This is a genomic window from Lysobacter gummosus, from assembly GCF_001442805.1.
Lineage (GTDB): Bacteria > Pseudomonadota > Gammaproteobacteria > Xanthomonadales > Xanthomonadaceae > Lysobacter > Lysobacter gummosus.
The window spans coordinates 1,549,397-1,605,115 of sequence record NZ_CP011131.1 but is presented as its reverse complement, the minus strand read 5'-3'; the positions used below and the strand labels follow the sequence as shown (position 1 = coordinate 1,605,115).

Sequence of the window (55,719 nt, the reverse complement as noted above, 5' to 3'; positions counted from 1 at the left end):
ACCAGGGCGGTGAACAGCACCGCCATCGAATTGGTGATCGCGCCGATGCCGGCCGGCGCGCGCTGCGCGGCCCAGGCGAACAGGATGAAGGGAATCGCCGAATTGATCAGGCCGATCAAGGCGAGCTTGGCCCAGATCGCGCCCTTGAACGAAGCGCGCGCCTTCCACAGGAACGGCAGCAGGATCAGCGCGCCCAGGCCCAGGCGCATCTCCACCAGCGGCACCGCGCCGAAATCTTTCGCCGCCACGCGCATGAACAGGAACGAGGAGCCCCAGATCGCGCCGAGGATGGTCAGCTCCAGCGGCGTGCGCCAGGACTGTGCGGTCGCCGCTTCGCCCGAGGGCGTGGCGGTGGGTTGCGATTCGGCGGGCATGCGGAGCGTTTGCGACGTACTCATTTCGACCTCGCGAGCGACGGTGGCGGAACGACCGGAGCGTGGGGGCGCCGGCTGGCGAATCTGGGTGCAGCATGCCGCGATCGGGGCGGCGGGAATATCCGTAATCGGTCCGGCCCGGGATGCGCGAACCGGCGGGTCCGGTTGCGGATTTCATCCATCGGGCTGGGCCGGTAAAGCCGCCTGTCGCGATCGGTTCGTGCCTGCCGGGCGTGGTGGTTGCATCGCCTCGCCGCGGGTCGGCCACAGGCCGTTTCCACACCATTGCGAGCAACTGCGAACGCCAGCGATACGACCCGTGGCGACAATCTGGCTTTCCTCTCCCCGCTATTCTGACTGGCCGCCAAACCCAGACAAGCGCATACTTTCGAACCCAGACACAAATTTAATTTAAGGCTCGACATGGCCCTCAGAGCAGACTGGTTACCGGCCCTGGCGGCGTTCGAAGCCGCCGCGCGCCACCAGAATTTCGCCCATGCCGCCGAAGAGCTGCATCTGACCGCCAGCGCGATCAGCCATCACGTGCGCAAGCTCGAAAGCCGGCTCGGCCTGAGCCTGTTCCAGCGCCATGCGCGCGGGGTGGCGTTGACCGACCAGGGCCGCCAGCTCGCCGACGCCGCCGGCACCGCCCTGGCCGACATGGACGGCGTGCTGCGCAGCCTGCGTCTGGCGCGCGAAGAGCGCGACCGCGTGCGCATCACCACCTTGCACTCGCTGGCCTACATCTGGCTGCTGCCGCGCCTGAACCAGTTCACCCGCGCGCACCCGCAAATCCAGCTCAGCGTCGATACCGAGATCGCGCTGACCCGTTTCGACGACAGCGGCCCCGACATCGGCATCCGCCACGGCGCCGGCCATTGGCCGGGATTGACCGCGCACCATCTGATGGACGATGCCTTGTTCCCGGTGGCCTCGCCCAATCTGCCCGGCGTCGAGCAGATCACCGAGCCCGCGCAGATCGCCGAGATGCCTCTGATCGCCGATCAGGCCCGGCAGGGTTGGCACGACTGGTTCCGTGCCGCCGACGTGCACGGACGCAAGCTGGAAGAGCGCTACATCTTCAGCAACACCACCGACGCGATGATGGCGGCGGCGCAAGGCATCGGCGTGGCGCTGGCGCGCGAGCAGATCGTCGGGCCGTATCTGCGCTCGGGGCAGTTGATCCGCTTGCCGGGGCCGGCGATGCCGGCGCGCTGGGGGTATTACGCGATCTACCCGTCGCACCGGCGTTTGCGGGCGACGGCGCAGACGTTCCTGGATTGGTTGTTGGCGGTGGAGAAGCACTGAGGCCTGAAGCCCGCACGGCAATTCTGCCCCCTTTTGAAAAAGGGGGCGAGCGCGCGGCGAGAATCGATTTCCGGCTAAACCGCAGCGCGGGGGATTTGCTCTTCGCTGTGCGTCGTACTGAAGCAAAAGCAAATCCCCCCTGCCCCCTTTTTCAAAGGGGGGAGGCGGTTGGAGGATGGCGTTGGGGTCTGGAGAGACTTCGGCTTCGAAGCCTGAGACCCGCGCGCCAATATTGCCCCCTTTGAAAAAGGGGGCGAGCGCCCGGCGAGAATCGGTTTCCGGCTAAACCGCAGCGCGGGGGATTTGCTCTTCGCTGTGCGTCGTACTGAAGCAAAAGCAAATCCCCCCTGCCCCCCTTTTTCAAAGGGGGGAGGCGGTTGGAGGATGGCGTTGGGGTCTGGAGAGACTTCGGCTTCGAAGCCTGAGACCCGCGCGCCAATATTGCCCCCTTTGAAAAAGGGGGCGAGCGCCCGGCGAGAATCGGTTTCCGGCTAAACCGCAGCGCGGGGGATTTGCTCTTCGCTGTGCGTCGTACTGAAGCAAAAGCAAATCCCCCCTGCCCCCCCCTTTTTCAAAGGGGGGAGGCGGTTGGAGAAGGTTTCAGGGTCTGGAGGGACTTCGGCTTCGGGTCGTGCTGAGTGAGCAATTCGACCTTGCCTACTTCTTCGCACCCGGCCGTTTTGACGACCGAGGCCGCTTGACCGGCGCCGCATTCGCCTTACGCAACGCCGCCTCGAACGCCAACCTCAACCATGGCCTCATATCCTGCGGCGAATCCATCGCCGCCTCCGGCACCGACCAATAGCTGGTCGGCACCGTCTCGCCGCGACGCGTGTACATGAAAGGCCCGCTGCCGGCCACGCGGAACCGTTCCTGCGTGTCCGCATCGGTCTTCAGATACAGCACCTCGCCCGACACCAATCCGATCATCACGCCGTCGTGGTAGATGCCGTGGCCGCCGAACATCCGGCGCGCGCTCAGCGCGCCGAAGTCCGAGGCCAGATCCTGCAGATGGGCGATCAGGTCGTTGCTCATGGCCGCGATCTTATCGCCATCGCCGCGATCAGAACTTATGCCACAAGCGCACGAAGTAGGAAGCGCCGTTCAAGCCGAACTGCACGCTGTCGAAGATGTGGCCGTTGTCGGTTTCGTCCGGGTTCTGCCGGGTCGGCTTGACGTTGAGCAGGTTGGCGCCGCCGACGGTGAGCTTGGTGTTGTCGCTGAAGGCGTAGGTCACGCTCAAATCGACCGAGCTCTTGGCCTTGTAGCGCGCGTTCGGCACGCCGCCGGCGGTGCCCGAGAACGTGCCCAGGGTCTGCGGTCCGAAGTAGATCAGCTTGAGGTTGCCGTCCCAGGCGCCGCGCGACAGGTCGAAGCCGAGCACGGCCTTGGACTTGGGCGCGCCCTGTTCGATGAACAAGCGCTCGCGCTCGGACAACAGCACGTCTTCGCGGCCGACCAGCGCCGGCGGCGCGTGGATGGCGTTGACCTTGGTGCGGTTGAGGTTCAAGGCGAAGAAGGTGCCGAGCTTGAAGTCGTTGCCCAGTTCGCGCTCGTTGTTGAAGGTGAAGTCCACGCCTTCGGTGCGGGTATCGACCGAGTTGACGAAGAACTGCGCCTGGCCGACGCCGAGCGAATCCAGGATGGTGCCGATGGTCGGATCGGTGGTGTCGAAGCGGCCGCTGAGCACGATGCGGTCGTCGATGTCGATGCGATACGCGTCCAGGGTCAGCGAGGTGTCGGCGGTCGGCGACCAGGTCAGGCCGAGGGTGTAGTTGCGCGACTTCTCCTTGGTCAGCAGCGGCAGGCCGGCGGCGTTGGCGATGGTGCCGCCGTTGGGCGCGATCACCACGTCCACCGGTTCGCCGTTGACGAAGTCGGTGATGGTCGAGGAGAAATACTTCTGCTGCAGCGACGGCGCGCGGAAACCGGTGCTGGCCGAGGCGCGGAACATCAGCGTGTCGGTGGCGCGGAAACCGGCGGCGAGCTTGCCGGTGGTGGTCTTGCCGAAATCGCTGTAGTCCTCGTAGCGCAGCGCCACGCCGGCGGTGAAGCGTTCGGTGAAGTCGGCTTCAACGTCCGCGTAGGCCGACCAGCTGTCGCGGCTGTGGGCGCCGGCATCGGCCGGCTGGAAGCCCGGGAAGCCCTGGCTGCCGGCGTTGCCGCCTTCGCCGACGCCGTCGGCGTCGATGTAGGAACCCGGCTCGCCGGCGAAGATCTTGTACTCCTCATCGCGCCGTTCCAGACCGAAGGCGACGTTGAGGCCCTTGAAGACCTGGTCGTAGAAACGGTTGACGTCGAAGTTGATCGTGTTCTGTTCGAACGAGAAACCGCCGGCATCGAAGCTGCGCGCGCTCACGCCCTTGCCGCCGTTGATCAGGTCAAGGTTGGCGATGGAGGCGTTGAGGGTGTTGTTGATGGTGTAGCGCAGCTTGTTGTAGCCGTAGGTGTAGGACAGATCGGCGTTCCACTCGCCCATCGCCCAGCGCAGGCCGAGGATGCCGAAGCGATCGTCGATGTCGCCGTCGATGAAGGGCACGAAGCCGTCCGGATACATCGCCGCCGAATTGCGCGAGGGGATGTCTTCCGAGCCCAGGCCGTCGCGCGCGAACGCGGCCGAGGACGCGTCGCGGCGCTGCACGCCGAGGGTGAAGTACAGGTCCACGTTCTCGGCCAGCGGCTTGTCGCCGTTGAGGAACAAGGTTTCGTTGCGGATCTTGGAATCGCCGATGATGCGCGGGCTGCCGGCCGGCTCGGAGCGGTCGGAGCGGCCGCGGTCCTGCCATTCGCCGGTGATGCCCAGGCTGCCGTCGCTGCCCAGGCCGAAGCCGCAGTAGGCGGTGGCCAGCCAGTTTTCGCCGTCGCCCTTGGAGTACTGGCCGTAGCCGGCGACCGCTTCGCAGCCCTTGCGCTTCTTCAGCGAGATGTTCATGACCCCGGCGATGGCGTCGGAGCCGTACTGCGCGGCGGCGCCGTCGCGCAGGATCTCGACGCTGTCGATCGCCATCAGCGGAATGGTGTTGAGGTCGGTGCCGGTGTTGCCGCGGTTGCGCGCGCCGAACAGATTCAACAGCGCGGTGGTGTGGTGGCGCTTGCCGTTGACCAGCACCAGGGTCTGGTCCGAGCCCAGGCCGCGAAGCGCGGCCGAATCGACCAGGTCGGCGCCGTCGGCGCCGCTCTGGCGGGTGGAGTTGAACGCGGGCGCGGTGTACTGCAGCGACTGGGCGAGGTCGAACTGCGCGCCCTCTTCCACGGTCTTGGCCATCGGCAGCACATCGACCGGCGAGATCGAGGTGGTGTCCGACGAACGTTGGCTGCGGCGCGAACCCAGCACCGACACCGTCTCGAGCGTGCGCGCCTCGCTGGCCGGCGCGGGCGCCGCGTCCTGGGCGGCGTCCTGGGCCAGTGCGCTGCCGGCGAACAGGCTGCCTCCGAGCCATAACGCGCAATGGACCGCGCGGAACAAGCCGGCGCGATGCAGGCGGGCACGGGGGGCGAGACGGGGCTGGGTCATAGCGGAATCCTTGCTGGTCTGGCGGGGCGATCCCCCTAGCCTAAAGCCAAGACACCCGTTCGTGCACAGTGGCCGGACCGGAACTGTGAAAGGAAGCGTGCGGGTGGTTGCGGTCCTGGGGCTGCGGACGGCATGGCCAGCAGAGCGGCGCGAACCGTTGCCCCCTTTGAAAAAGGGGGCGGGCGCCCGGCGCAAGATGGTTCCGGAGCGAACACCGCAGCGCGGGGGATTTGCTTTGGCTTTGCGATGGCGGATGCGGGCGAAGAGCAAATCCCCCCCGGCCCCCTTTTTCAAAGGGGGGAAGCGTCGGGCTTCAGAAGGTCGAGGCGCCTGGCGTTTTCGACGGGCATCGGGAATAGATGCGTGAGGCTTGGACGGCTACCGACGCCGATCTACTTCGCCGGAACATCCGCCTTCACCGGCGTCGCCTCAGCCTTAAGCGGCACGTTCTCCGCCGACTCCACCCAGCGCGCGAAGAACCCACCCAGATCGCGCCCGCTCGCGCGCTCCATGGCCGCGCGGAAATCCGCGGTCACCACCGAGTGGCCGTAATAAGCCCGGGTGTAAGCGCGAATGCCGCGCCAGAACGCGCGCTCGCCCAGTTCCTCGCGCAGCATGTGCAGCACGTAGGCGCCTTTCTGGTAAACCACGGCGCGATCGTCGGCGCTGGGCTTGTTCCAGCTCGCATAAACCAGCGCATGGTCCTTGCCGCTTTCGCGCAGCTTGTCCACGCGCCGCTTCCACGCGTCCACCCGTTCGCGATACGCCGCATCGCCGAAGCGATGCTGCATGTACGCCGCCGCCATGAAATTGGCGAAGCCTTCGTTGAGCCAGAAATGGCCCCAGTCGCGGCTGGTGACCATGTTGCCCCACCACTGGTGCGCCAACTCGTGCGCGATCAGCGATTCGTTCTCGGGCTTTTCCAGCACTTCGCGGCCGTAGGCTTCCGACATCAGCGAGAAGCCGTCCAGCTCCTGGCCGACGGTCTTCGCCACCAGCGCCTGGGTGTAGTCGCCGCGATAACGGATGCCGGCGCGGCGGCCGAAGAAACGCATCATGTCGGCGCTGTCGGCGAACACGCGGCGCAATTGCGCGGCCTGCAGATCGGCGGAGAGAAAACGCAGGGCGCCGTTTTCGCCGGTGGCGCCGGCCTCGGCGTAGCGTCCGGCGGCGAAGCCGTAGACGTAACTCGGCATCGCCATGTCCTGGCGCCAGCGATACGAATCGCGGCGGCCGCCCAGCGCCGACTTGGCCACCAGCCGGCCGTTGCCGACCGCTTTCAGGCCGCTGGGCACGGTCAAGGTCAGGTCCAGGCTCGCGCGCTCGGACGGCGCGTCGATGCACACCAGCCATTGGCTGGTGGAGAAGATCGTGTAGACCTCGCCGCGCTCGGGATGGAATTCCAGGCCGTGGCGCGGCGTGCCTCGGTAGGCGATGTCGATCTCGTGGCGCTCGCCGGCCGCGCCGGGCTTGGGCAATCGCACGCGCAGACGTTGCTCGACTTTCTCGAAGTTCAGCGCCTGCCCGCGTTCGCCGACCCGCTCGATGTCCAGATCGCCGGCGTCGAACTCCAACTGCTGCGCGCCGTCGCTGCGCAGGGCCAGACGGATCGACACCTGCCCGCGCAGACTTTTGGCGCCGATATCAGGTTCGATGCGCGCGGTGTAATGCAGCACATCGAGATTGGCGCCGGCGCGCGCGGCGCCCTGCGCCAGCGCGGAACCGGCCGCGCAGCAGCACGCGAGCGCCAGCGCCGCGGTGGCGATGCGGCGGCGCAACGAAGAAACTCCGGATTGGTTCAACGGCTGATGCATCGGTGATTCGTCCTGCCCCACGCGCCGCGCGACGCGCTCCTGTTTTGATACCTGCCGCCGCGGCCGTCGGAATCGGCGAAGCGTGCGCGGCCTGCGCGTGATCCGCGCGAGCGGACCGGCCATGCGCAGATGATCGCCGATCAGGCCGTCAGGCCGAAACCCGCGCGTTGTCAGCCATTCGTACTAGGTTGGGGCTGACGCGCGCGAACCGGCAGATCGGGTAAAGCTCCGCCGCGGCCGCGCGCGGGTTCGGGCCCTCCCCGCGCGCGGGCGATCGCGCGCGAAGCCGTATTCAGGCGCTTTTCGCGCCGCAGTGCAGCATCGCGGGCGCTGCCGGTTCTGCGCCCCCGGTCACTGACAGCGCTGTCATACATAGGACAAGGTGCGGGCCGTGGGCGCAGGCGCGCGAACGACCGCGACGCGGGCGCTCACGCCCTTCCCTGCAAGCCAGTTGCCTTCTGCAAGGCCCTGTCGCGGCACGAAGCCGCCAGACCCTCACAGTCTGAAGCCCTGACGGATCGCCATCGCTTGCCCAGCTCAGGAGCTCAACGATGGTCACTCGCCGTAAGTTTCTCGGCGCCTCCGCGGCCGCACTCGCCGCCGGCGTCGCCAGTCCGCTGATATCGCGCCAAGCCTTCGCGGCCACGCCGGCGCGCTTCAATCTCGCCCTGGTCAACGCCTCGGGGCAGAACACCGCGTATGCCTACGTGGTCGGTTTGTCCAACGACCGGCCGTTCTTCGTGCGCGCCGACGGCGGCAGTTATTTCCCGCCCTCGCCGTCTTCGCCGGTGACGCCATTGGGCCAGGACTGCGCGATTCCGCTTGGCGGGCAGGGCTCGACCACGCGGGTGTCGGTGCCGCGCATGTACGGCGCACGCATTTACCTCGTCACCGGCAGCAAGCTCAATTTCTACGTCAATCCCGGCCCGGCCGTGGTGCATCCCAGCTTCCTCAACACCAGCGACACCAATTTCCAGAAGAACTGGACCTTCGCCGAATTCACCTTCAACGAGTTCGAGCTGTTCTCCAACATCAGCTATGTCGATTTCGTCGCCGCACCGTTGAGCCTGTCGCTGCGCTCGCTGTCGGGCCGCAGCGAAACCGTTCCAGGCCTGCCGGCCGGGTCGCTGGATCCGATCTGCTATTCGCTGCAGCAACAAGCCTCGCAGGAAGGTTCGGCCTGGGATTCGCTGATCCAGCGCGGCAGCGACGGCCGCAACCTGCGCGCGATGAGCGCGCACTATCAGGCCGCCCGCTTCCAGAATTATCTCAGCGGCTACATCAACTCGGTCTGGAGCAAGTACGCCTCCAACACCTTGACCGTGGATACCCAGTCCGGCTTCGGCGTATTGACCGCGCGCGTCGGCGGCGACGGCCTGCTGCGCTTCAACAACGGCGAGACCTTCGCCCGCCCCAGCACCGCCGACGTGCTCAGCTGCGACAGCGGCCCCTTCAGCCTGGCCGGCGCCAGCGAGGTGCGCAAGGCGATCATCCCGCGCCTGGCCGCGGCCTTGAACCGCACCACCCTGCTCGACAACGCCAACCAGCCGCAGGGCGAAGTCGCCAGCCGGTTCTATCGCAACGCCCAGACCAACCACTACGCGCGGCTGGTGCACGAGCGCCTGCCGGACAATCGCGGCTACGCCTTCCCCTACGACGATGTGGCGCCGAGCGGCGGCCAGGATTTCAGCGGCGCGGCGCGTTCGGGCGATCCGGATACCTTGACGGTGACCTTGCGCGCTCTGCGCTGAGGTTCGCGCGGCGGGCGCCTGACGCGCCCGCCGCGTCCGCCGGCTCGCCGATCCGGCGGGCGCGGGCTGTGCGCCGACCGGCGGCGGCGGCTTCACGGGGCGTGTTCGCGGCGAGGATTTATCCTGCAGGCCTCGCCCGTTTTCGCAGGAACCGCCATGAACGCCGACCGATACCAGGACCTTGGCAAGCTGCTGCTGCGCCTGACCTTGGGCGCGCTGATCCTGCTGCACGGCGTGTCCAAGTTGCGCGGCGGCACCGAGGCCATCGTCGGCTTGGTCGAGGCGCACGGGCTGCCGGGATTTCTCGGTTACGGCGTGCTGATCGGCGAAGTGCTGGCGCCGCTGCTGCTGATTTTGGGCTGGCATGCGCGCGTCGGCGCGGTGCTGATCGCCGGCAACATGCTGGTGGCGCTGGCGCTGGTGCATCTGGGCCAGTTGGGCGAGCTCAACAAGGAAGGCGGCTGGGCGATCGAGCTGCAGGCGATGTTCCTGGGCACCGCGGTCGCCATCGCGCTGCTGGGGCCGGGGCGGTACAGCCTCAACGGCAAGTGATCGCGTCGCTGGCGCGAAACCGCGACGAGATTTTTGTGGGAGGAGCCTTGAGCCCCAACTCTCTTGGCTCCGGTCGCGGCGAAATTTATCTGGATCTGATCGAAAAGCATCGGGGCTGAAGCCCCTCCTGCAAGAGACCTCGCAGGGTCGCGGCGGCTCGAACGTTGCGTTCGCTCACGATCGAATCGCGGCCGGCGATGCGGGCGCCGAGCCGTCGCGCGGATTCAATCGCCCCGGAACCGATGCGAAGAACAACCCGGCCAGCCGCTCGGCCAGCGCCTCGCCGATCACGCGCGCGCCTTCGTGATTCAGATGAAACTGGTCGTAGAACAGATCGGCGCGCCCGGCGAATTGGTTTTCAAGATCGATGCATGCCCGACCGGCGGCTGCGCAGTAGCTACGGGTGTTGGCGTTGACCGCGCGGCGCTTGGCCGACAATTCCTCGAACCAGGCGCCGCGCGCGATCGCGTAGTCATCGCGGCCGCGGTGCGCGAACGTCGCGAACGCCAGCGGCAGGCCGAAGCGATCGCAGGTCTCGCCGATCAACTCCAGCATGCGCGTGCGGTCGGACAAATCCATCGCGACCAAGGGCTCGACCGCGCCCGGCGGCGGCTCGGGTTCGCACTTCAGCGGGTTCAGATAAGCATCGCGCGACCAGAATCCGCCGGACTTCAACGACACGTCGATGTCGATCACGCCACTGAGCATGACCAGCGCACGTGGCCGCAGCGGCACGATCTTGGCCAGGATCATGTTCAGCAGATGCAGGCTGGTCGTCCCCGAGGCGCCGCCGTTGCGGACCCGGGCGGCGATGCCGCGCCGGCGCAGCGCGAGTTCGCAGCGATCGCTCAGACGGCGGCCTTCATGCAGGAACATGCATTCCACGACGCTGTCGCCCAGCACGATGATGTCGTCATCGCCGGGCGCATGCGCGAAACCGCTGGCGATGAAGCCGTCGGCATCGGTGCGGAAACGCACGGTGTCGGCGCCGAGCGTCGGATCCGATCGTTCGATCGCGCCAGCATCGGGCGTGCGCTGCACATCGATCCCGATGCCCCATTCCTTCAAACGTATCGCTCTGCGCATCTCACGGCCCCGGTGATGGCGGCGATGATCCGCATCGCCGTCGCACGATGCGTGCGCGGCGGCGCCCGCCGCGAAGATCGTCGGCGGATATTCTGGATGCGCGTAACCGCCGTCAAGCGCGACGCGGACGCTGCTAAGCGTCGCTACGCAACGCTTGAGTTCTTTTGATGTACGCGATGCTTATGCGATGCGCGCGACAACCACACCGGGCGCATCGAACGCCTCGCAAGCGCGAGGCGTGATTCAGATCCGATTGACCCGGAACTTGCGTCCCTTGATCTTGCCCTCGCGCAAACGCGCCAGCGCCGCCGCGGCCTGGGACGTCGCGACGGCGACGTAGGAACGCGTGGCGTAGACGTTGATCTTGCCGACCGCGTCGGCCTTCAGGCCGGCGTCGCCGGTCAACGCGCCGAGGATGTCGCCCGGACGCAGCTTGTCGGTCTTGCCCGCGTCGATGCGCAAGGTCGCCATCGGCGCGGCCGGGGCGTTCCTGGCCTTGCCGCTCAGCGGTTCGGCGCGGCGCCATTGCAAGGGCGCGCCCTGCATCTGTTCGATCTGCTGGGCGCGGCCGGTTTCGCGCGGGCCGCACAGGCTCAGCGCGACGCCGCCGCGACCGGCGCGACCGGTGCGGCCGATGCGGTGCACGTAGACGTCCGGGTCGGTCGGCAAGTCGTAATTGACCACCGCGCCGAGATCTTCCACGTCGAGCCCGCGCGCGGCCACGTCGCTGGCGACCAGCACGTTGCAGCTGCGGTTGGAGAAACGCACCAGCACTTCGTCGCGATCGCGCTGTTCCATTTCGCCGTGCAGGGCCAGCGCGGTGAAGCCGTAGTGGCTGAGCGAGCCGACCACTTCCTCCGTGTCCTTGCGCATGTTGCAGAACACCACGCACGAATCGGGCCGGTATTCGAGCAGCAACGCGCCCAGCAGCGGGGTCTTCTTGGCTGGATCGACTTCGTAGAAATACTGCTCGATCCGCGGCGCGCTGCTCTGGCCTTCGACCGTGACCTCGACCGGTTCGCGCATCGCGGCGCGGGCCAGTTCGCGGATCGCGTCGGGGAAGGTCGCCGAGAACAGCAGGCTCTGGCGGTTCTTCGGCGTCTTGGCGACGATCTCGCGCATGGGTTCTTCGAAGCCCATGTCGAGCATGCGGTCGGCCTCGTCGAACACCAGCGTGCGCACGCCGTCGAGCTTCAGCGCTTTCTTGCGCAGCAGTTCCTGCAGGCGGCCCGGCGTGCCGACCACCACGTGCGGCGCGTGTTCCAGCGACGCCAGCTGCGGCCCCAGGGCCATGCCGCCGCACAGCACGGAGACTTTCAGGTTCGGGATCGCGAAGGCCAGCTTGCGCAGTTGGTTGCCGACCTGATCGGCGAGTTCTCGGGTCGGGCACAGCACCAGGGCCTGGGTGCGGATCGCGGTCGGGTCCAGCGCCTGCAGCAGGCCCAGGCCGAAGGCGGCGGTCTTGCCGCTGCCGGTCGGCGCCTGCGCGATCAGGTCGCGGCCGTCCAGGATCGCCGGCAGCGCGCGCGCCTGCACCGGGGTCATGACGGTGTAGCCGAGCGCGGCCACGCCCTGCAGCAGGGCGGGACTCAGGGAAAGGGTGTCAAAAGCGGCGGTGTCGGCCGGGGGCGTGGGCAGATTCATGCGCCATGATCGCAGCTTCGGGGCGCGGGCACACGGCAAGCCCCGGCCCGCTGCCGCGGCTGCCCGGCCCCCGCGACCATTCGCTTTGCCCCGACTCCCGCCGAAATCATCGCCCGCGAGCACCGCGCCCCGCACTCGCCCTATGCTGTCGCGGTACCGTCGCCAAGCCGCCTTACCGCATCCGCAGGGAGACCGTCATGGAGCAGTTCCTGCATATCCGCGTCCTGCTCGGCATCGTGCTGGGCCTGGCCATCACCACCTTGCTCAAGGGCCTGGCCCGCTTCGTCCAGCACCCCGGCCGCGAGCGCGTGTACTGGGTGCATATCGGCTGGGCGCTGTCGATGTTCACCTTGCTCGCGCACTTCTGGTGGTGGGAGTTCCGTCTGGTGCATTTGAGCCAATGGAGCTTCGTCTCCTTCGCCTTTTTGATCCTGTACGTGGTGGTGCTGTTCCTGCTGTGCACCTTGCTGTTCCCGGACGACATCGGCGACTACGAGGGCTGGCGCGATTACTTCCTGTCGCGACGCGGCTGGTTCTTCGGGATCATGGCCCTGTCCTACGTGATCGACTTCGGCGATACCCTGATCAAGGGCAGGCGCTACTTCGAAGCCTTCGGCCTGGAATATCCGCTGCGCAATCTGGCCTACGTGGCGCTGTGCCTGATCGCCATGCGCACCCGCTCGGAGCGCTTCCACAAGGGCTTCGTCGTCGCCAGCCTGCTGTATCAGTTGTCGTGGATCTACCGGCTGTACGACTTCGTCGAATGAGTTGCGGCCAAGTTGCGCACAGTGCGGCGCCGCTGCGCTCACTCGCCGGCAACGCGATTTGTCCTACATTGGTTCGATGCCCGATCACACTGCCCATCCGTGAGCCGCGCTTTCGTCAAGGAAGGCGACGGCGACGAGAACGCCGGCGATCTGCCGGAGTTGCCGATCAGCGAGCACCCCAACTACGTGACGCCGCGCGGTATGGCGCTGCTGCGTTCGCGCCTGGACGACGCGGCCCGCCGCGTCGGCGCGCTGGATGCCGACGCCAGACTCGAACGTGCCCATATCGAACGCGAGATGCGCTGGTTGCAGGCGCGCATCCTCGGCGCGATCACCATCGCGCCCGAGCGCCAGCCGGCCGACCGCGTCGCCTTCGGCGCGCGAGTCGAGCTGGTCGATGACGACGGCCACGAATATCGCTACCGCGTGGTCGGCGAGGATGAGGCCGATCCCGAGCACGGTCTGATCAGCTGGGTCTCGCCGCTGGCGCGCGCGCTGCACGGCGCGCGCGTGGGCGACAGCGCGCTGTGGAAACGGCCGGCCGGCGATTTGAATGTGGAAGTGCTGGCGATCGAGTACGGCTGATCGCGCGACCGCGCCGCTGCGGTCCGTGGGCCGCGCGCGCAAATGGCTGGCGCGCCGAGCGCGTCCGCATCGCAATCTCCATCTCAACGAATCCGCGTCATGCCTCGATGCCGACCGCTCGTCGGCCCAGGCTTGACGCGCGGGCGTCGTCGGCCGAATTATTTAGCAAATTAGTTAATTGCTGAATACATACAGATCGGCGACGATCAGCCGCCTGCGGGCCAGCCACCAGGGAGAGGTCATGAACGCATTACCCGAAAGCCTGAAGTCGCATCGCGTCCAGTCCCTGGCCGATCAGGCGGCCTCGCTGCGCAGCGTCAGCCACGGCCTGGTCGCCTGGGAACCGGTGCGCTCGCTGTGGTTCAGCGGCATGGCGCTCGGCGCGGTCGTCGGCGGCGCGCTGAGCTTCACCTGGGCGGCGTTCGCGCTGTTCGTGGTCTCCACCGCGCTGGTGCTGCTGCTCGGCCATTCGGTCGGCATGCACCGCAAGCTGATCCACGACAGCTTCGCCTGCCCGAAATGGCTGGAATACCTGCTGGTGTATTGCGGCGTGCAGGTCGGCCTGGCCGGGCCGATCGGGCTGGTGCGCACCCACGATCTGCGCGACTACGCCCAGCGCCTGCCCGCCTGCCACGACTACCTCAGCCATCGCCAGCCGTTCGCGATCGACGCATGGTGGCAGTTGCACTGCCAACTGCATCTGCTCGATCCGCCGCAGATCCGCATCGAAGCGCGCATCGCCGACGACCGTTTCTATCGCTTCCTGCAACGCACCTGGATGCTGCAGCACCTGCCGTGGGCGCTGGCGTTCTTCGCCATCGGCGGCTGGGGCTGGGTGTTCTGGGGCGTGTGCGCACGGGTGACCGCGGGCGTGTTCGGGCATTGGCTGGTCGGCTACTTCGCCCACAACCACGGCGGCATGCATCACGAGGTGCGCGGCGCCGCGGTGCAGGGCCGCAACGTGCGCTTCATGTCGCTGCTGACCATGGGCGAGTGCTGGCATAACAACCATCACGCGTTTCCCGGTTCGTCCAGGCTCGGCCTGTATGCGGGCGAATGGGATCCGGGCTGGTGGTTTCTGCGCGCTTGCGCGCGAGTCGGACTGGTGCGCGATCTGCGCTTGCCGGAAGATCTGCCGCCGCGCGAGGAACTGCATCGCCTGGAGCCGCAATCGCCAGCGCGGCATGCGCACGCAAACGCTACGCTGGCCGCGCCATGAGCAAAATTCCTGACAGCCCCCCGACTCCGCCGCCGCTTCCCTCGGCGAAACCCAAGCCGCCGCGCGAACGCTCCAGCCGGATGGAAAAAGCCTTCATGGCCGGCTGGCCGATCGTGGGCGGCGCCTTGATCGGCCTGATCCTGCGCGGGATCTTCAACGGCAACCCCGGCAGCGATTTCGCGGCCATGGTCTGGATCTTCATCCTGCTGGCTCCGTTCGCAATCGGCGCATTCACCGTCTATCTGGCGGAGGAAATCCGGCCGCGCACGGCGAGGTACCACTTCTTCATGCCGATGCTGAGCGTATCGCTGTGCGTGCTCGGCAGCATGGCGCTGCTGTGGGAAGGCTGGATCTGCGTGATTCTGATTCTGCCGCTGTTCGCGGTCATGGGCGCGGTCGGCGGGGTGATCATGGGCGCGCTCTATCGCACGTTTCGCGGGCCCAAAGCGCCCACCGCCTACAGCTTCGTGGCCTTGCCGGTGGTGCTGGCGATGCTGGGCGTCGGCGGCGAGCAGCCGCGGCGCTACGAACACGTCGAGCGTCGCGTGCTGATCCAGGCCACTCCGGCCCAGGTCTGGCGCAATCTGCTCGACGCCGACCACATCCGCGCGGACGAAGTCGATCGCGCCTGGATGTACCGCATCGGCGTGCCCACGCCGCTGGCTGGACTCACCCATCAGACCCCGACCGGCCTGGTCCGCGAGGTGCGCATGGGCAAGGGCATCCACTTCCGGCAGATGTCGGCCGACTGGAGCCCGCAGCGCTACGTGCACTGGCAATACAAGTTCGAAGAAGACTCGGTGCCGGCCGGCGCGCTCGACGATCATGTCCGCATCGGCGGCGACTACTTCGATCTGCTCGACACGCGCTACACCCTGACGCCGCGCGGCGACGCCACCGAGTTGAGCATCCGCATGGACTATCGGGTCAGCACCGGCTTCAACTGGTACACGGTGCCGCTGGCGGATTGGCTGATCGGCAATTTCAGCGAAGTGATCCTGGAGTTCTATCGCCATCGCGCCGAGGCGCCGGCATCGGCCGTCTGAGCGCGCGCGGCGAGCGAATCAGCCGGCCGCCTTCTTGGCGCGCCGGCTTTCGCGCTTGAGCGGGCCGCCGACCGGGCAGATCTCGAAGGCGAACTGGCTCAGGGTGTTGACCAGGTTGTCCGGCACCAGCTTGTAGACCACGAACTGGCCGCGGCGCTCGCTGCTGATCAGGCCGGCGTTGACCAATACCGACAGGTGGCGCGAGATCGCCGGCGCGCTCATCTCGAAGCGCGCGGCGATGTCGCCGGCGCTGAGCTCGCGTTCGGACAGGAAGGCCAGGATCTGCCGTCGCGGCGAGGAAGCCAGGGCTTCGAAGATCTTGTCCTGCATCATGGGGCACCGCCGCGGTCGGGCTGGGCGCCGGGGATCGGCGCGGGTGCGGGTATAGTGATGCTTATTTAACTAAAATGCTAATTGTCGTGCGGGATGGGTGACGGCCGGACGCAATTAGGGTAGCGAGCCGGCGACATTCAGGCGACTGCAAGGCCGTCAATGGCTCGGAGTACCTCGCCCTCCCGGCCCAAACGCATAGCGTTTGGGCGTTCGCGGACGCGCGAGCCGATGGCTCGCAAGCCGCGTCCGCTCACCCCGCCAGCGGGAGAGGGGGATTGGGTCAAGCGCTGGCGCACTTGGGCTGCTTTTTTGGGAAGCCCACCATCCGCTGCAATTCCTCATCCCACAGCTTCATGCGCGCGCACTTGAGGCTGGACCACATGGTCAGCCGCGGCGCGGCCTGCAGCAGCGGGCTGGATTCGAAGGCCTCGCGCAGACGGTAGTTGGGAATGCGGCTGGCCAGATGGTGGATGTGGTGGTAGCCGATGTTGCCGGTGAACCAATGCACGATGCCCGGCAGGTCGTAGTAGGAGCTGCCCGCGATCGCCGCCTCGTGCGAGTCCCACTCGCCCTTGCGGGTCCAGTAGGCGTCTTCGAAGGTGTGCTGCACGTAGAACAGCCATACGCCGGCGGCGCCGGCGAACAGCACGATCGGCAGATGCACCATGAACACCGTGTGCCAGCCGATGGCGAAGCCCATCGCCAGGATGGTCACCGCCAGCGCGAGGTTGTTGAACAGCACGCTCGCCCACTCGCGCTTCCAGGTGAAGGGCAGGTCGAACGGGAAACGATGCTTGATCACGAACTGGTACACCGGGCCGACGCCCAGCAGCACCGGGATGCTGCGGTACAGGCGATAGCTCAGGCGGCCGAGCCAGGAGCGCGCGCGGTATTCGGCGACGGTCAGGGTCTCGATGTCGCCCATCTCGCGGCGGTCGAGGTTGCCCGAGGTGCCGTGGTGGATGGCGTGGGTCTTCTTCCAGTAGCCATACGGGAACAAGGTCACCAGGCCCAGGCAGCGCCCGACCATGTCGTTGGCGCGGCTGCTGGCGAAGAACGAGCCGTGCCCGCAGTCGTGCTGGATGATGAAGGTGCGCACGTACAGGCCGGCGGTCGGCAGCGCCATCAGCAAGGTCCAGCCGTAGCCCCAGTGGCCGATCACGCTCCAGGCCATCAGCGCCCACATCGCGGCGAAGGGAACCAGCGTGTTGATGAGCTGCCAGACGGCCCGTCCGAGTTGAGGCTTGGCGAAACGCGCGCAAAGCTGACGCAGGTTGGCAACGGAGGTTTGCGATTCGGCGTCGGCGTTCAAGCGGCAACTCCTGGAAGGAGGCTCATTGTGGTGAGCCCGACAAGACTAGGCAATGACGTTCGTGTGCGTATGGTTGTGATGAACGGCGGGATTCGCAACAAACGCTACCTCTTGGACCACGCTGCGCCCAAGGCGTTCAGCCGCTAGGCTAGTGCCATGTCGCCCTGGTTCGTCTATGTCATCGAATGCCGCGACGGCAGTCTCTACACCGGCATTGCCGTCGATGTGGAGCGCCGTTACGCCGAACACGTCGCCGGCAAGGGCGCGCGTTACACGCGCTCACACCCGCCAGCACAGCTTCTTGCCCGATTCCCCCACCCCGACCGGTCTTCGGCCCTGCGCGCCGAGTATGCGATCAAACAACTGACGGCGTCGGCCAAACGGGCCTTGTGCGCCGACGCGGCCGTCGTCGCGGCGGCCGCCGAGGCGAGCGCGGACGCACCAGGCGAACCGGTTCAGGCGGACACCGCGTCCGTGTGAACCTAAAGCAACGCCCACAACATTTGCAGCACGCCCCACAGCGCCGCGGCCCAGATCGCGGTGCGCAAATAAGGAATTCCCGCGGCGTACACCGGCACATAGGCCAGCCGCGCCCAGAAATACACCTGCGCGCCGAGCGCGGTGGCGTCGTTGCCGCGACCGCTCAGGGTCACCGCCAACACCGCGGCGGCAAAGAACGGGAAGGTCTCCATGAAGTTGCGCCAGGCCCGGTCCAGGCGCGCGGCCATGCCGGTCAAGGGTTCGGGCGTGCCGTCGCGGGCGCCGGCATTCCAGTGCATGCCGCGCTGGGCGGTCATGAAGGCGGCGGCGGTCAGCAGTTGGACGATGCCCAGGGCGATCGACCAAGCCAGCATTTGCAGTTCGGTGTTCATGGGCCTGGCGATCCTCCTCTTGCGAAGGCTTTCAATGTCGATGCTTTGCCGTCGGCTCACACCGCATGGCGGTGCGATCGGAGCGAAGAGCACCGGGGCTGAAGCCCTCCTACAAAGGTTCTGCCCTCACACCGGCCCGTTCGGCAGGACCAGGATCTTGCCGTCGCGCTCGCCGGCCGCGGCGGCGGTCACCGCTTCCTTGATCTGGTCCAGGCCGTAGGTCGCCTGCACCCGCGCCTGCAACTTGCCGGTGGCGATCAGCTTGGTGACCTCGCCGAACACTTCCGCGCGCCGCGCCGGGGTCGCGGTCTGGAACCAGCGCGACAGCCAGAACCCGCGCAGGCTGACATCGCGAAACACGAACGAGGCCGGCGAAATCTGACAGGCCTCGCCGCTCATCGCGCCGTAGTTGACCACCACCCCGCCCTCGGCCAGCGATTGCGCGATGTGCTGGGTCGCCAGCCCGCCGACCGCGTCGATGCCGAGCTTGATCGGCGCCTTGTTCGCCGCCCCGCGGGCGCGCTTGCCCAGGTCCTCGCCATCGACCAGGACCACGTCCGCGCCGGCTGCGCGCACCGCCTCCACCGCCGATTCGCGCCGCACCACATTGATCGTGCGCAGCCCGCGCAGCTTGGCCAGCTGGATCAGGTAGGTGCCGACCGCCGAATTGGCCGCGTTCTGGATCACCCAGTCGCCCGGCTGCAGCTCGACGATGTCGCTGAGCATCAGCAGCGCGGTCGGGGGATTGATCGTGATCATCGCCAGCTGCTTGGGATCGGCGTCGTCGGGCAGCGCGATCAGATGCTTGGCCGGGGCGACCATGTGCGTGGCCCAGGCGCCGCCCTGGATCGGCAGCAGCACGGTCTGGCCGGGTTTCAGATTCGTCACCTCCGGCCCGACCTCGGCGATCCGGCCCACGCCCTCGTTGCCGCCGACCGCGGGCAGCGGCGGCAGCAGGCCGTACTCGCCGGTCAGGGTCAGCACGTCGGAGGGATTGATCGGCGAAGCGAGGACTTCGATCAGCACCTGCCCGGCGGCCAGCGGCGGCGTCTGGAACTCCACCGCCTGGATCACGTCCTGCGGCACCGGACCGCGCTGCTCGTACTGGGCCTTCTTCATCGCCGTCCTCATCTGGGGTAGTGGAGTCGAATCGGCGGGGCGGACCGATCGCGACCGACCCGCCCGCCCCGCGTACATACCCGAGAGTACGCCCGCGCCAGTGCAAACGTCTTGCGTCCAAGTCTCAGCGCTGCGACCCTGCCCTGCCTTACGAGCTGCCGGCCTCATGCAACCGATCCGTTTCGAACTCGACCCCAGCCACGACCACGTCGAACTCAATCAACTGCTCAAGCTGGTCGGCCTGTGCGACAGCGGCGGTGCCGGCAAGGCCATGGTCGCCAGCGGCGTGGTGCGGGTGGACGGCCAGGTCGAGCTGCGCAAGACCTGCAAGATCCGCGCGGGGCAGACGGTGGAGTGCGAGGGCTCGACGATTCAGGTCGTCTCCGGCTGAGCCGATTCGCGCGGCCATCGCCGCGCCGCCGTTCTTCGGGCGACTCGCTCACGCCTGGACAAGGCCAATCAGGCCGCGGGCGCTGAGAACGGCGACAGCTTCACGCCAACGGCAGGTCGCGGTCGGCTCGGCACATCGCATCGTGCATCCGCTGCACCCCTCGCGTTTCCGACACGTAATCGCGACTGCCCAAGGCTTCAACGAAGCGGCACGAGGCGTAGGCATCGGACTTGCGCTCGTACTCGGCGACCCAGCGCTCGCGCTCGGGCATGCGCTCGGGCGCGATCGGCCACAGGCCGGTGCGCGGCGGCATGCGTTCGCGCATGCCGATGCGCCAGGGTTTCGGACTGACCCGCGCGCGGAAGCAATGCTGGCGCTGGCAGAGCAAGGCGTAGTACGAATCGGCGCCGATGGCCTGGAAGAAATCCGGCACGCTCCGGTCCAGCGGATCGAACACGCGATGCATGGCCAACAGGCGAAAACCGTTGGGCGTGCGATAGACCCGCAGATGCCAGTCCGGATTCGCCGCGACGAAGGCCCGCACCGGCGCCATCGCGCGTGCTTCCAGGCCGCCGCCTTCGGTGCGATGGCGCCGCGCCGCGGCGGCGCGGGCGATCAACGCGAACAGCCACAGCAGTGCGAGCAGCGACAGTACGCCGATCCACGGCTTGATCCAGAATCCGGTCGCCGCGCCGACCGCCAGCGATATCCAGAAGTAAGCGGCGCGCCAGCCTGACGGCGGCGGCGCGAAATCGATGTCGGCGAACAATACGTTCGGCGAATTCAAGCAACGTGCGCCGTAACTGTTGCGGGTGATGACCACATCGCCGTCGCGCTCGACGATGGGCTCGCGAATCGGCAGGCCTTCGGCGTCGTAAGGCACCCGCGGATCGCGCTTGGCCAGCGATTCGCCGGCCAGGATGCCGTCGAACGCGGCGCGGGCGCGCGCATCGGCCATCGCCTGCGCTTCGGCGAGACTGGAATCGGACCAACCGAAGCGACGCACCGTAAGCGAATACCGCCCGGAGACATGCCCCCGCCCGAACTGCTCGCTGACCCGCCCCTCCGCCCAGAACTCCGGAACGATCATCGCCATTCGCATCCTCCCCCTGTGTCGCGGACAGTATGCGCAGGAACGAGTTCAGAGGAGTGAGGAGTGAGTGGGGTGAGCCTGCCTTTACTCACTCCTCACTCCTCTGAACTCGTTCCTCCCCCAAGCCGACCCCGCAAACGCGACGACAACCAGCACTTGACGACACAAACCATCGGCGTAGCATTTCCCATACGCCAACGGACAGACCGATGGCGACATCAACTCCGTGAGGGATTCTCATGGCACACGAATACGATTACCTGGTTTTCATCGGCCGTTTCGAGCCTTTCCACAACGGTCACGCCGCCGTCGCCCGCCATGGCCTGGCCAAGGCCGCCAAAGTCATCTTCCTGGTCGGTTCCGCCGACACCCCCCGCACCATCAAGAACCCCTTCACCGTCGCCGAGCGCGCGGTGATGATCCAGGCCGCGCTCAACGACGCCGACGGCCGGCTGATCGTGCGCCCGCTGCGCGATCACCTCTATAACGAGAGCCTGTGGATCGCCAACGTGCAGCGCACCGTCGCCGAGGCCGTACGCGCCGACGGCGGCGATGCCGACGCGCGCATCGGCCTGATCGGCATGGACAAGGACGCCTCCAGCTACTACCTGCGCGAATTCCCGCAGTGGCCGCTGGTCGATGTCAGCCACACCGCCACGCTGTCGGCGACCGAGCTGCGCCGCTATCTGTTCGAAGCCAACCAGATCGACAGCCACGGCGGCCTGATGCTGATCCGCGCCAACGTGCCCGGCCCGGTGTTCGACATGCTCGAAGCCTTCCGCAAGAGCTCTCCGGCGTTCACCCAGCTGGTCGCCGAGTACCGGTTCATCGAGCAGTACCGCGCCGCCTGGGCCGATGCGCCGTATGCGCCGACCTTCGTCACCACCGATGCGGTGATCGTGCATTCCGGCCACGTGCTGCTGGTGCGCCGTCGCGCCGAACCGGGCAAGGGCCTGTGGGCCCTGCCGGGCGGCTTCGTCGGCCAGGACGAGACCGTGCTCGACGCCTGCTTGCGCGAGCTGCGCGAGGAAACCCGGCTCAAGCTGCCGCTGCCGGTGCTCAAGGGTTCGATCAAGGGCGAGCACGTGTTCGACCATCCCGAACGCAGCGCGCGCGGCCGCACCATCACCCACGCCTTCCACTTCGAATTCCCGGCCGGCGAACTGCCCGCCGTGCGCGGCGGCGACGATGCAGACAAGGCGCGCTGGATTCCGGTCAGCGAAGCGCTGGAGATGAGCCCGCAATTGTTCGAAGACCACCTGCACATCCTCGAATTCTTTCTCGGCCGCGGTTAAGTCCACAGGGACCGCCCGGCCACACGCGCCGGTGGACAGACCGCCGGCTACTCCCAGACGCGAAGGAGCTTCCGTCATGCAATGCCTCGACAACCTGCTGCTCAACACCGACAGCTATAAGGCCAGCCACTGGCTGCAATACCCGCCCGGCACCGATGCGACGTTCTTCTACGTCGAATCGCGCGGCGGCGTGCACGATCGCACCGTGTTCTTCGGCCTGCAGGCGATCTTGAAAGAGTATCTGGCCAAGCCGATCACCCACGCCGACATCATTGAGGCGCGCGACCTGTTCGCCGCGCACGGCGAACCGTTCAACGAGACCGGCTGGCGCTACATCGTCGATCATCACGGCGGACTGATGCCGATCCGTATCCGCGCCGTGCCCGAAGGCACGGTGGTGCCGACGCATCAGGCCCTGGTGACGATCGAATCCACCGACCCGAACGCCTACTGGGTGCCGTCGTACCTGGAAACGCTGCTGCTGCGCCTGTGGTATCCGGTGACGGTGGCGACGATCAGTTGGCATGCCAAGCAGACCATCCGCCAGTTCCTGGAACGCACCAGCGACGATCCGGAAGGCCAGCTGCCGTTCAAGCTGCATGACTTCGGCGCGCGCGGCGTATCCAGCACCGAGTCGGCGGCGTTCGGCGGCGCCGCGCATCTGGTGAATTTCCTCGGCACCGACACGGTGTCGGGCCTGTTGCTGGCGCGCCGCTATTATCACGAACCGATGGCCGGCTTCTCCATTCCGGCCGCCGAGCACAGCACCATCACCAGTTGGGGACGCGAACACGAGGTGGACGCGTACCGCAACATGCTGACCCAGTTCGGCAAGCCCGGCGCGATCGTCGCGGTGGTCTCCGACAGCTACGACATCTTCCATGCGATCCGCGAGCATTGGGGCAAGACATTGCGCGATGAGGTCATCGCTTCGGGCGCGACCCTGGTGGTGCGTCCGGACTCCGGCGATCCGGTCGATGTCGTGCACCAGTGCGTGACCATGCTAGACGAAGCCTTCGGCCATACCGTCAACAGCAAGGGCTACAAGGTGCTCAACCACGTGCGGGTGATCCAGGGCGACGGCATCAACCCGACCAGCATCCGCGCGATCCTGGAACGCATCACCAGCTACGGCTACGCCACCGACAACCTCGCCTTCGGCATGGGCGGCGCGCTGTTGCAGCGGTTGGATCGCGATACGCAGAAGTTCGCGCTGAAGTGTTCCGCGGCGCGGGTCAACGGCGAGTGGATCGACGTCTACAAGGACCCGGTCACCGACAAGGGCAAGTCGAGCAAGCGCGGCCGCATGACACTGCTGCGCCATCGCGAATACGGCCACTTCAAGACCGTGCCGGTGCCGCCGGAAGCGGCGTCGCTGGAAGAAGCGGTGAAGCCGCTGGGCTTCGACGATGCGATGGTGACGGTGTGGGAGGACGGCAGGATCGTCAACGACTGGACGTTCGCGCAGGTGCGCGAGTTGGCTAACGCTACGCGGCTTTGAGCGCTGACGGCCCTCACCCCAACCCCTCTCCCGCGCCCCGAAGGAAGTCACCTTGGGTGGCAAGCGGGAGAGGGGCTCAGGTCGAAGCCATCGAATAGCCACAGAACCGTCCCCTCTCCCGCTTGCGGGAGAGGGCTAGGGTGAGGGCATGAGCGCCGAAGGCGCGAACGCTTCACCGCACAACAAACCGGAACCCCACCATGCAAGCCCCCATCGAAGGGCTCGCCGCCGCAGACCCGGCGACCCTGCCCCTCAGCGCAGCCTCCTCCCTGTTCGAACGCCTGCGCGCCAGCACGCCGCAGCTCGCCCGCCGCGCCCCAGTCGAACACGACGCCACCCGTTGGCATGCGCACAGCCTCGGCGGCCGGCGCTATCGATTCGCCCAACCGATCACCTTCACCCCTTACGCCTCGGTACGCCCATGTTCGGCGCGCTGCCGCTTCTGCTCGGAAACCCTGCAGCCGGTCGAACGCGGCACGATGGCGCAAACCCTGCGGCCCGGACCGGAGTATTTCGCGACGCTGACCCAAGCGCTGGCGCAACTGCGCGGCCTGCCGCTGTCGTGGTCGCTGTCGGGCCTGGAATCCAGCGACGACGAAGACTGGTTCCTGCGACTGCTGAGTACCCTGCAGCAGGCCGAACAGGGCGGCATCGTCGCCCAGGACCGCGTGCTCTACAGCAACGGCGCCGGCTTCGCCCGCGGCCGCGGCGCGGAGCTGATCGCGGCGCTGACCCGCTTCGGCCTGTCCTGGGTCGAACTGTCGCGCCATCATCCCGACGCGCCGCGCAACCAACGCATCATGCGTTTCCGCGACGGCGAGCCCATCGCCGGCAACGCGGCGTTCGAGACGGTCGCGCGCTCGATCGCGCAGGAAATTCCGCTGCGCCAGGTCTGCATCCTGCAACGCGGCGGCGTGGACGATGCGCACGGCGTCGCCGCCTATCTGGATTGGGCGCGGCGTTGCGGCGCCGGCACGGCGATCTTCCGCGAGTTCTCGCGCCTGGGCGATGGCTACCGCGAAAACGGCACGCGCCGCTATGTCGAAAGCGAACGAGTGGCGATCGAGCAGGTGCTCGGCGACTGCATGGCCGCGCCGTGGTGGTCGCGAATGACGCCGCTGCAGATCACCGAAGGCTATTACTTCTGGAACCTGCGCCTGCGCGATGAAATCAGCGGCCTGGAGGTGGTGTTCGAATCCTCCGACTACAGCGCCATGCATCGCCGCCACGCCAGCGGCGACATCTACAAGCTGGTGTTCCATGCCGACGGCCGGCTGTGCGCGGGCTGGCAACCCGATCGCGACGTGCTGTGGCCGCTGGAATCCGCTGCTGCATCATCGGCGGACGCGGAGCGCGCGCATGGATAGCCGCAGCTGGCTGCTGTTGCAGCCCGATCCGCCGGAACACGACCTGCCGGCCGACCTGCGCGCGCGCGACCGCTTCGGCGGCCGCGATTGCGGCTGGGTCGCGCAGATGCGTCCGTTCGTACGCCATTTCAGCCAGCCCGGCCAATGCGTGTTCGATCCGTTCTGCGGCTTCGGCACCACCTTGCTCGCCGCCGCGCTGGAAGGTCGCAGCGGCTGCGGAATCGAGATCGACGCCGCCCGCGCCGAACTCGCGCGCGAACGCCTGCGCCGCCACGGCGTGGACGCGCCGATCGCGGTCGGCAGCCTGCCGCAGACCGCGATCCCGCGCGCGATCGATCTGTGCCTGACCAACGTGCCCTACTTCGGCTGTCGCTGGCCAAGCGATGAAGCCGGCCCGGACGAAGGCCAGCTTTATCTGGAAAACGACTACGCCGCCTATCTGCACCGCCTGCGCGACATCTTCCACACCGTGCGCCGCGCCCTTCCCGAGGGCGGTTTCTGCATCGCCATGGTCGAGAACCTGACGATCCAGGACCGGATGCTGCCGCTGGCCTGGGATCTGGCCGGCGTGCTGCGCGGCTTGTTCGTGGCGCGCGAGGAGCGCCTGCTGTGTTATCAGCGCGACAAGCAAGCGCTACCGGCCGGCGCCACGCGCAGCAACCGCAGTCACGAGTACGCGCTGATCTTTCAGAAGACCCGCGAAACCCCGTGCATCGCCAGCACCCGCGCCGAACTGCGGGCGATGGCCGAGGCCGGCTTCGCCTTCGAAGTGTTCGGCAGCTTCGCGTCCTGGTTGTCGCGCGACGACGACACCGCGCCGCGCCCGCCCGGCGATGCCGATCTGCTGCTGCCCGACGATCAGGGCCGTTTCGATGCGCTGCTGCACTGGCTGCACGCGCGCAATTACGAACTCACGCTATGGGGCGAGGCGGTGCTGCCGCCGCTGCCGCTGGAACGTCTGCGCGCGCATTGGTATCTGCGTGCGCAGCGCCGCGACCGGCTCGGCCGCTTGGTGCGGCTGGATTTGTGTTTGGACGCGCACGCTTGACTCACAAGCGCGCCGGTCGCTGCTTTAGCCGCTACAAACTATTCGATCGCAGAAACGCCGACTAAACCCCTCTCCCGCTCGCGGGAGAGGGGTTGGGGTGAGGGTGCGGGCAGTCACAGGAATCCAAGCAAGAGCATTCGCGCCTACGGCCCTCACCCCCTCACCCCAACCCTCTCCCACGCCCGAAGGAAGTCACCTTGGGTGGCAAGCGGGAGAGGGAGCTGATGGAGTTCCGCTAGTCGCTCTTATTCCGCCAAGGCCTCCGCGAGTTGCGGCAGCCGCATTTGCCCTCCCAGCCGTTTCAGCAAGTGCTCGCAACGCGCGCGGATCGCCGCGGGCGGCATCGGCCAGGCCGGCGTCATCCGCGATTTCGGAAACACCAGGCACAGCATCGATCCGAACGGCACGCCCTGCCCGCTCTTGGCCTCGGCACGGTGGCCGGACAGATCGCTGGCCATGCGCATGGAAATCTCGCCCAGAGGCCGGTCGGCGCCGATGTCGCCGATCAGCCCGTAACTGAAGCGGCGCGTGACCGGGTGATAGGCGACGACGAAATCGCCCAGATCGCCGCTGCCGTCGATGGCATGGAACGGCGCCGGCAACACCAGATACGGAATCCGGCCGGCATCGACGTAGGCCGTCGGGTCGGTGCGCGATCGGCTCGGATCGTTCAAGGCGGTGATCGAGACGAAGTAGCCGGCGTTGCGTCCGCCGGTCTGTTGCAGCGGACGCCGCGGATGGTCCGGATCGGCCACCAGCGCGCGCTGCCAGTCGCCGTCGGGCCAATGGGTCTTGCGGATGTGGCCGGTGCCCAGATTGTCCGGGTGGTACGCATCGGGCGCACCGTCGGCGGTAACGATGATGTTCGGACTCAAATAGGCGTAGGCCTGTCGTGCCCCTGTATCGATGCTGTGGACAACGGTTCCCCGATATTCCATCCATCGATCGACGACCAAAATACTCATGGCTCCCTCCTTAGCCGTGGTCGAACGGCGCGATCGCTATCGCGCCTTCCTTCAAGCTAACGGGATTGCGCACAAATCGATGTCAATTCATCGTGATTTTGCGCACCAGGTATTCGCACTATCAGCGTGCTGTCGAATGCTGTGGAGGGATCACGGCGAAGTCATGCATAACTCAAGCACATGCATTGCGTTCGCGATCAGTTCACCGATATTTTCGTACTGACTTTAGGTGACTAACTGATACCAAAAGAGCGCAGTTTCATGTGCCAACGCCGGGTCATGCGCATAGTGGAAGCGGTCGAACCCGCCCAGCACGAAACCTTTGCGCTGATAGAAGCGGCACGCGGCGACGTTGTTGTCCTGCGTTTCCAGCATCACCCCGGGCAAGGCCTGCTCGCGCGCCCAGGCCAGGGCGCGATCGATCAGGGCCGAGCCGGCGCCGCCGCGGCGCGCACCGGCATCCACGGCGATATCGTCGATCAGCGCGTAGCCGTTCCAACTGCGCGACAGCAGCAGCCGGCCGATCACCGCGTCGGCATCGAGTGCGACGAACGCCGCGCAATCTTCGCCGTCGAGGTATTCGCGCAGTTCCTCCACGCCGATGGCATCGCCGTAGCGCTTGCGGTAAGGCGACACCGGCACGATGTCGAAACCGATCGCGCCGTCGTCCGCATGCAGGCTCAGGCGCGAATCGACCAGGAAGCTGGCGTCGAACGCCAGCGCGGCCTGCAGGCGCTCGGCGCGCAACGGCGCGACCGCTACGCTCACGCGCGCAGGTCCAGGGCCAGCACGTCGTCGTCGTAGATATTGCCGCCGACCTGGAAACGACGCTCGCCGACCTTGACGAAGCCGTTGCGCGCGTAGAACGCCAGCGCGCGCGCATTGCCCGAGTACACGCCCAGCAGCAGGCGGCGCGCGCCGCGGGCGCGCGATTCGGCGATGGCGTGGTTCATCAGCTCGCGGCCGACGCCGCCGCCGTGGAATCGCGACAGCAGATAGATGCGCTTGAGTTCCAGGTCGGTCTCGCTCAGATCGTCCAAGGGCAGCTTGGGCGGCGCGATCACCGCATAGCCCACCGGCGCCGGGGGCGAGACGGTTTCGGCCAGCCACGCGGCGACCGCGTCGTCGGCCAGCCAGTCGGCGTACACCGACGGCGCGTGCTGCAGACGGCAGTGCTCGACGATGTCGCGTCCGTCGAGAATCCCGGCGAAGGATTCCAGGAACGTGGCCGCGCCGGTCAGCGCGAGGGCGCCGACATCGGACGGCTCGGCGCGGCGGATGCGGGTGGGCAGATCGGTGACGACGGTGCGGGGGGCGTTCATTGCGGCGGGCTCGGTGCGGGTGCGGAGATTATCGCGGCAAGATCGCACGACTCGGCGGTCGGCGACATCATCGGAAAGTCGCACGGCGGCCGCGACGCGATGCGCGGCGGCGCCGTCGGACAGGCTGCCTCCGAAACCACCGCGGCGATCGCCGACGCGCGTGGCGTTGGCCGACGACCGTCGCGCCCCGTCTGAACCGGCCCGGCCGCCGCTCTCGCGACGGCCGTCCGCGCTCACCGGCGCCGAACCCTCAGCGCGCGACCCGGATCACCACCTTGCCGAAGTGCGCGCCGCTCTTGAGGTACTCGTACGCGGCGGGCGTCTGTTCGAAATCGAACACCCGATCCACTACCGGCGCGATCTTGTTCACGCCGACGAAGCGCGACAGATCCTCGCCCATGCCGCGGCTGCCGACGAAGATGCCCGACAGGCGCTTGGCGCCGGTGATCAACGAGAACGGATTGAACTCTCCGGCGAAACCGCTGACGCCGCCGATGATGGCGATGGTGCCGTTCATCGCCGCCGCGTCGATCGAACGCTGCAAGGTGCCCTTGCCGCCGACTTCCAGCACCGCGTCCACGCCGCGGCCGCCGCTGAGCTTGCGCACTTCGTCCTGCCATTCCGGATGAGTGCGGTAGTTGATGGTCGCGCTGGCGCCCAGAGCCTTGGCGCGTTCGAGCTTGTCGTCGCTGGAAGAGGTGATGATGGTTTCCAGGCCGGCAGCCTTGGCCAGTTGCAGGCCCCAGATCGACACGCCGCCGGTGCCCAGCAGCAGCACGCTCTGACCCGGCTGCAGTTTGGCTTCCACGAACAGCGCATTCCAGGCGGTCACGCCGGCGCAGGACAGGGTCGCGGCCTGGGCGTCGTCCAGGTGCTCGGGCACGGCGAACACGGAATCCTCCGAGATCACGATTTCCTCCGCCAGCACGCCGTCGGCGACCGCGCCGAGCGCGTCGCGGGTGTTGTGCGGCGTCGCCGCGCCGTGGTGCCAGTACGGGAAGAAGCTGGTGGCGACGCGGTCGCCGACGCGCCAGCGGCTGGTCGCCGGGCCGACTTCGACGATTTCGCCGACCGCGTCGGAGCCCGGGATCACCGGATTCTCGGAATCGGCCAGATAACTGCCGTCGGCGATCATCAGATCGCGGAAGTTCAACGACACCGCGCGCACTTTCACCCGCACCTGGCCCGGCGCCAGTGCCGCGGACGGGGACTCGGACAACGCCAGCGTGCCGATGCCTGCGCCGCTGCGGATACGAAAAGCCTTCATGGGAATCTCCTGGACAAACGATGAGGACAGGGCCCGGGCGGTTGAGGGGTAGTGCCGCCCCGGACGAGTGGCGCTAAGATATCGTCGCCAGATATTCGTTAGTGGCTATATTCAATCCACTCTTTGTAGCGCTGAAGGAACCAATATGGCCATGAATGATCGCCTGCTCGGTATCGTCGCCTTCGTCCAGTCCGCCGAAGCCGGCAGCTTCGCCGTCGCCGCCGACCGCCTGGGTGTGACCCGTTCGGCGATCGGCAAGCGCATCGCCCGGCTCGAACAGCAACTCGGCGCGCGCCTGTTCCATCGCAGCACGCGCCGGCAGAGCCTGACCGACGACGGCCAGGCCTATTACGAACGCTGCGTCAAAGCGCTGGCCGAACTCGACGCCGCCGAAGCCGCGCTCGACACCAGCCGGCGCGAGCCCAGCGGGCGGCTGCGGATCAGCGCGCCGGTGTTGTTCGGCCGACACTGCGTGGCGCCGGTGATCCTGGAACTGGCGCGTCGCCATCCCAAGCTCGACATCGACCTGTCGTTCAACGACCGCGTGGTCGATCTGGTCGAGGAAGGCTACGACCTGGGCATCCGCATCGGCCGCCTGCCCGACAGCGCCACTCTCGCCGCGCGCCGGCTCACCGAAGAGAACCTGGGCATCTGCGCCGCGCCCGAGTACCTGGCGCGGCGCGGGCTGCCGCGCGATGTGGACGATTTCCGCGGCCACGACGCGGTGATCTACGGCCGCCATGGCCAGAACGTGTCCTGGCGCCTGCGCGACGCCAACGGCCAGGTGCGCGAACCCGACGTGCAGGCACGGCTGCGCTTCGACGATCTGCAGGCGATCGCCGACGCCGCCATCGCCGGCGCCGGCCTGGCGATGCTGCCGTGCTGGCTGCTGAGCCGTTACCTGCGCAGCGGCGAATTGCAGATGGTCATGCATGCCGATCGCGTCGTCGGCAGCCGCATCAGCGCGATCTGGCCGCACACCCACTACCTGCCGCTGCGCACGCGCGCGGCGATCGATCTGCTGGTGGAGCGGATTCCGGCGCTGGTGGGGTTGGATGGGGTGCGGTTGCGCGAGGCGGCTTGAGCCGCGGCAAGCGCAACGCCACTTACCCGATCGCAGCGCTCCTCAATCTCCTACGCAACTGTTCCCCCCTTTGAAAAAGGGGGGAACTGCAAGATCGCGGTCGCCTCGATGCGATGAGGCTTGTAGCGCGAGCAATCGACGCCTCTCACCCGATCACAGCACTCCCCCCAACTCCCACGCAACTGTCCCCCCCTTTGAAAAAGGGGGTTAGGGGGATTCGCTTTTCACGCAGCCGGCGATTCAACACACTCGATTAAGAGCAACAGCAAATCCCCCCTGCCCCCCTTTTTTAAAGGGGGGAACTGCACGTCGCGGTCGCCTCGATGCGATGAGGCTTGTAGCGCGAGCAATCGACGCCTCTCACCCGATCACAGCACTCCCCCAACTCCCACGCAACTGTTCCCCCCTTTGAAAAAGGGGGGTTAGGGGGGATTCGCTTTTCACGCAGCCGGCGATTCAAAACACTCGATTAAGAGCAACAGCAAATCCCCCCTAGCCCCCTTTTTCAAAGGGGGGAACTGCACGTCGCGATTCGTCGCGGCGCGGTTGTGCAACTCACCGCTCCGGCCAATACCACGCCGGCGCATCCAGCATCCCTTGCCCCACAATCGCGGTCTGACTGAATTCCTTGTGCAGATGCACGCTGTTGCACTCCGGCTCCTCTTCCAACGCCGAAATCAGCCGCGAGGCATGCGACACCACCCACACCTGGCTGCGCCTGGAGGCGTGCGCGATCAATCGCGCCAGCGCCGGCAACAGGTCCGGATGCAGGCTGGTCTCCGGTTCGTTGAGCACCATCAGCGGCGGCGGCCGCGGCGTGTGCAGGGCGGCGATCCACAACAAGTAACGCAAGGTGCCGTCGGACAATTCCGCCGCCGATAACGGCCGCAACAAGCCGTGCTGGGAAAACTCCAGGGCGAAGCGCCCGCCTTCGCCGACCACCGCGACCTGGGCGCCGGGGAAGGCGTCGTCCACCGCCGCGGCCAGCGCGCGCGGGTCGCCGATCTCGACGATGGTCTGCCACGCCGCGGCCAGATCGCGGCCGTCGTGGCTCAACACCGGCGTGCGCGTGCCTAACTGCGGCTGGCGCGCCGGCGCCTGCGCGTCGCTGCGGAAATGATCGTAGAAACGCCAGCCGCGGATGGTTTCGCGCAGGCTCAGCACTTCCGGCGCCGCGCGCGGGTCGGCGAGCTGCGCGAACAGGCTCTCGAACGAGCTCAGATGCTCGGCGGCGACGCGCCAGCCACGGCCGTCGCGCACCCGCGCCATCGCCCCGCGCCGGTCCACCAGCAGATTGGAACTGCGCAGAAACGGGCCGCTCCAGATCGCCTCGCGCTTGATCTGCGGATCGTGACCGAACATCGACTGGCTCGGCGTCGGCAGGCCCAGATCGATCGCGTAACCGTACTCGTCGCCGGCGAAACCCAGGCGCAAGGCCACCGGTTCGTTGCGCGGCCCGCCCTGTATCGGCACCTCGCCGCGCTTCATGCGCGCGCTGATCGTCTCCGGCCCGGCCCATAGCGTCGATTGCAGCCCGCCCTCGCGCGCCAGCGCCGGCACTACCCCGCCCTGCGCGGTTTCCGCCAGCAGGCGCAGGGCCCGGTAGAGGTTGGACTTGCCGCTGCCGTTGGCGCCGGTGACCAGGTTGAGCCGCGCCATCGGCACGACCAGCTCGCGCAGGGAACGGTAATTGGCGATGGCCAAGGTGGTGAGCATGAGCGTCGGTCGGCTGGGCTGGAGCGGATCGCCAGGATCGCGCAGGCCGGTCGCAGGTGCTGCGCCGGCGACCGGATCGGCCTCGGCGGCGCCGGCGACCGCGCCGGGACCGCCGCCGTCGGTCTGTAATGCCAGCAGGCGTCCTTAAAATGACTTCTATCACGTTATTATTGCGCAGTGAGTCCACTCTCAGGCCAGCGCAACCGGCCTGAATCCGTCTGGGGAGCTTCGGCCGACCTCCCGCTGTCCTGTGCAGCGAGGCCGCAGTAGACGACGGACTCCGACAGGCGCCGCGCCCGCAACGGCCGCGGCTTTCAGGAAAGCTGTTTGAAGGAACGAACTGACGATGAAGACCGCAATTAGGGGAATTCAGGCCACGGCCTGCATGATCGGTTTAGGGCTGGCGCTGAGCGCCGCGCCGAGCTGGGCCCAGCGCAAGAGCGCTCAAGACCTGCGCGCCGAGAAGATGACCCAGATCCCGACCTGCTCCAAGAATCTGGGCGCGATCTCGGTGATCGAGCCGGAAGACTCCGTGAACTGGTGGAGCGGCCAGCAACTGCCCGCGCCGAGCAAGCTGATCAAGGTGTTCGTGCAGAAGTCGCGCTGCTTCACCCTGGTCGACCGCGGCGCCGGCATGGACATGGCGATGCGCGAACGCGAACTGTCCTCTGGCGGCCAGCTGCGCAACAAGTCGAACATCGGCAAGGGCCAGATCCGCGCCGCCGACTACGTGCTGGTGCCCGACCTGATCTCCAAGAACAGCAACGCCGGCGGCAACGCGATCGGCGGCCTGCTCGGCGGTCTGATCGGCGGCAAGGCCGGCCAGGTCGCCGGCAATCTCAACTTCAACAAGAAGACCGCCGACGTCGTGCTGACCGTGACCGACGTGCGCTCCTCCGAGCAGGTCGCGATGGCCGAAGGCAGCGCCAAGAAGACCGACATCGGCTTCGGCGGCAGCGGCGCGTTGTGGGGCAGCAGCGGCCTGGGCAGCGCGGGCGTGTCGGGTTACGCCAACACCGAAGTCGGCCAGGTCATCACGATGGCCTATCTGCAGGCCTACACCGATCTGGTCGGCCAACTCGGCGGCCTGTCGGACAACCCGTCGGCGTCGAATTCGCAACAGGCGGTCACCGTGGTCAAGACCGCGCGCCTGTTCGCCAATTCCAACGGCGCCGGCAAGGTGGTGCGTCCGCTCGACCCGGGCATGATGCTCTACCCCACCGGCAACAAGCAGGGCGCCATGTGGGAAGTCGAGGATGAACTCGGCAACAAGGGCTGGGTGTCTTCGCTGGCGCTGGAGTTGTCGAAGTAATCCATCGCCGCGGGTAGCGATGCGCGAAAGGGCTGCCGGCGACGGCGGCCCTTTTCGTTCGCGCGCGTCGCTATCATCGCCGGCGTGTTCGCTTCGGCCCGCGCTCGCGTCCGCCGGCGGCGATCCCGATCCCGCCGGCTGCGGCGCTGACCGTATCCGTTCCGATCCCGGCATTCCGCATCCGCTCAAGGATTCCCGCATGACCGCTTCCGACCGCAACCTGCGCCTGGACTACCTCGAATTCGCCGTCGCCGACATCGCCGCGACCAAGGCCTTCTACGGCGCCGCGTTCGGCTGGGCCTTCACCGATTACGGCCCGGACTACTGCGAATTCAACGACGGCGGCATGAAGGGCGGCTTCCACCGCCAGAGCGCTCCGCGCCCGGGCGGCGCGCTGGTGGTGATCTACGCCGACGATCTGGCCGACGCGCAGCGCCGCGTCGAAGCCGCCGGCGGCGCGATCACCGCCCAGCTCGAATTCCCGGGCGGGCGGCGCTTTCATTTCACCGATCCCAGCGGCTATGAGCTGGCGGTGTGGACCGATCGCTGATTCCGCGGGAACATCTGTGGATTCACGGCCGCTCGCGCCGCGAGTTTTGAATACAGGAGGCAAGATGGCATTGGATGCCTTTGTGGAACTGGCCGGCGCCGCGGTGCGATTCGTCGCGCGCATGGCGTTCGAGCTGATCGTCGAGCGGTTGATGTACGGCACCGGCCGCGCGGTGCTGTGGCCGTTCTATCGGCGCAAGCCGCCCAACGACGATCTGTGCTTGGTGGTCGGCATCGGTTTTTGGATACTGGTGGCATTCGCCGTCGCGATCGGGCATTCCGGCCCGGTCGCCTGATCCCCTCTGCCGACCTTCGAGCTCATGGCCTACGAACCCATCCACATGACCTGGGACTACGACGACGGCCCCCGCGCCGGCATCGCCGATCACGCCGGCCGGCCGCATTACTTCGCCTGCGCCTTCGATCCGGAGCACCTGGAGTACGCCGAGGTCTTCACCCTGACCCCGCTCGATGCGGAAACCTTCGCCTGGGCGCGCGAGCACTGGGCGATCTGGCAGCGCTGGGAGGCCGAAGCCAAGGCCGGCCGGCAGAGTCCCGAATCGCATCCCAAGTACGGCCATTACGACCCGCGCTATACCGAACTGGAAGCGCTGATCGATACAGGCATCGACCGGCTCAGCGCACAGGCGATCTTGCGGCACGGAGAGTTTCGAATCGCCTCGATGCCGGGCGAGTTGTTCCCCGGCCAGTTCCGCCAGCTCGAAGTGGAATGGTCACCGCCGCCGGACAGCGCGCCGGAGTGACCCGGCGCGTCGGTACATGGGCTACACCTGTGCCGACTTCCAGCGCCCGCGCGTGAACAGCCACAGCGTGAACACGCCCACGGACGTCTCGGACACGAACACGCCCCAGAACACGCCCGAGTGCTGCCAGTCCAAGGTGATGGCCAGCACATAGGACAGCGGAATCTGGATCAGCCAGAAGAACACCACATTGATCTTGGTCGGCGTCATCGTGTCGCCGGCGCCGTTGAAGGCCTGCACCGCCACCATCCACCAGCCGTAGATGAAGAACGAGTACGACAGGATGCGCAGCCACTGCCCGCCGATCGCGACCACTTTCGCATCGTCGGTAAAGAACGCCACCAGTTGATGCGGAAAGGCGAAGAACAGCACCGACACCACGACCAGATAGGCCATGTTGTACCAGCCGATGCGCCACACCGAGGCCTCGGCGCGCTCGGGATGGCCGGCGCCGAGGTTCTGCCCGACCAGGGTGGCGGCGGCGTTGGACATGCCCCAGGCCGGCATCATCGTGAACATCATGATGCGGATGGCGATGGTGGCGCCGGCCACGGCTTCGCTGCCGATGCTGGCCAGGATGCGCATCAGGAAAATCCACGAGGTCATCGCCACGATCATCTGGCCGACGCCGCCGAGCGAGGTGCGCACGATGTTCCATAGCATCGCCCCGCGCCAGACGAACTGCGCCAGCCTCACCCGGATGTGCTTGCCGCCGTGAAACAACACCCACAGCTGGAACGCCACGCCGATGCCGCGGCCGATGTTGGTGGCGATGGCCGCGCCCTCGATGCCCAGCGCCGGCACCGGCCCGAGGCCGAAGATCAGCAATGGGCACAGCAGGATGTTCAGGCCGTTGGACAGCCACAGCACCCGCATCGCGATGGCCGCATCGCCGGCGCCACGGAAGATCGCGTTGATCACGAACAACAGCATGATCACCGCGTTGCCGCCGAGCATCCATTGCGTGTAGCGATAGCCGTGCTCGATGCTCCAGGCATCGGCGCCCATCAACCGCAGCAGATCCTGCGCATAGAAGATGCCGGCCAGGGCCGGCAGCACCGCCACCAGCAGGGCGATGAAGATCGCCTGCACCGCGGTGATCGCCGCATCCTCGCGCTTGCCCTCGCCCACGCGCCGCGCCACCACCGCGGTCACCGCCATCGCCAGGCCCATGGCCATCGCGTACAGAAGGAACAGATAACTTTCGGTCAGGCCGACCGTCGCCACCGCCGACGGTCCCAGCTTGGCGACGAAGAAGATATCGACCACGGCGAAGGTAGATTCCAGCACCAGCTCCAGCACCATCGGCACCGCCAGCAGGAACACCGCGCGCCGCAGCGGGATCTTGGTGTAGTCGGCGTCGGTGCCGCGGATGGCGTCGCGCAGGTCGCTCCACAGCGAGTGCGGGGGCACGTCATGGGTGGCCGTGGGCTGGTTGCTCATCGCATGCTCCGTCTGGGTCGCACCGGTGCATGATCCGGGCCGGCGGCCCGATTCACCAGTGATATTCGTAAGACGAATCACCGGACTGCGGATCGACATCCGCCGCGTCGCGCCGCCGCGGGCATCGCGCCGCCTACCCTGGCAGGAACCGATCGCGGAAACTGTTGCGAGAATGTATTCACGGAAGGCTGTCGATTCGCGTCCCTTCCGTTCGTCACAGACAGTGAGGACTTCACCTCGCTACGGAGATTACCCATGACCACCGGCACCGTCCGCCTGCACCGCGTCCTGTCCGCCCCGCCCGAGCGCGTCTACCGCGCCTTCCTCGATGCCGCCGCGCTGTCCAAATGGCTGCCGCCGGACGGTTTCACCTGCACCGTGCACGAACTGGACGCGCGGGTCGGCGGCCGCTACCGGATGACGTTCACCAATTTCAGCACCGGCAACGGCCACAGCTTCGGCGGCACCTATCTGGAACTGGTGCCGAACCAGCGCATCGTCCACGACGATCGCTTCGACGATCCCAATCTGCCCGGCACCATGATCACCACGATCACCTTTCGCGAGGTGTCGTGCGGCACCGAGGTGCAGGTGGTCCAGGAAGGTATTCCCGAGGTGATCCCTACCGAGCAGTGCTATCTGGGCTGGCAGGATTCGCTGGCGCTGCTGGACCGGTTGGTCAAGCCGACGATTCCGGATTGATCGATCGGGTCGGAATCGCGCGCGACTGAACGAACGCCGGGGCCGCCGATTCAGCCCCTCTCCCGCTCGCCACCCAAGGTGACTTCCTTCGGGGCGCGGGAGAGGGGTTGGGGTGAGGGCCCGAGCAGTCGTGGAACTCCAAGCAAGAGCATTCGCGCCTACGGCGCTCACACCCTCACCCCAGCCCTCTCCCGCGCCCCGAAGGAAGTCACCTTGGGTGGCAAGCGGGAGAGGGAGAGGGAGAGGGAGCTAGCTTCACTAGTCGCGGATATGAATCGCACGACCCGCCTGCGGCGCAGCGCGAGCCGCGACTGCTTCAGAGCATCGGCAACTTCAGCCCCTGCTCTTTCGCGCACTGCTGCGCGATCTCGTAACCCGCATCGGCATGCCGCATCACGCCCGTGCCGGGATCGTTCCACAGCACCCGCGCGATGCGCTTGTCGGCTTCCTCGCTGCCGTCGCAGACGATGACCACGCCGGAATGCTGCGAATAGCCCATGCCGACGCCGCCGCCGTGGTGCAGCGACACCCAGGTCGCGCCGCCGGCGACGTTGAGCATGGCGTTGAGCAGCGGCCAGTCGCTGACCGCATCGCTGCCGTCCTTCATCGCTTCGGTTTCGCGGTTGGGCGAGGCGACCGAGCCGCTGTCGAGGTGATCGCGGCCGATCACGATCGGCGCCTTCAACTCGCCGTTGCGCACCATTTCGTTGAAGGCCAGTCCGAGCTTGTGGCGCAGGCCCAGGCCGACCCAGCAGATGCGCGCGGGCAAACCCTGGAAGCTGATGCGCTCCTTGGCCATGTCCAGCCAGCGATGCAGATGCGCATCGTCGGCGATGATTTCCTTGACCTTGGCGTCGGTCTTGTAGATGTCTTCCGGATCGCCGCTGAGCGCGACCCAGCGGAACGGGCCGACGCCGCGGCAGAACAGCGGACGCACGTAGGCCGGCACGAAGCCGGGGAAATCGAAGGCGTTCTTGCAGCCTTCGTCCTGCGCCATCTGGCGGATGTTGTTGCCGTAGTCGAAGGTCGGGATGCCCTGCTGCTGGAACGCCAGCATCGCCTCGACATGCACGCGCATGGATTTCTTGGCCGCATCGCGCACGCCTTGCGGATCGTTCTTCTGCTCGGCCAGCCAGCGCTCCACGGTCCAGCCGATCGGCAGATAGCCGTGCACCGGATCGTGCGCACTGGTCTGGTCGGTAACCGCGTCCGGACGCACGCCGCGGCGCACCAGTTCCGGCAGCACTTCGGCGGCGTTGCCCAGCAGCGCGATCGACTTGGCTTCGCCGGCGGCGGTGTACTTGGCGATACGCGCCAGCGCGTCGTCCAGATCGCTGGCCTGCTCATCGACGTAACGCGTGCGCAGGCGCATGTCGATGCTGCTCTGCTTGCATTCGATGTTGAGCGAGCACGCGCCGGCCAGCGACGCCGCCAGCGGCTGCGCGCCGCCCATGCCGCCCAGGCCGGCGGTGAGAATCCACTTGCCGCTCAGGCTGCCGCCGTAGTGCTGGCGGCCCATCTCGACGAAGGTTTCGTACGTGCCCTGGACGATGCCTTGCGAGCCGATGTAGATCCAGCTGCCGGCGGTCATCTGGCCGTACATCATCAGGCCCTTCTTATCGAGCTCGTTGAAGTGCTCCCAGGTGGCCCAGTGCGGGACCAGGTTGGAGTTCGCCAGCAACACCCGCGGCGCGTCGGCGTGGGTGGGGAATACGCCGACCGGCTTGCCCGACTGGATCAGCAAGGTCTCGTTGTCTTCCAGTTCGCGCAGCGACTTGAGGATGGCGTCGAACGAGGCCCAGTCGCGCGCGGCGCGACCGATGCCGCCGTAAACCACCAGTTCGGCCGGGTTTTCCGCCACGTCCGGGTCCAGATTGTTCTGGATCATGCGGAACGCGGCTTCGCTGAGCCAGGACTTGCAGCTCTTTTCGCTGCCGCGCGGGGCGCGGATGACGCGGGAGGGATCGTTGCGATCGGTGGCGGACACGGCGGCTCCGGTGTTCGTGAGAGACGCAAATTATCGCGCCGCGCTTCCAGCGCCCGCCAGCGCACAACCGGCCCGGGCGGTCGGACAATGCGGCGTTTGCGCCCGAATTTGCCGCGGCGGCGGCAAAATGTATACGCTGTATACATGACTGCGCCCGCCACCGCCGACCGCATCGTGCGCGCCGCCCGCGCCTTGTTCGAGCGCGGCGGCGCGCAGGCGGTGAGCATGCGCCGCATCGCCGACAGCATCGGGCTGACGCCGATGGCGATCTACCGCCACTTCCCCAATCGCGAAGCGCTGCTGCAACGCATCAGCGACGACAGCTTCCAGGAGATTTCCCATCACTGGAGCGCGCGCAACGAGGGCGGCGACGTGATCGCGCGGCTGCTGGCGATCCAGCAGATCTATCTGGACTACGCGCTGGCCCATCCGCATCTGTTCGATCACGCCTTCTCGATGCCGCGCGAACGCGCGCGGCGCTTTCCGGAAGATTTCCGCGCGCGCCGCTCGCCGACCTTGAACGTGGTCGCCGACGTGGTGATCGAAGCGCAGCAGGCCGGTCGCCTGCGCGCGGGCGATGCCTGGGACATCGCGATGACGTTATGGGCGCATACCCACGGATTGATCGTGCTGTACCGCGCCGGCCGCTTCAGTTACGGCGAAAGCGAGTTCCGCCGTTTCTATAAAGACTCGCTGCGGCGTTTGCTCGACGGCATCGCAAGCTGAGCGCCGGCGGGCGCTGCGCGTGAATGAGATCCGGACTCGTGCGGCAACCTCGCACTTCGCTCATCGGGCTTCGATTTCGTCTGCGTCCTGTGAGTAAGCGCCGGATCGGGGTCGAGGATTCGCCTATACTGCGCATGCGACTGAATCGTTTACGCTTTATTGTTCCGCCCGTGCGACGGAACGAGCCTGCCTGGAGCGCCGCGGTGCGCCTGTAACCGGCCCCGATGGTGGCTGCAGCCCGCTTAAACCCGCATGCCCGCACTGGCGCCCGACATCGCCGAGCGCATCGCCCATGCCGCGCATGAAATCTGCCCATACTCGAAGGCCACGCGCGGCGATCGATGTCGCGGTCAACCTCGTCACGCCATGACACGCTTCGCGGGCGGCGCGCGCAAGGCCGATGAATGAAAACCCGGTGACCGGCTCGACGGGCCGGCCGCCATCGCGCACCATCCAGGCTGCTGTGGAGAATCGATCATGACGACACAAACCCAAACCGCGATCCTGGCCGGCGGCTGCTTCTGGGGCATGCAGGACCTGATCCGGCGCATGCCCGGCGTGGTATCCACCCGCGTGGGCTACACCGGCGGCGACGTCGCCAACGCCACTTATCGCAATCACGGCTCGCATGCCGAGGCGATCGAGATCGTGTTCGATCCCGCCCGGATCAGCTATCGGCAGATCCTGGAATTCTTCTTCCAGATTCACGACCCCACCACCGCCAACCGCCAGGGCAACGACATCGGCACCAGCTACCGCTCGGCCATCTTCTATGCCGACGACGAGCAAAAAGCGGTCGCACAGGACACGCTGGCCGATGTCGATGCCTCCGGCTTGTGGCCGGGCAAGGCGGTGACGCAGATCGAGGCGGCCGGGCCGTTCTGGGAGGCCGAGCCGGAGCATCAGGATTATCTGGAGCGCTACCCCTCCGGCTACACCTGCCACTTCATCCGTCCGGACTGGAAGCTGCCCAAGCGGCAATGACCGGCGACGCCGGGCCGCGCGCGAATGCGCGGCCTGGGCGGCGACGCCTTTGTCTTGCGAAGACGACGTTGCGCACGTGAGCGCGAACGCGATCGCCTTCGTTCAACGCGCACGCCGCTGCGGCGAGCCGTGCCCCCGACCGATGGCCCCGCCATGACCTCCGACCGAAGCGACTACCAGCCGATCAACTGCGAGTTCCACGATCTGCTCGAAGACCTCGCGACCACGCGCAAGCCCGCGCGGATCAGCTTCCTCGACGAACACGGCGTCGTGCAGCGCCGCGACGCGGTGATCGCCGATGTGTTCGCGAAGCAAGGCGCGGAATACCTCACCACCGCCTCCGGCGAAACGCTGCGTCTGGACCGGCTGCTGGAAGTCGATGCCGCCAAGTTGGCGGATTTCGAAAAACCGTCCGAATGACGGCGATGTCCTGCAACGCGCGCACGAGACGCAAAGCGGACTGCCGCGGATAAAAAACGCCCGGCACAAGGCCGGGCGTGAGGACGGTCCGAACCAGGTCCGGACCGGAACCGATGCTTGCGCGCTCAGTACAGGCGCGGATCGAGTTTGCGCAGCGCCTCGCCGACGTCGACCTGACCGGTGCGGTCCAGGTCTTCGCGGGTGTAGCTGCGGCCATTGGCGATGCAGTTGCTGCGATGGCGCGGCTGCAGGCGCGTGCCGGTCTGGCTCACGCAATTGGGGTCGTAGCGGTTTTTCGTCGCGGCGGCGGGCTTCGAGTCGGCCTGCACCTGCACCTGGGTCTGCACCTGCGCATCGACCGAATCCAGCGCCGTGGCGTTGGCTCCGGCCTGCACGCGCGCATCGACCGCGGCGGTCTGCGCGAAGGCCGCGAACGCGCTCAGGCTCAGCGCGGCGGCGAGCAATAGACGTTTCATGGGACACCTCCTGACATCAGGAACGCGATTGGACCGATCCAGCCTACGCCTCCGGCACCGCCGCGGCGCTTGCGCGGCACCGGCCGTTTAGGCAGTCGTCAGCGTCGCGGGCAGGCCTCGCGGCGGCCGTGTTCGAACGCCATCGCCTCCGCCTCGGTGGCCGGACGCGGGGTCAGGCCGTCGTCGAACAGGATCCGCCATACGCCGTCGGCGTCGCGATGCCAGACCGATTGGTAGGCGCCGATCAGATAACGCGGCTGCGCGCCCGGATCGAGCCGCTGGTACAGCGCCGGCCCGGTGGACCAGGCGACATCGCCGACGCCGCCGATGGTGACCCGCACCGGATACCAGCGCAGACGCAGCTGCTTGCCTTCGATCAGCCCGGCCCATTCCGCGGCGATCTTGTCGCGCCCGCGGCTGGGCTGCGGGCGGCCGGCGCCGAACGCCGCCTGCGGATGCAGATGCGCGGCGAAGGCCTTGGCGTCGTGCTCGGCGATCGAGCGGGCGAAGCTCAGCTCGCGCGCCCAGACCTCGCATTCCTCGGCGCTGAGTTCGGCGGGCTTCGAATCGGCCGGCTTCGGTTCGGCCGGCTTCGGTTCGGCTGGCTTCGGTTCGGCCGGCTTCGGTTCGGCTGGCTTCGGTTCGGCGGGTTTCGTGTCCGCGGGCCTGGCCTCGCCGAACTGCGTATCGGCCCGCTTCGGATCGGCCTGGCCCGCAACAACGGGTTCGCCCGCGAATGCGGCCTGCGCCGGAACCCCTGCCAGCAACGACACGGACAAACACACGGCGGCGGCGATCGGGCGCATGGCGGAACTCGCGATGACAGGCGGCCTCACTATCGCCCCGCGCGCGGGCGCGGCGCCAGCGACTGAAGTCATGGCCGTGCCGACCTTGGCGGCTCGCCGCGCGGGCGGGATCGGCGACGGCTGACATCGGCCGGCAACCGCATGCCATTACTATGCTCTGATGCGTTCGACCTTCTCCGCGGCCCGCGCCGCCCTGCTCGCCTTCGTCTTCCTCCTCAGCGCCTGCGCCGCCTCGCCCCGCCGCGAACCGCCGCCGGCCGACACACCCGTGCTGCTGATTTCCATCGACGGTTTTCGCGCCAGCTATTTCGAGCTGGGCCTGACCCCGAACCTGGAACGGATGGCCCGCGACGGCGTGCGCGCGCAGTGGATGTCGCCCTCGTATCCGTCGCTGACCTTCCCCAATCACTACACCCTGGTCACCGGCCTGCGCCCGGACCATCACGGCGTGATCCACAACAGCATGAGCGACGCCGCCATCGGCAAGTTCAAGGTCGCCGACCGCGACGCCGTCGGCGACACGCGCTGGTGGAACGGCGGCGAGCCGATCTGGATCGGCGCGCAAAAAGCCGGCCTGCGCAGCGCCACCTTGTTCTGGCCCGGCAGCGAAGCGCCGATCCACGGCCTGCGCCCCAATCGCTGGCGCCTGTTCGACGCCAAGATCGACGAAAACGCGCGCGTGGACGAAGTACTGGGCTGGCTGGGCGAACCGGCCGCCGGCACGCGCCCGCACGTGGCCACCTTGTACTTCGACGCGCTCGATCACGAAGGCCACGACCACGGCCCTGACTCGGCCGAAGTGCGGGTGGCGCTGCAACGCATCGACGCGGCGATCGGCCGCCTGCTCGACGGCCTGGCCGCGCGCGGCCAACTCGAACAGGTCAATCTGATCGTGGTCTCCGATCACGGCATGGCCGAAGTCGCGCCCGGCCACCGCATCGCCGTGGAAGACATGGTCACGGTGAAACAGGCGGTGGTGACCTCGGTCGGCCAGTCGATCGGCATCGCGCCCAATCCTGGACACGAAGCCGACGTCGAAAAACGCCTGCTGGGCGCGCACGACACCTACGACTGCTGGCGCAAGAGCGAACTGCCGGCGCGCTGGCGCTACGGCACCCATCCGCGGGTGCCGCCGATCGTCTGCCAGATGCACGAAGGCTGGGACGCGATCGAGGCGGAAAAACTCAAGACCGCGCGCAAGGACGAAACCCGCGGCTCGCACGGCTACGACCCGGCGCTGGCTTCGATGCGCGCGATCTTCGTCGCGCGCGGCCCGGCGTTCAAACGCGGCGCGACCGTGGCGCCGTTCGATAATGTCGATGTGTATCCGCTGCTGGCGCGACTGATCGGCATCAAGCCGGCGAAGAACGACGGCGACATCACGCCGCTGTTGCCGGCGCTGCGCGACACCGCCGCGCCCTGAGTCCGCTCCGTCGGCGCGGGCCGCGATCGGCCCGGTCCGGATCGGTCCGCAATCGGCGTGGTTCGCGCAAAGCCCGACGCCGATGCCGCTTGCGCGGTGCGCCGAGTCACATGCCGGCGATGACAACTTCGCCCGCGTCAATGCCCGATCCCTGCAATTTGTCATGCGCGAACGCGCCGATGACAGGGTCCGGCCCTGACGTTTGTCATCGATCTGGATTTTGGTGACGCCGGCCGTGCTTTTTCGCCGATCACTGACGCTAGCTTAGCTCCGGGAATCCAGGGACCTCCTCCCCGCAACACCGCCCAAGGAACGGTTCGCCGTTCCTTGGGCGCGCCCGCGCACTCGCGCACTTCCACGCACCGGACCCAACCATGCATACCGAACCAGGCCTTAGTCCTGCGCGTGTCCGCGCGGGTCGTTCAGCTCGTTCGCGTTACCTGCGGTCGATCGCGATCGTGGCCGTATTTGCGTTTTCTTCCGCGGCGTTCGCGCAGAACGTCGCTCCGGTTGGCACTGCCTATCGCTGGGCCCACGGCTTCACGCCCGGCGCCGACGGCCGCAGCGAAACCGAGCCGACCAGCGTGCGCGTCGCCGAGCCGCTGCTCAACGACGGCGACGACGCGGTCGATGTCGATCTCAGCGGCGGCCAGGCCGAGCCGAGCAACAACTACGAAGCCGCCGGCGTGGTGTGGAGCGACGGGCCGCGCACCATCGACCGGGTCGAGATCGTCCATGGCAGTTGGAACAGCAGCGGCGACGGCGCGTTCTGCGACGGGCTCAGCCTGCAGTTCTCCAACAGCGTGCGCGGCGACTGGCGCGACAGCGGCTGGGCGGTGGAACCGCAATACGCCTACGATTCTTCGCAAACCGCCGGCGTGGTCTACAGCTTCCGCGGCGCGCCGCGCGAGGTGCGCGCGGTGCGCGTGACCGGCAAGCTGCATTGCACCCATAACAGTTCGTACTGGACCAACATCCGTGAAGTGCGCGCATTCCAGGCCGGCAATCAAAGCCTGTGGAACGACAGCGCACTGCCGACGCTGGTGGATTCGACCGATCCTGAAGGCGTCGAGCTGGGTCTGCGTTTCCGCAGCACCCAGCCGGGCTGGATCAAGGGCGTGCGTTTCTACAAGTCGGCCGCCAACACCGGCGTCCACCTCGGCAATCTGTGGAGCGCGGACGGAACCTTGCTGGCGCGCGCGCAGTTCGCGAACGAAACCGAATCGGGCTGGCAGCGCGTCGCCTTCGCCGCGCCGGTGCGCATCGCCGCCGACACTACCTACATCGTGTCCTACTACGCGCCCAACGGCCGCTATTCGGCGGATCTGGATTACTTCTCCGCGGCCGACTACGCCAACGGCCCGCTGCGCGCCCTGCGCGACGGCAGCGACGGCGGCAACGGCAACTACCGCTACGCCGCGCAGAGCGGATTTCCGGACTCGACCTGGCGCTCGGCCAATTACTGGGTCGATGTCGAATTCGCGCCGCTGAGCGGCGACACCACCCCGCCGAGCGTGCCGACCGGCATGTCGGCGACCGTGTCCGACGCCAACACCGTCGGCCTGCACTGGAACGCCAGCAGCGACGACACCAGCGCGGTGCGTTACCGCGTCTATATCGACGGCAATCCGCTCGCGTTGACCGAAACCGAGCTCACCGGCTACGTCCACGACACCGCGCAGCCGGAGACGAACTACACCTATCGGATCAGCGCGCTCGATACGGCCGGCAACGAATCGGCGCGTTCCGAACCGGTCAGCGCGACCACGCCGCCGCTGGGCAGCGCGCGCGCCTGCCCGCCGTTCCCAGCGTTCCCGAACGAGGCCTGCACCGGCGTTCCAGCCGGGCAAAGCCTGACTACCATCGCCGGCGACTACAGCACCAGCCGCGATGGGCAGATCATCAATGCCTTGCTGATTACCGGCGATCTGGTCATCCGCCATAACAACGTCACCGTCAGCAACAGCCGCATCAAAGGCTTCGTCGATCATCGGACCCATCGCAACCTGGTGCTGAAGGACGTGGATCTCGGCCCGGACCGCTGCCCCGCGGTCAACAACGGCGGCCGCCGCCTGATCAACGGCGACAACGGCTACACGCTGATCCGCGCGCATCTGCATCACAACGGCGACGACATGCTGATCGCCGGCGGCGGCGAACCGGTGGTGATCCAGGACAGCCTGATTCACAACACCTGTTTCTATCCCGACGATCATCTCGACGCGCTGCAGTTCTATTCGCCGGGGCAAGTCGGCCACCTCAGCGTCATCCACAGCGATATCGACGCGCGTCCGGTCAATTCCTCCGGTTATGGCAACGCGGCGATTTTCTGGGCCGATCGCCCGGGCGCCGGATCGACGCTGACCATTCGCGAAAGCCGGCTCGCCGGCGGCGGCTACACCTTGGCGCCGTACGACTCCGGCCTGGGCTCGGGCGTGGTGATCGAAGTCAGCGACACCCGCTTCGTGCGCGATTCGCAATGGGGCAGCGCGTGCTATCTCGGCCAGAACGATCCGGCCAGCCATTCGCCGACCGTGCCGTACAACGGCCGCGAAGGCATCAAGTGGCTGCGCAACGCCTGGAGCGACGGTACGCCGCTGCCGGCTTGCCAATAAGCAACCAGCTGTTGCCAGAGATGCCGAGGCCTCCTCCTGTGGGAGTCCTCTGCTCTTGTCGAAGGTTTTTTTGTGGGAGGCCTCTTGTGGGAGGGGCTTCAGTCCCGATGCCTTTGTCTCAGATCACCGCGAACGGAACGAAAGGCATCGGGGCTGAAGTCCCTCCTACAAAAGCGCCGATCCACTCGCTTGACCCTCGATAAATCCCATCCAGTATTGATGTCCGAATCCGGCGAGTCCGAACCCGCCACCGGTGCTAGCCTAAGCCCATGGACGCCATCGCCACTCCCGCACCGGACGCCTCGCTGCCGCACTGGCGGGTTTGCGAACAAGCCCGCATCAGCCGCGATCCGCGTTTCGACGGTCTGTTCTTCACCGCCGTGACCAGCACCGGCATCTATTGCCGGCCGGTCTGCCCCGCTCCCGCGGCCAAGCGCGAGAACGTCAAGTATTTCGGCCACGCCGCCGCGGCCGAAGCCGCCGGTTTCCGCCCCTGCCTGCGTTGCCGCCCGGAGCTGTCCCCGGCCGAAGGCGCATGGCGCCGCGGCGATGCCGCGGTCGCGCGCGCCTTGAAACTCATCGACGAAGGCCTGCTCGCCGAGCAACCGCTGGCGGCGCTGGCCGAGCGCGTCGGCCTGGGCGAACGCCAGTTGCGGCGTTTGTTCGTCGAACGCCTGGGCGCTCCGCCGATCGGCGTGCACGGCACGCGCCGGCTGTTGTTCGCCAAGCAATTGTTGACCGAAACCCGCTTGCCGATCACCGAAGTCGCGATGGCCGCCGGTTTCGGCAGCCTGCGCCGCTTCAACACGACCTTCCGCGAGGCCTACCGCATGGCGCCGCGCGATCTGCGCCGGCGCCCGAACGAAACCCCGAACGGCGACGGCGACAGTCTGGTGCTGCGCCTGGGTTATCGCCCGCCGTACGATTTCACCGCGATGCTGGATTTCCTGCGCGGGCGCGCCCTGCCCGGCGTTGAAGTCGTCGACGAACATAGCTACAGCCGCGTCATCGGCCCGATCGAATCGCCAGGCTGGCTGCGCGTGAGCGCGTGGCCCAGCGACAAGCGCAAAGCCGCCGACGACCACCCGCACGCGCTGAAACTGGAACTGCACGGCCCGGCGCCGGCGCGTCTGCTGGAAATCATCAATCGCCTGCGCCGCATGTTCGACCTGGACGCCGATCCGAACGCGATCGCCACGGCCCTGTCGGTCGATCCGCGCCTGAAGGCCTTGTTCGCGAAACGTCCCGGATTGCGTTTGCCCAGCGGTTGGGACGGCTTCGAGATTTCGGTGCGGGCGATCCTCGGCCAGCAGGTCAGCGTCGCCGCCGCGCGCACCTTGGCCGCGCGCGTGGCGCAGCGTTTCGGCCAGGCCTTGCCGAAGCCGTTCGGGCCCGGACTGGAGCATCTGTTCCCAACTCCCGAAGCGCTGGCCGATGCGGATCTGGCCGAAGTCGGCCTGACCCGCGCGCGCGCCGACACCGTGCGCACGGTCGCGCGCGCCCTGCTCGAGGGGCGGGTGGATTTCCGCGCCGAACGCACGCTCGACGATTTCGTCGCGCGTTGGGTGGCCTTGCCCGGCATCGGCCCATGGACCGCGCATTACGTCGCCCTGCGCGCGCTCGGCCATCCCGATGCCTTCCCGGCCGACGATCTGGTGCTGCAAAAGGCCATGCCCGAGGACGGCGTGCGCATGAGCGCGAAGGCGCTCAACGCGCGCGCCGAAGCGTGGCGGCCGTGGCGCGCCTACGGAGTGATCCAGGTCTGGCGCGACAGCATGCCGGTGCCTATCGCCAAAGCCGCCAAGCCGGGCGACGCGCCAGCCGGCGCGAGCGCGGCGAAGAAATCGAGGAAAGCCGCATGAGCAAGCACATCCGCCTCAAGGGCGGTGCGGTCACGTTCCAGCACATCGACAGCCCGGTCGGCCGGCTGCTGCTGGCCAGCGGCGAGGACGGATTGCGCCTGATCGAATTCCAGGCGCCGTGGCATCCGGTGGCGATGGACGGCGACTGGCGCGAAGGCGACAACGGCGTTCTGCTGGAAACGCGCAAGCAGTTGAGCGAGTACTTCGACGGCATTCGCCAGGAATTCGATCTGCCGCTGGCGCCGCACGGCACGCCGTTCCAGTTGCAGTGCTGGCATACGCTGGCTTTGATTCGCTGGGGCGAGACCTGGAGCTACGGGCAGATGGCGCGGCACATGGGCCAGCCGACCGCGACCCGCGCGGTCGGCGCGGCCAACGGCCGCAATCCGCTGCCGATCGTGCTGCCCTGCCATCGCGTGATCGGTGCCGACGGCAGCCTTACCGGATTCGGCGGTGGGCTGCCGACGAAGGAATTCCTGTTGAATCTGGAAGGTGCGCTGCCCAGGCGCGTGCCTATCGATGATTTGTTTGCGATGTGAGCCTGTTGGGCTGTCTGGGCGAAGAGCATCGGGGCTGAAGCCCCTCTCACAACAGACTTCTTTGCGGCGCAATCTTTTGTGGGAGGGGCTTCAACCCCGATGCCTTCGGCTCAGATCGCCAGACATCAATCCGCAAGCAAAGCCCGCAAGGTCCGCCCATACCGCGCCGCGATCGCCTCGCGATCGCGATGACACCCATCGGCCACGACCTGCGCCCCGCCTACGCGCACCTCGCGCACCAGATTGCGATTGCCGCTGAACAACCAGCGATCGACGTAATCTTCATCGCTGGCTCCAGCGAACGCCGGCGCATCGCGATCCAGCATCAGGGTGTCGCCGGCCAGACTCGCCGCCGAATGGCCGGTCGAACGCTCCGCGCTCGCATGCACGCCCTGCAGCAAAGTCTCGCCGACACTGGCGCTGCCCGCGCCGACCGCGATGTTTCGACGCCGCGTGAGCAAGCGCTGCCCGTACTCCAGCCAGCGCAGTTCCTCGACCGGCGAAATCGAGATATGCGAATCCGATCCCACGCCCCAATACCCGCCGGCATCCAGGTAATCGCGCAGCGGAAAAAACCCGTCGCCCAGATTGGCTTCGGTGGTGGTGCAGACCGCCACCGTCGCGCCGCTGGCGGCGATGCCCTGCACTTCGGCTTCGTTCAAATGGGTGGCGTGTACCAGGGTCCAGCGCTGATCCACCTGCGCGTTGGCCAGCAACCACTCCACCGGACGCGCGTGGCGCAGGGCGAGGCAGTCTTCGACTTCGGCGACCTGTTCGGCGATATGTACGTGCACGCGGCTGTCGGCCGGCAGCGCCGCCAGCACCTCGCGCATCGGCGCCGGCGGCACCGCGCGCAGACTGTGCAGGCAGCAGCCCACGCGCAGCAGTTCATCGGATTCCGCGCGCAGGGCGTCGAGCAGGCGCAGATAGGCATCGACCGTATGCCCGAAGCGGCGCTGGCGCTCGCTCAGCGGCCGTTCGTCGAAACCGCCGGTCATGTAAAGCACCGGCAGCAGGGTCATGCGGATGCCGGTGTCGCGCGCGGCCGCGATCAGCGCGCGCGACATTTCCGCGGGGTCGGCGTAAGCGCGGCCGTCGGGCGCGTGGTGCAGATAGTGGAACTCGCACACGCTGGTGTAGCCGGCTTCGAGCATTTCCACGTACAGCTGGGTCGCGACCGCATGCAGCGCCTCGGGGGTGAAGCGCTCGGCGAAGCGGTACATGGTTTCGCGCCAGGTCCAGAAGCTGTCGGCGGGGTTGGTCTGGCGCTCGGCCATGCCCGCCATCGCGCGCTGGAACGCGTGCGAATGCAGGTTGGCGATGCCCGGCACGATACGTTCGCCGGCGGCGTCGCCGCGCCAGCCGTCCGGGGTCCACACGCGGGTCGGAGTCGAAGAGGTCATGCGCGCATTCTCGCCTGCGCGCGCGCGCAACGCGACCTTCGCCGCGGCGACGACGGCCGCGGGACGGCGCAGCGACTAGAATCGGCGCATGAACACCGCCTCCGACGCCCCTCATCGCCGGCCCGACGGCCGCCTCTACGACGGCCTGATCCTCGGCGCCTCGCTCGCGACCCTGGACTGCGCCGACGGTTACGGCGAAATCGCCGACGCCGCGCTGGCTTGGCGCGACGGCCGCATCGCCTGGCTCGGCCCGCGCGCCGACCTGCCCGGCGCGCCCGCCGATTTGGCCGAAACCGTGATCCAGGCCCAGGGCTGGATCACTCCCGGCCTGATCGACTGCCACACCCATCTGGTCTTCGCCGGCGACCGCGCGCGCGAATTCGAGCTGCGCTTGAAGGGCGCGAGCTACGAAGAGATCGCCCGCGCCGGCGGCGGCATCGTCTCCAGCGTGCGCGCCACCCGCGCCGCGGACGAGGCCGAACTGCTGCGCCAGTCGCTACCGCGCGCGCGCGCCTTGCTCGGCGACGGCGCGACCAGCCTGGAAATCAAATCCGGCTACGGCCTGGACTTCGACAACGAACGCAAGATGCTGCGGGTCGCGCGCCAAGTGGGCGACGCGCTGGGCGTGCAGGTGCGCACCACCTACCTGGGCGCGCACGCCTTGCCGCCGGAATACCAGGGCCGCGCCGACGATTACATCGACGCGGTCTGCGAATGGATGCCGCGGTTGCACTCCGAAGGCCTGATCGACGCGGTCGATGCGTTCTGCGAAGGCATCGGCTTCAGTCCGCCGCAGACCCGGCGCGTGTTCGAAACCGCGCGCGCCTTGGGCTTGCCGGTCAAGCTGCATGCCGATCAGCTCAGCGACCTGGGCGGCGGCGCGCTGGCGGCCGCGTTCGACGGCTTGTCGGCCGATCATGTCGAACACACTTCGCTGGACAGCGTGAAGGCGATGGCGGCGCACGGCACGGTCGCGGTGTTGTTGCCGGGCGCGTTTCACGTGCTGCGCGAAACCAAGCTGCCGCCGCTGGATGCGTTCCGCGAACACGGCGTGGCGATGGCGGTGGCGACCGACTGCAACCCGGGCACTTCGCCGCTGTTGTCGCTGCGTCAGGCCATGCAGCTGTCGTGCACGCACTTCCGCCTGACCCCGGAGGAAGCCCTGCGCGGCGCGACCGTGCACGCGGCGCGGGCATTGGGCCTGAGCGATGCGGGTGTGTTGCGGGTGGGCGCGCGGGCGGACTTCGTGCAGTGGGATATCGGTCATCCCTCGGAGCTGTGCTATTGGCTCGGCGGGCGTTTGGCGCGGCGGGTGGTTAGCGCGGGGCGGGTTCTGGTCGATCAGACGGATCGCTGATAGCTCTCCCTACATCTCAGACGCCACCCCATTGCCCCTTTGAAAAAGGGGCGGCGCTGGCGCAGTACGAAGCCTGTGCATGGCGCATCCGCGCGGGGGATTTGCTTTTGCTTCAGTGCACAGCAAAAGCAAATCCCCCCCCTGCCCCCTTTTTCAAAGGGGGGAACAGCCGTCGTCTGATGGAGAGCGCAGACGCTTGCGCAATTCGGCGCGCCACCGATACGCCGCCCCACAAACGCTGCAACGCGGCAAGGCAGCCCGCACTTGCTGTTGTACGCTGGGCGCCCGGCGCGTTGGCTCACGCGCATTCCCATCGTTTGGAGGTCACGTGCGTATCGCCGCTCTCGCCCTAGCTCTTGCCCTGCTGCCGCTCGCCGCGCAGGCCGACCAGCCTCTCAGCGCCGGTCAGCGCTTCGCTCAGGACGCGACCATCGTCGATACCCACATCGACGCGCCCAGTCTGCTGCTGCGCCATTGGGCCGATCTGGGCGTGGACACGCCCAAGGTCGAGTTCGACTACCCGCGCGCGCGCCAGGGCGGGCTGGATGTCGCCTTCATGTCGATCTACACCTCGCCCGGCGAGGACAAAGCCGGCGAAGCGACCCAGATCGCGCATACCCAGATCGACGCGGTCGAGGCGATGATCGGCCGCCGCCCGGAGCAGTTCGCGCTGCTGCGTTCGCCGAAGGATTTCGACCGCCTGCACGCGCACGGCCAGCGCGTGCTGCTGGCGCTGGGCATGGAGAACGGCGCGCCGATCGGCGACGACTTGTCGCGGCTCAAGCTGTTCCACGAGCGCGGCGTGCGCTACATCACCCTCGCCCACAGCGAGGACAACCGCATCAGCGATTCGTCCTACAGCCGCAAGCACACCTGGAAGGGCCTGAGCCCGTTCGGCGAGAAAGTCGTCGATGAGATGAACCGGCTCGGCATCATGGTCGATGTCTCGCATCTGTCCGACGACGCCACGCGCGATGTGCTCGCGCGCAGCAAGGCGCCGGTGATCGCCAGCCATTCGGGGCTGCGCCATTTCACTCCGGGCTTCGAGCGCAATATCAGCGACGAACTGGCCAAGGCGGTCGCGGCCAAGGGCGGCGTGATCCAGATCGTGTTCGGCAATGCCTTCGTCGATCCGGCTTCGGCCGCGGTCACCCAGGCCTATTTCGTCGCCAGCGCCCAGTTCGAACAGGAACAGGCCGCGGCGCGCGCGCGCGGCGAGACGCCGAAGTCGTCCGAGGCCTTCGACAAGGAATGGGAAGCCGCGCATCCGCCGCTTCCGGTCAAGATCGACGCGGTGCTGAACCAGATCGACTACGGCATCAAGCTGGTCGGCGCCGATCACATCGGCATCGGCTCGGATTTCGACGGCGTCGGCGGCGCCTTGCCCGACGGCCTGAAGTCGGTCGCCGATTATCCGAACCTGATCGAAGGCATGAAGGCGCGCGGGCATTCGGAGGAAACCATCCGCAAGGTGCTCGGCGGCAATCTGCTGCGCGTGTGGAGCGCGGTCGAAGCCAAGGCGTCGCAGCAGTGAGCGAGGAAACATCGGCGCACGCGTTCGAAGCGCTGGCGCAGAACCCGGGCACCGACACCCACGGCCATCTGCGCTTCACCGGCACCGACGGCGAGGAATGGCTGGAACCCTTCGACCTGCCCGAACTGGCCGCCAACGTCCTGCGCGAACTCGGCCACGCCACGCTCATGCACGAAGACGGCTGGCTGGAGCTGACCGAAAGCGGCCTGCATCTGTTGCCGCAGTTCATCGAGTTCCAGGTGCGCGACGACGAACGGATCGGCACCGCCACCACGATGCAGTGCAATCACCCGCAATTGCTGCCGCAGGGCTTGTTCGAATACCAGTACGCGATCGAGGAAACTTTCGACGACGCGGTGACCTCGGGTTTCCGCAAGTGGGCGCGCACGGATCTGCCGGTGCTGCTGGACGCGGCGAGCGCGGAACCGCGGTCGTGCATGACCATGAGCATGGAGCTGCCGGCCGAGGACGGACGCCCGGCGCGCAAGCGGCGGCTGTTGTTCGGGCCGGTCGAGCACTTCGGCCAACCGCAGCGCGATGCCGATGCCGATGCCGACGCCAGTGCAGACGAAGACACGGACACGGACGAAGAAGACTTCTGTCCCTGCTGTCTGTTCACCAAATCCATCGACGCTTTCGAACCGCTGCTGCGCAGCGATCAGTTCTACGGCCTGCGCCTGTTCGCCTCGCACGACAACGCCGGCGGCGAATGCCAGGCCGATTGCCGGGTCAACGGCGAAGAATGGCCGCAGGGACTGGATGCGTTGCGCGCCTACGCGGCGAGATGGCCGGCGGCGACGGGACTGGAATACCGCAAGCAGTACGTGATCGTGCAGAACGCGCCGCAGTGAACCGCTCGCGATCGCGGCCTGCGATCGCCGCAACCACGGCCGGAAAAAAACAAAGCCCGGCTTGCGCCGGGCTTTGACTGTCGCACCTTCGAAGGTGTCGCGCGGGCTTAGAAGCTCGCGCGCACGCCGAGGCGGAACTGACGGTCGTCGGAGCCGACTTCGGCTTCGCCGACGATGCCCCAGGTCTTGTTGAACTTCACCAGCGCGCCGAGCGTGCCGCTGAACTCGCCGTCGTAGACGTCACCGTCGGTGTAGTTGGCCTTGATCCAGCCTTCGAAGTTGGCGGCCAGATCGCCGCGCAGACCGACCGAAGCGCGGTAGTCGTCGCCCTTCAGGCGTTCCTTGAAGTCTTCGACCTTCAGCTCCAGACGGGTGTTGAGGTAGCTCAACTCACCGGTCCACTCGACGCGGTCGCTGAGCTTGTGGTGGTAGCCCAGGCCGATGTGGCCCTGCTGCACGTCGGCATCGAACTCGCCGATTTCGCCGATGCCGTCGAGGCTCACGCCGACATCGTCGTTGCCCTTGTGGTAACCGCCGAACAGATACACGCTCTCCATCACCTCGAACGAACCGGCGATGTAACCGCCGTCGGCCTTCATGTCGTCGACCGAGACGCCCTGGCCTTCCACGACCGGCAGTTCGGCCTGGTGACGCACGAAACCGGCTTCGACGTAGCTGTGGCTCAGGCCGTCGGCAGCGGCGGCCGCCGAGGACGCAGTCGCCAGCAACAGGGCCAGCGCGAGTTGCTTCTTCATAATTTCCTTGTCCCTTAGATTTGGTCATGACGTTCCCGTCCGCGGGAACGGCGCGCATCTTAATGAAAAAATTACACCTTGTCGCCGAAATCACGACGCCCGTCATGCAAATGCGCGATTTGCCTGCGGGCAATGCGCAATAGCGGCAGCCATCGCGTGCGCCGCGTCCACAAACCGTCCGCGCAAAAGAAAAGCCCCGCGATGCGGGGCTTTCTTTGCTGACCGGGCCCGTGCCGCCACCGGCTGCCGGAGCAGCGGTCGGACCGGGCGCCTGTCGGCGTACGACTTATTCCTTGGTGGCCTTCTTCGCCACGACCTTCTTGGCCGGCGCCTTGGCGACGGCGGTCTTGGCGGTCTTCTTGGCGGCCGGCGCCGCGGCGGTGCCGGCGGCCTTGGTCACGGCCTTGCTGCGGGCGTTGCCGTAGCTGGAGTTGTAGCGCTTGCCCTTGGCGGTCTTGCGGTCGCCTTTACCCATGGTCGTGCTCCTAATCGGTTGAACGTGTTTCGAATGAAGGTCGGCCCAGGCCGCCAGCGGGGCGGCGGGAGGGCGCGAAGCCCGGTTTCCGGCGCAGCAGGGCCGCGCGCGAGGCTGCGAAGCCTAGCACAAGCGTTACCTTTAGGCGTTCGGAGGCCGAAAGCGGCGCTCAGTGGGCGCAGCTGGCGTCGTGGATATGGCCGTGGTTGAGGCGCAGGTTGGTCAGATGCGCCAGCCCGACCAGCACGCCGCCGCAGGTCATGGTGATGGCGTGGGGCAGCAGCGCGTGGTGCAGCGGCGCGTACAGCACGCCGACCCACAGCAGGCCCAGGCCCGGAATCAGCAGGGACAGCGCGCGCATGGCGTGGTGGCGGCGATAGCCGGAAATCAC

The 55,719-nt window shown here is 67.2% G+C and carries 55 protein-coding genes (2 of these 55 only partly in view); 31 read left to right on the top strand and 24 right to left on the bottom strand.

From position 1 onward, the window contains the following. A protein-coding gene (locus tag LG3211_RS06575) for a DMT family transporter (protein WP_057942127.1) crosses the window boundary here: on the bottom strand, positions 1-374 show its beginning. Its footprint begins 532 nt before the window's first position; the window shows 374 of its 906 coding nt (coding positions 1-374); it begins with the start codon at positions 372-374; its stop codon lies beyond the left edge, outside the window. Positions 375-797: 423 nt separating this feature from the next. Between LG3211_RS06575 and LG3211_RS06570 the strand changes: the two genes are divergently transcribed. Beyond that, positions 798-1,682, top strand: coding sequence for a LysR substrate-binding domain-containing protein (locus tag LG3211_RS06570; protein WP_057942126.1), 885 nt, complete (start codon positions 798-800; stop codon positions 1,680-1,682). Between the two features lie 657 nt (positions 1,683-2,339). Here the strand turns inward: LG3211_RS06570 and LG3211_RS06565 are convergent. From LG3211_RS06565 to LG3211_RS06555, 3 genes are all read right to left on the bottom strand, one after another. After that, positions 2,340-2,717: a TfoX/Sxy family protein gene (locus LG3211_RS06565; RefSeq protein ID WP_057942125.1), complete on the bottom strand. Its 378-nt coding sequence runs from the start codon at positions 2,715-2,717 to the stop codon at positions 2,340-2,342. Between the two features lie 28 nt (positions 2,718-2,745). Next, on the bottom strand, positions 2,746-5,196 hold the full coding sequence (locus LG3211_RS06560) for a TonB-dependent receptor plug domain-containing protein (RefSeq protein ID WP_057942124.1): 2,451 nt from the start codon (positions 5,194-5,196) through the stop codon (positions 2,746-2,748). A gap of 392 nt (positions 5,197-5,588) precedes the next feature. Next, on the bottom strand, positions 5,589-7,010 hold the full coding sequence (locus tag LG3211_RS06555) for a M1 family metallopeptidase (protein WP_187313145.1): 1,422 nt from the start codon (positions 7,008-7,010) through the stop codon (positions 5,589-5,591). Positions 7,011-7,561: 551 nt separating this feature from the next. On the opposite strand from LG3211_RS06555, the gene LG3211_RS06550 reads away from it, so the two are divergent. Next, positions 7,562-8,761 (top strand): glycoside hydrolase family 64 protein, encoded by a 1,200-nt coding sequence (locus tag LG3211_RS06550; protein WP_057942123.1) that lies wholly within the window; start codon positions 7,562-7,564, stop codon positions 8,759-8,761. 156 nt (positions 8,762-8,917) lie between these two features. After that, positions 8,918-9,313, top strand: coding sequence for a DoxX family protein (locus LG3211_RS06545; RefSeq protein ID WP_057942122.1), 396 nt, complete (start codon positions 8,918-8,920; stop codon positions 9,311-9,313). A 174-nt stretch (positions 9,314-9,487) separates the two neighbouring features. Here the strand turns inward: LG3211_RS06545 and LG3211_RS06540 are convergent, their stop codons facing one another. After that, positions 9,488-10,399 carry an SGNH/GDSL hydrolase family protein gene (locus LG3211_RS06540; protein ID WP_148648776.1) on the bottom strand — a complete coding sequence of 304 codons (912 nt, stop codon included), beginning with the start codon at positions 10,397-10,399 and terminating at the stop codon, positions 9,488-9,490. 15 nt (positions 10,400-10,414) lie between these two features. Between LG3211_RS06540 and LG3211_RS26285 the strand changes: the two genes are divergently transcribed. After that, positions 10,415-10,567 carry a hypothetical protein gene (locus LG3211_RS26285; protein ID WP_187313144.1) on the top strand — a complete coding sequence of 51 codons (153 nt, stop codon included), beginning with the start codon at positions 10,415-10,417 and terminating at the stop codon, positions 10,565-10,567. A gap of 75 nt (positions 10,568-10,642) precedes the next feature. On the opposite strand, the gene dbpA is transcribed toward LG3211_RS26285, so the two are convergent. Then, the gene (gene dbpA, locus LG3211_RS06535) at positions 10,643-12,043 is read right to left on the bottom strand and encodes an ATP-dependent RNA helicase DbpA (RefSeq protein WP_057942120.1); all 1,401 of its coding nucleotides are present in this window, start codon (positions 12,041-12,043) and stop codon (positions 10,643-10,645) included. A gap of 197 nt (positions 12,044-12,240) precedes the next feature. Between dbpA and LG3211_RS06530 the strand changes: the two genes are divergently transcribed. The 4 genes from LG3211_RS06530 to LG3211_RS06515 all read left to right on the top strand — a co-directional run bounded on the left by LG3211_RS06530 (position 12,241) and on the right by LG3211_RS06515 (position 15,660). After that, a complete protein-coding gene (locus LG3211_RS06530) occupies positions 12,241-12,810 on the top strand; it encodes a hypothetical protein (RefSeq protein WP_057942119.1) in 570 nt (189 codons plus the stop codon). A 99-nt stretch (positions 12,811-12,909) separates the two neighbouring features. Continuing rightward, positions 12,910-13,395: a GreA/GreB family elongation factor gene (locus tag LG3211_RS06525; RefSeq protein ID WP_057942118.1), complete on the top strand. Its 486-nt coding sequence runs from the start codon at positions 12,910-12,912 to the stop codon at positions 13,393-13,395. Between the two features lie 241 nt (positions 13,396-13,636). Beyond that, positions 13,637-14,614 carry an acyl-CoA desaturase gene (locus LG3211_RS06520; protein ID WP_057942117.1) on the top strand — a complete coding sequence of 326 codons (978 nt, stop codon included), beginning with the start codon at positions 13,637-13,639 and terminating at the stop codon, positions 14,612-14,614. Next, positions 14,611-15,660 carry an SRPBCC family protein gene (locus LG3211_RS06515; RefSeq protein WP_148648775.1) on the top strand — a complete coding sequence of 350 codons (1,050 nt, stop codon included), beginning with the start codon at positions 14,611-14,613 and terminating at the stop codon, positions 15,658-15,660. The genes LG3211_RS06520 and LG3211_RS06515 overlap by 4 nt, the downstream gene beginning before the upstream one ends. An 18-nt stretch (positions 15,661-15,678) precedes the next feature. Here the strand turns inward: LG3211_RS06515 and LG3211_RS06510 are convergent, their stop codons facing one another. Next, positions 15,679-15,993, bottom strand: a complete 315-nt coding sequence (locus tag LG3211_RS06510) for a metalloregulator ArsR/SmtB family transcription factor (protein ID WP_057942115.1) — start codon at positions 15,991-15,993, stop codon at positions 15,679-15,681. 280 nt (positions 15,994-16,273) lie between these two features. Beyond that, complete coding sequence (locus LG3211_RS06505; RefSeq protein WP_057942114.1) at positions 16,274-17,305, bottom strand: fatty acid desaturase; 1,032 nt, start codon at positions 17,303-17,305, stop codon at positions 16,274-16,276. Between the two features lie 156 nt (positions 17,306-17,461). Here LG3211_RS06505 and LG3211_RS06500 point away from each other — a divergent pair, with 156 nt between their 5' ends. Next, positions 17,462-17,785 carry a GIY-YIG nuclease family protein gene (locus LG3211_RS06500; RefSeq protein ID WP_057942113.1) on the top strand — a complete coding sequence of 108 codons (324 nt, stop codon included), beginning with the start codon at positions 17,462-17,464 and terminating at the stop codon, positions 17,783-17,785. A 2-nt stretch (positions 17,786-17,787) separates the two neighbouring features. Here the strand turns inward: LG3211_RS06500 and LG3211_RS06495 are convergent, their stop codons facing one another. Together LG3211_RS06495 and LG3211_RS06490 are read right to left on the bottom strand one after the other, a co-directional pair. Then, positions 17,788-18,177, bottom strand: coding sequence for an MAPEG family protein (locus LG3211_RS06495; protein ID WP_057942112.1), 390 nt, complete (start codon positions 18,175-18,177; stop codon positions 17,788-17,790). A 126-nt stretch (positions 18,178-18,303) separates the two neighbouring features. Next, positions 18,304-19,296, bottom strand: coding sequence for a zinc-dependent alcohol dehydrogenase family protein (locus LG3211_RS06490; RefSeq protein WP_057942111.1), 993 nt, complete (start codon positions 19,294-19,296; stop codon positions 18,304-18,306). Between the two features lie 166 nt (positions 19,297-19,462). Between LG3211_RS06490 and LG3211_RS06485 the strand changes: the two genes are divergently transcribed. Then, a complete protein-coding gene (locus LG3211_RS06485) occupies positions 19,463-19,687 on the top strand; it encodes an RNA-binding S4 domain-containing protein (RefSeq protein WP_057942110.1) in 225 nt (74 codons plus the stop codon). A gap of 100 nt (positions 19,688-19,787) precedes the next feature. Here the strand turns inward: LG3211_RS06485 and LG3211_RS06480 are convergent, their stop codons facing one another. Then, the gene (locus LG3211_RS06480; protein WP_237049841.1) at positions 19,788-20,783 is read right to left on the bottom strand and encodes a hypothetical protein; all 996 of its coding nucleotides are present in this window, start codon (positions 20,781-20,783) and stop codon (positions 19,788-19,790) included. A gap of 236 nt (positions 20,784-21,019) precedes the next feature. Here LG3211_RS06480 and LG3211_RS06475 point away from each other — a divergent pair, with 236 nt between their 5' ends. The 4 genes from LG3211_RS06475 (at position 21,020) to LG3211_RS06460 (ending at position 25,991) form a co-directional block, all read left to right on the top strand. Then, positions 21,020-22,075: a bifunctional nicotinamide-nucleotide adenylyltransferase/Nudix hydroxylase gene (locus tag LG3211_RS06475; RefSeq protein ID WP_057942108.1), complete on the top strand. Its 1,056-nt coding sequence runs from the start codon at positions 21,020-21,022 to the stop codon at positions 22,073-22,075. A gap of 76 nt (positions 22,076-22,151) precedes the next feature. After that, complete coding sequence (locus LG3211_RS06470) at positions 22,152-23,576, top strand: nicotinate phosphoribosyltransferase (protein ID WP_057942107.1); 1,425 nt, start codon at positions 22,152-22,154, stop codon at positions 23,574-23,576. Positions 23,577-23,776: 200 nt separating this feature from the next. After that, the gene (locus LG3211_RS06465) at positions 23,777-24,943 is read left to right on the top strand and encodes a hypothetical protein (protein WP_057942106.1); all 1,167 of its coding nucleotides are present in this window, start codon (positions 23,777-23,779) and stop codon (positions 24,941-24,943) included. Further along, a complete protein-coding gene (locus LG3211_RS06460) occupies positions 24,936-25,991 on the top strand; it encodes a DNA methyltransferase (RefSeq protein ID WP_057942105.1) in 1,056 nt (351 codons plus the stop codon). Before LG3211_RS06465 ends, LG3211_RS06460 begins: the two co-directional genes overlap by 8 nt. A 245-nt stretch (positions 25,992-26,236) precedes the next feature. Here the strand turns inward: LG3211_RS06460 and LG3211_RS06455 are convergent, their stop codons facing one another. From LG3211_RS06455 to LG3211_RS06440, 4 genes are all read right to left on the bottom strand, one after another. Continuing rightward, positions 26,237-26,956, bottom strand: a complete 720-nt coding sequence (locus tag LG3211_RS06455; RefSeq protein WP_083512352.1) for a hypothetical protein — start codon at positions 26,954-26,956, stop codon at positions 26,237-26,239. 225 nt (positions 26,957-27,181) lie between these two features. Continuing rightward, positions 27,182-27,724 (bottom strand): GNAT family N-acetyltransferase, encoded by a 543-nt coding sequence (locus tag LG3211_RS06450; RefSeq protein ID WP_057942103.1) that lies wholly within the window; start codon positions 27,722-27,724, stop codon positions 27,182-27,184. After that, a complete protein-coding gene (locus LG3211_RS06445) occupies positions 27,721-28,278 on the bottom strand; it encodes a GNAT family N-acetyltransferase (RefSeq protein WP_057945319.1) in 558 nt (185 codons plus the stop codon). The genes LG3211_RS06450 and LG3211_RS06445 overlap by 4 nt, the downstream gene beginning before the upstream one ends. A gap of 250 nt (positions 28,279-28,528) precedes the next feature. Next, positions 28,529-29,545: a zinc-dependent alcohol dehydrogenase family protein gene (locus LG3211_RS06440; RefSeq protein ID WP_057942102.1), complete on the bottom strand. Its 1,017-nt coding sequence runs from the start codon at positions 29,543-29,545 to the stop codon at positions 28,529-28,531. Between the two features lie 151 nt (positions 29,546-29,696). On the opposite strand from LG3211_RS06440, the gene LG3211_RS06435 reads away from it, so the two are divergent. After that, positions 29,697-30,629 (top strand): LysR family transcriptional regulator, encoded by a 933-nt coding sequence (locus tag LG3211_RS06435; RefSeq protein WP_057945318.1) that lies wholly within the window; start codon positions 29,697-29,699, stop codon positions 30,627-30,629. 555 nt (positions 30,630-31,184) lie between these two features. Here the strand turns inward: LG3211_RS06435 and LG3211_RS06430 are convergent. Next, a complete protein-coding gene (locus LG3211_RS06430) occupies positions 31,185-32,345 on the bottom strand; it encodes an AAA family ATPase (RefSeq protein ID WP_057942101.1) in 1,161 nt (386 codons plus the stop codon). A 346-nt stretch (positions 32,346-32,691) separates the two neighbouring features. Here LG3211_RS06430 and LG3211_RS06425 point away from each other — a divergent pair, with 346 nt between their 5' ends. From LG3211_RS06425 to LG3211_RS06410, 4 genes are all read left to right on the top strand, one after another. Beyond that, positions 32,692-33,657, top strand: a complete 966-nt coding sequence (locus LG3211_RS06425; protein ID WP_057942100.1) for a CsgG/HfaB family protein — start codon at positions 32,692-32,694, stop codon at positions 33,655-33,657. A gap of 199 nt (positions 33,658-33,856) precedes the next feature. Further along, on the top strand, positions 33,857-34,207 hold the full coding sequence (locus tag LG3211_RS06420) for a VOC family protein (protein WP_057945317.1): 351 nt from the start codon (positions 33,857-33,859) through the stop codon (positions 34,205-34,207). 64 nt (positions 34,208-34,271) lie between these two features. After that, on the top strand, positions 34,272-34,502 hold the full coding sequence (locus LG3211_RS06415; RefSeq protein ID WP_057942099.1) for a hypothetical protein: 231 nt from the start codon (positions 34,272-34,274) through the stop codon (positions 34,500-34,502). A gap of 24 nt (positions 34,503-34,526) precedes the next feature. Beyond that, positions 34,527-34,970, top strand: coding sequence for a hypothetical protein (locus tag LG3211_RS06410; protein ID WP_057942098.1), 444 nt, complete (start codon positions 34,527-34,529; stop codon positions 34,968-34,970). A 21-nt stretch (positions 34,971-34,991) separates the two neighbouring features. Here the strand turns inward: LG3211_RS06410 and LG3211_RS06405 are convergent, their stop codons facing one another. Continuing rightward, entirely contained in the window at positions 34,992-36,413 is a 1,422-nt protein-coding gene (locus LG3211_RS06405; RefSeq protein WP_057942097.1) for an MATE family efflux transporter, read from the bottom strand. Positions 36,414-36,668: 255 nt separating this feature from the next. On the opposite strand from LG3211_RS06405, the gene LG3211_RS06400 reads away from it, so the two are divergent. Further along, positions 36,669-37,115 (top strand): SRPBCC family protein, encoded by a 447-nt coding sequence (locus LG3211_RS06400; protein WP_057942096.1) that lies wholly within the window; start codon positions 36,669-36,671, stop codon positions 37,113-37,115. Between the two features lie 316 nt (positions 37,116-37,431). Here the strand turns inward: LG3211_RS06400 and hutU are convergent, their stop codons facing one another. Next, the gene (gene hutU, locus LG3211_RS06395) at positions 37,432-39,102 is read right to left on the bottom strand and encodes a urocanate hydratase (protein WP_057942095.1); all 1,671 of its coding nucleotides are present in this window, start codon (positions 39,100-39,102) and stop codon (positions 37,432-37,434) included. 144 nt (positions 39,103-39,246) lie between these two features. On the opposite strand from hutU, the gene LG3211_RS06390 reads away from it, so the two are divergent. From LG3211_RS06390 to LG3211_RS06380, 3 genes are all read left to right on the top strand, one after another. Beyond that, complete coding sequence (locus LG3211_RS06390) at positions 39,247-39,828, top strand: TetR/AcrR family transcriptional regulator (RefSeq protein ID WP_057942094.1); 582 nt, start codon at positions 39,247-39,249, stop codon at positions 39,826-39,828. Between the two features lie 477 nt (positions 39,829-40,305). Continuing rightward, positions 40,306-40,812 (top strand): peptide-methionine (S)-S-oxide reductase MsrA, encoded by a 507-nt coding sequence (msrA, locus tag LG3211_RS06385; RefSeq protein WP_057942093.1) that lies wholly within the window; start codon positions 40,306-40,308, stop codon positions 40,810-40,812. A gap of 153 nt (positions 40,813-40,965) precedes the next feature. Next, positions 40,966-41,232, top strand: coding sequence for a hypothetical protein (locus LG3211_RS06380; protein ID WP_057942092.1), 267 nt, complete (start codon positions 40,966-40,968; stop codon positions 41,230-41,232). Between the two features lie 125 nt (positions 41,233-41,357). Here LG3211_RS06380 and LG3211_RS06375 read toward each other — a convergent pair whose 3' ends face one another. Then, entirely contained in the window at positions 41,358-41,708 is a 351-nt protein-coding gene (locus LG3211_RS06375; RefSeq protein ID WP_057942091.1) for a hypothetical protein, read from the bottom strand. Positions 41,709-41,806: 98 nt separating this feature from the next. Next, positions 41,807-42,514, bottom strand: coding sequence for a YybH family protein (locus tag LG3211_RS06370; protein WP_057942090.1), 708 nt, complete (start codon positions 42,512-42,514; stop codon positions 41,807-41,809). Positions 42,515-42,671: 157 nt separating this feature from the next. Here LG3211_RS06370 and LG3211_RS06365 point away from each other — a divergent pair, with 157 nt between their 5' ends. From LG3211_RS06365 to LG3211_RS06350, 5 genes are all read left to right on the top strand, one after another. Beyond that, the gene (locus tag LG3211_RS06365) at positions 42,672-43,937 is read left to right on the top strand and encodes an alkaline phosphatase family protein (RefSeq protein ID WP_425479965.1); all 1,266 of its coding nucleotides are present in this window, start codon (positions 42,672-42,674) and stop codon (positions 43,935-43,937) included. Positions 43,938-44,395: 458 nt separating this feature from the next. Continuing rightward, entirely contained in the window at positions 44,396-46,552 is a 2,157-nt protein-coding gene (locus tag LG3211_RS06360) for a DUF4082 domain-containing protein (protein ID WP_057942088.1), read from the top strand. Positions 46,553-46,572: 20 nt separating this feature from the next. Then, positions 46,573-46,755: a DUF6053 domain-containing protein gene (locus LG3211_RS27425; RefSeq protein WP_425479964.1), complete on the top strand. Its 183-nt coding sequence runs from the start codon at positions 46,573-46,575 to the stop codon at positions 46,753-46,755. Positions 46,756-46,821: 66 nt separating this feature from the next. Beyond that, the gene (locus LG3211_RS06355; RefSeq protein ID WP_057942087.1) at positions 46,822-48,414 is read left to right on the top strand and encodes a DNA-3-methyladenine glycosylase 2 family protein; all 1,593 of its coding nucleotides are present in this window, start codon (positions 46,822-46,824) and stop codon (positions 48,412-48,414) included. After that, positions 48,411-48,953 carry a methylated-DNA--[protein]-cysteine S-methyltransferase gene (locus LG3211_RS06350; protein WP_057942086.1) on the top strand — a complete coding sequence of 181 codons (543 nt, stop codon included), beginning with the start codon at positions 48,411-48,413 and terminating at the stop codon, positions 48,951-48,953. Before LG3211_RS06355 ends, LG3211_RS06350 begins: the two co-directional genes overlap by 4 nt. A gap of 125 nt (positions 48,954-49,078) precedes the next feature. Here the strand turns inward: LG3211_RS06350 and LG3211_RS06345 are convergent, their stop codons facing one another. Continuing rightward, positions 49,079-50,356 (bottom strand): formimidoylglutamate deiminase, encoded by a 1,278-nt coding sequence (locus tag LG3211_RS06345; RefSeq protein ID WP_057942085.1) that lies wholly within the window; start codon positions 50,354-50,356, stop codon positions 49,079-49,081. An 88-nt stretch (positions 50,357-50,444) separates the two neighbouring features. Here LG3211_RS06345 and hutI point away from each other — a divergent pair, with 88 nt between their 5' ends. The 3 genes from hutI to LG3211_RS06330 all read left to right on the top strand — a co-directional run bounded on the left by hutI (position 50,445) and on the right by LG3211_RS06330 (position 54,098). Further along, positions 50,445-51,713 carry an imidazolonepropionase gene (gene hutI / locus LG3211_RS06340; protein WP_057942084.1) on the top strand — a complete coding sequence of 423 codons (1,269 nt, stop codon included), beginning with the start codon at positions 50,445-50,447 and terminating at the stop codon, positions 51,711-51,713. Positions 51,714-52,041: 328 nt separating this feature from the next. Then, the gene (locus tag LG3211_RS06335) at positions 52,042-53,247 is read left to right on the top strand and encodes a dipeptidase (protein WP_057942083.1); all 1,206 of its coding nucleotides are present in this window, start codon (positions 52,042-52,044) and stop codon (positions 53,245-53,247) included. Continuing rightward, positions 53,244-54,098 carry a DUF6348 family protein gene (locus LG3211_RS06330; protein ID WP_057942082.1) on the top strand — a complete coding sequence of 285 codons (855 nt, stop codon included), beginning with the start codon at positions 53,244-53,246 and terminating at the stop codon, positions 54,096-54,098. Before LG3211_RS06335 ends, LG3211_RS06330 begins: the two co-directional genes overlap by 4 nt. A 107-nt stretch (positions 54,099-54,205) precedes the next feature. Here the strand turns inward: LG3211_RS06330 and LG3211_RS06325 are convergent, their stop codons facing one another. From LG3211_RS06325 to LG3211_RS06315, 3 genes are all read right to left on the bottom strand, one after another. Beyond that, positions 54,206-54,853, bottom strand: a complete 648-nt coding sequence (locus tag LG3211_RS06325; RefSeq protein ID WP_057942081.1) for a hypothetical protein — start codon at positions 54,851-54,853, stop codon at positions 54,206-54,208. 286 nt (positions 54,854-55,139) lie between these two features. Next, entirely contained in the window at positions 55,140-55,328 is a 189-nt protein-coding gene (locus LG3211_RS06320) for a 30S ribosomal protein THX (protein WP_057942080.1), read from the bottom strand. 169 nt (positions 55,329-55,497) lie between these two features. Beyond that, a protein-coding gene (locus LG3211_RS06315; RefSeq protein ID WP_057942079.1) for a MerC domain-containing protein crosses the window boundary here: on the bottom strand, positions 55,498-55,719 show its 3' portion. Its footprint extends 186 nt past the window's final position; the window shows 222 of its 408 coding nt (coding positions 187-408); its start codon lies beyond the right edge, outside the window; the stop codon is at positions 55,498-55,500.

Coding starts and splice junctions, on each gene's coding strand:
- LG3211_RS06455 (WP_083512352.1), bottom strand. CDS start 26,956: ATGAGTATTTTGGTCGTCGATCGATGGATGGAATATCGGGGAACCGTT.
- LG3211_RS06480 (WP_237049841.1), bottom strand. CDS start 20,783: ATGGCGATGATCGTTCCGGAGTTCTGGGCGGAGGGGCGGGTCAGCGAG.
- LG3211_RS06565 (WP_057942125.1), bottom strand. CDS start 2,717: ATGAGCAACGACCTGATCGCCCATCTGCAGGATCTGGCCTCGGACTTC.
- LG3211_RS06530 (WP_057942119.1), top strand. CDS start 12,241: ATGGAGCAGTTCCTGCATATCCGCGTCCTGCTCGGCATCGTGCTGGGC.
- LG3211_RS06485 (WP_057942110.1), top strand. CDS start 19,463: ATGCAACCGATCCGTTTCGAACTCGACCCCAGCCACGACCACGTCGAA.
- LG3211_RS06325 (WP_057942081.1), bottom strand. CDS start 54,853: ATGAAGAAGCAACTCGCGCTGGCCCTGTTGCTGGCGACTGCGTCCTCG.
- LG3211_RS06320 (WP_057942080.1), bottom strand. CDS start 55,328: ATGGGTAAAGGCGACCGCAAGACCGCCAAGGGCAAGCGCTACAACTCC.
- LG3211_RS06460 (WP_057942105.1), top strand. CDS start 24,936: ATGGATAGCCGCAGCTGGCTGCTGTTGCAGCCCGATCCGCCGGAACAC.
- LG3211_RS06425 (WP_057942100.1), top strand. CDS start 32,692: ATGAAGACCGCAATTAGGGGAATTCAGGCCACGGCCTGCATGATCGGT.
- LG3211_RS06520 (WP_057942117.1), top strand. CDS start 13,637: ATGAACGCATTACCCGAAAGCCTGAAGTCGCATCGCGTCCAGTCCCTG.
- LG3211_RS06405 (WP_057942097.1), bottom strand. CDS start 36,413: ATGAGCAACCAGCCCACGGCCACCCATGACGTGCCCCCGCACTCGCTG.
- LG3211_RS06355 (WP_057942087.1), top strand. CDS start 46,822: ATGGACGCCATCGCCACTCCCGCACCGGACGCCTCGCTGCCGCACTGG.
- LG3211_RS06475 (WP_057942108.1), top strand. CDS start 21,020: ATGGCACACGAATACGATTACCTGGTTTTCATCGGCCGTTTCGAGCCT.
- LG3211_RS06560 (WP_057942124.1), bottom strand. CDS start 5,196: ATGACCCAGCCCCGTCTCGCCCCCCGTGCCCGCCTGCATCGCGCCGGC.
- LG3211_RS06380 (WP_057942092.1), top strand. CDS start 40,966: ATGACCTCCGACCGAAGCGACTACCAGCCGATCAACTGCGAGTTCCAC.
- LG3211_RS06390 (WP_057942094.1), top strand. CDS start 39,247: ATGACTGCGCCCGCCACCGCCGACCGCATCGTGCGCGCCGCCCGCGCC.
- LG3211_RS06470 (WP_057942107.1), top strand. CDS start 22,152: ATGCAATGCCTCGACAACCTGCTGCTCAACACCGACAGCTATAAGGCC.
- LG3211_RS06445 (WP_057945319.1), bottom strand. CDS start 28,278: ATGAACGCCCCCCGCACCGTCGTCACCGATCTGCCCACCCGCATCCGC.
- LG3211_RS06375 (WP_057942091.1), bottom strand. CDS start 41,708: ATGAAACGTCTATTGCTCGCCGCCGCGCTGAGCCTGAGCGCGTTCGCG.
- LG3211_RS06550 (WP_057942123.1), top strand. CDS start 7,562: ATGGTCACTCGCCGTAAGTTTCTCGGCGCCTCCGCGGCCGCACTCGCC.
- LG3211_RS06465 (WP_057942106.1), top strand. CDS start 23,777: ATGCAAGCCCCCATCGAAGGGCTCGCCGCCGCAGACCCGGCGACCCTG.
- LG3211_RS06435 (WP_057945318.1), top strand. CDS start 29,697: ATGAATGATCGCCTGCTCGGTATCGTCGCCTTCGTCCAGTCCGCCGAA.
- LG3211_RS06545 (WP_057942122.1), top strand. CDS start 8,918: ATGAACGCCGACCGATACCAGGACCTTGGCAAGCTGCTGCTGCGCCTG.
- dbpA (WP_057942120.1), bottom strand. CDS start 12,043: ATGAATCTGCCCACGCCCCCGGCCGACACCGCCGCTTTTGACACCCTT.
- LG3211_RS06410 (WP_057942098.1), top strand. CDS start 34,527: ATGGCCTACGAACCCATCCACATGACCTGGGACTACGACGACGGCCCC.
- LG3211_RS06430 (WP_057942101.1), bottom strand. CDS start 32,345: ATGCTCACCACCTTGGCCATCGCCAATTACCGTTCCCTGCGCGAGCTG.
- LG3211_RS06570 (WP_057942126.1), top strand. CDS start 798: ATGGCCCTCAGAGCAGACTGGTTACCGGCCCTGGCGGCGTTCGAAGCC.
- LG3211_RS06555 (WP_187313145.1), bottom strand. CDS start 7,010: ATGCATCAGCCGTTGAACCAATCCGGAGTTTCTTCGTTGCGCCGCCGC.
- LG3211_RS06490 (WP_057942111.1), bottom strand. CDS start 19,296: ATGAAGAAGGCCCAGTACGAGCAGCGCGGTCCGGTGCCGCAGGACGTG.
- msrA (WP_057942093.1), top strand. CDS start 40,306: ATGACGACACAAACCCAAACCGCGATCCTGGCCGGCGGCTGCTTCTGG.
- LG3211_RS06350 (WP_057942086.1), top strand. CDS start 48,411: ATGAGCAAGCACATCCGCCTCAAGGGCGGTGCGGTCACGTTCCAGCAC.
- LG3211_RS06415 (WP_057942099.1), top strand. CDS start 34,272: ATGGCATTGGATGCCTTTGTGGAACTGGCCGGCGCCGCGGTGCGATTC.
- LG3211_RS06510 (WP_057942115.1), bottom strand. CDS start 15,993: ATGATGCAGGACAAGATCTTCGAAGCCCTGGCTTCCTCGCCGCGACGG.
- LG3211_RS27425 (WP_425479964.1), top strand. CDS start 46,573: ATGCCGAGGCCTCCTCCTGTGGGAGTCCTCTGCTCTTGTCGAAGGTTT.
- LG3211_RS26285 (WP_187313144.1), top strand. CDS start 10,415: ATGGCGGCGATGATCCGCATCGCCGTCGCACGATGCGTGCGCGGCGGC.
- LG3211_RS06440 (WP_057942102.1), bottom strand. CDS start 29,545: ATGAAGGCTTTTCGTATCCGCAGCGGCGCAGGCATCGGCACGCTGGCG.
- LG3211_RS06370 (WP_057942090.1), bottom strand. CDS start 42,514: ATGCGCCCGATCGCCGCCGCCGTGTGTTTGTCCGTGTCGTTGCTGGCA.
- hutI (WP_057942084.1), top strand. CDS start 50,445: ATGAACACCGCCTCCGACGCCCCTCATCGCCGGCCCGACGGCCGCCTC.
- LG3211_RS06400 (WP_057942096.1), top strand. CDS start 36,669: ATGACCACCGGCACCGTCCGCCTGCACCGCGTCCTGTCCGCCCCGCCC.
- LG3211_RS06495 (WP_057942112.1), bottom strand. CDS start 18,177: ATGAACACCGAACTGCAAATGCTGGCTTGGTCGATCGCCCTGGGCATC.
- LG3211_RS06515 (WP_148648775.1), top strand. CDS start 14,611: ATGAGCAAAATTCCTGACAGCCCCCCGACTCCGCCGCCGCTTCCCTCG.
- LG3211_RS06500 (WP_057942113.1), top strand. CDS start 17,462: ATGTCGCCCTGGTTCGTCTATGTCATCGAATGCCGCGACGGCAGTCTC.
- LG3211_RS06345 (WP_057942085.1), bottom strand. CDS start 50,356: ATGACCTCTTCGACTCCGACCCGCGTGTGGACCCCGGACGGCTGGCGC.
- LG3211_RS06420 (WP_057945317.1), top strand. CDS start 33,857: ATGACCGCTTCCGACCGCAACCTGCGCCTGGACTACCTCGAATTCGCC.
- LG3211_RS06540 (WP_148648776.1), bottom strand. CDS start 10,399: ATGCGCAGAGCGATACGTTTGAAGGAATGGGGCATCGGGATCGATGTG.